The sequence below is a fragment of the Desulfatitalea alkaliphila genome, assembly GCF_022968795.1.
Taxonomy (GTDB): Bacteria; Desulfobacterota; Desulfobacteria; order Desulfobacterales; family Desulfosarcinaceae; genus Desulfatitalea; species Desulfatitalea alkaliphila.
On the sequence record NZ_JALJRB010000029.1, the window covers coordinates 1 to 57,671 of the forward strand.

General features: G+C 62.6%; 45 protein-coding genes and 1 tRNA gene (1 of these 46 running past the window's edge). 22 read left to right on the top strand and 24 right to left on the bottom strand.

Features of this window, described 5'->3' with window-relative positions; translation table 11 throughout:
• The 5 genes from MRX98_RS18545 to MRX98_RS18565 form a co-directional block, all read left to right on the top strand.
• Window positions 1-297, top strand: a 297-nt coding sequence (locus MRX98_RS18545) for a hypothetical protein (protein ID WP_246913563.1), incomplete at its 5' end; no start/stop codon positions are given.
• Between the two features lie 316 nt (window positions 298-613).
• Window positions 614-2,599, top strand: a complete 1,986-nt coding sequence (locus MRX98_RS18550) for a type I restriction-modification system subunit M (protein WP_246913565.1) — start codon at window positions 614-616, stop codon at window positions 2,597-2,599.
• A gap of 178 nt (window positions 2,600-2,777) precedes the next feature.
• The gene (locus MRX98_RS18555) at window positions 2,778-4,262 is read left to right on the top strand and encodes a restriction endonuclease subunit S (RefSeq protein WP_246913567.1); all 1,485 of its coding nucleotides are present in this window, start codon (window positions 2,778-2,780) and stop codon (window positions 4,260-4,262) included.
• Complete coding sequence (locus MRX98_RS18560) at window positions 4,259-7,270, top strand: type I restriction endonuclease subunit R (RefSeq protein ID WP_246913569.1); 3,012 nt, start codon at window positions 4,259-4,261, stop codon at window positions 7,268-7,270. The genes MRX98_RS18555 and MRX98_RS18560 overlap by 4 nt, the downstream gene beginning before the upstream one ends.
• A 77-nt stretch (window positions 7,271-7,347) precedes the next feature.
• Window positions 7,348-7,863: a hypothetical protein gene (locus tag MRX98_RS18565; protein ID WP_246913577.1), complete on the top strand. Its 516-nt coding sequence runs from the start codon at window positions 7,348-7,350 to the stop codon at window positions 7,861-7,863.
• 91 nt (window positions 7,864-7,954) lie between these two features.
• Here the strand turns inward: MRX98_RS18565 and MRX98_RS18570 are convergent.
• A tRNA-Phe gene (locus MRX98_RS18570) sits at window positions 7,955-8,030 on the bottom strand.
• A gap of 58 nt (window positions 8,031-8,088) precedes the next feature.
• Complete coding sequence (locus MRX98_RS18575) at window positions 8,089-8,838, bottom strand: 16S rRNA (uracil(1498)-N(3))-methyltransferase (protein ID WP_246913579.1); 750 nt, start codon at window positions 8,836-8,838, stop codon at window positions 8,089-8,091.
• A 330-nt stretch (window positions 8,839-9,168) separates the two neighbouring features.
• Here MRX98_RS18575 and MRX98_RS18580 point away from each other — a divergent pair, with 330 nt between their 5' ends.
• The 10 genes from MRX98_RS18580 to MRX98_RS18625 all read left to right on the top strand — a co-directional run bounded on the left by MRX98_RS18580 (window position 9,169) and on the right by MRX98_RS18625 (window position 24,622).
• On the top strand, window positions 9,169-10,758 hold the full coding sequence (locus MRX98_RS18580) for a hypothetical protein (protein WP_246913581.1): 1,590 nt from the start codon (window positions 9,169-9,171) through the stop codon (window positions 10,756-10,758).
• A 132-nt stretch (window positions 10,759-10,890) separates the two neighbouring features.
• Window positions 10,891-13,557, top strand: coding sequence for a valine--tRNA ligase (locus MRX98_RS18585; protein WP_246913596.1), 2,667 nt, complete (start codon window positions 10,891-10,893; stop codon window positions 13,555-13,557).
• Between the two features lie 43 nt (window positions 13,558-13,600).
• Window positions 13,601-14,443, top strand: coding sequence for a carboxylating nicotinate-nucleotide diphosphorylase (gene nadC, locus MRX98_RS18590; RefSeq protein ID WP_246913598.1), 843 nt, complete (start codon window positions 13,601-13,603; stop codon window positions 14,441-14,443).
• 99 nt (window positions 14,444-14,542) lie between these two features.
• Window positions 14,543-15,517, top strand: coding sequence for a rhomboid family intramembrane serine protease (locus tag MRX98_RS18595; protein WP_246913600.1), 975 nt, complete (start codon window positions 14,543-14,545; stop codon window positions 15,515-15,517).
• Between the two features lie 17 nt (window positions 15,518-15,534).
• On the top strand, window positions 15,535-16,695 hold the full coding sequence (locus MRX98_RS18600) for an efflux RND transporter periplasmic adaptor subunit (protein WP_246913602.1): 1,161 nt from the start codon (window positions 15,535-15,537) through the stop codon (window positions 16,693-16,695).
• 3 nt (window positions 16,696-16,698) lie between these two features.
• Window positions 16,699-19,833: an efflux RND transporter permease subunit gene (locus tag MRX98_RS18605; RefSeq protein ID WP_246913604.1), complete on the top strand. Its 3,135-nt coding sequence runs from the start codon at window positions 16,699-16,701 to the stop codon at window positions 19,831-19,833.
• A gap of 59 nt (window positions 19,834-19,892) precedes the next feature.
• A complete protein-coding gene (locus MRX98_RS18610) occupies window positions 19,893-21,374 on the top strand; it encodes an efflux transporter outer membrane subunit (RefSeq protein ID WP_246913612.1) in 1,482 nt (493 codons plus the stop codon).
• Window positions 21,375-21,387: 13 nt separating this feature from the next.
• On the top strand, window positions 21,388-22,677 hold the full coding sequence (locus MRX98_RS18615; protein WP_246913614.1) for an efflux RND transporter periplasmic adaptor subunit: 1,290 nt from the start codon (window positions 21,388-21,390) through the stop codon (window positions 22,675-22,677).
• An 8-nt stretch (window positions 22,678-22,685) separates the two neighbouring features.
• The gene (locus tag MRX98_RS18620; RefSeq protein ID WP_246913616.1) at window positions 22,686-23,414 is read left to right on the top strand and encodes an ABC transporter ATP-binding protein; all 729 of its coding nucleotides are present in this window, start codon (window positions 22,686-22,688) and stop codon (window positions 23,412-23,414) included.
• Window positions 23,411-24,622 carry an ABC transporter permease gene (locus MRX98_RS18625; RefSeq protein WP_246913618.1) on the top strand — a complete coding sequence of 404 codons (1,212 nt, stop codon included), beginning with the start codon at window positions 23,411-23,413 and terminating at the stop codon, window positions 24,620-24,622. Before MRX98_RS18620 ends, MRX98_RS18625 begins: the two co-directional genes overlap by 4 nt.
• On the opposite strand, the gene MRX98_RS18630 is transcribed toward MRX98_RS18625, so the two are convergent.
• The 4 genes from MRX98_RS18630 to MRX98_RS18645 form a co-directional block, all read right to left on the bottom strand.
• Window positions 24,613-26,376, bottom strand: a complete 1,764-nt coding sequence (locus MRX98_RS18630; protein ID WP_246913626.1) for a DUF6178 family protein — start codon at window positions 26,374-26,376, stop codon at window positions 24,613-24,615. The two genes, MRX98_RS18625 and MRX98_RS18630, sit on opposite strands and share 10 nt — an antisense overlap.
• A gap of 221 nt (window positions 26,377-26,597) precedes the next feature.
• Window positions 26,598-28,571: a phosphoenolpyruvate carboxykinase (GTP) gene (locus MRX98_RS18635; RefSeq protein ID WP_246913628.1), complete on the bottom strand. Its 1,974-nt coding sequence runs from the start codon at window positions 28,569-28,571 to the stop codon at window positions 26,598-26,600.
• Window positions 28,572-28,629: 58 nt separating this feature from the next.
• Window positions 28,630-29,292, bottom strand: coding sequence for an XTP/dITP diphosphatase (locus MRX98_RS18640; RefSeq protein WP_246913630.1), 663 nt, complete (start codon window positions 29,290-29,292; stop codon window positions 28,630-28,632).
• A 134-nt stretch (window positions 29,293-29,426) separates the two neighbouring features.
• Window positions 29,427-30,641, bottom strand: coding sequence for a response regulator (locus MRX98_RS18645; protein ID WP_246913632.1), 1,215 nt, complete (start codon window positions 30,639-30,641; stop codon window positions 29,427-29,429).
• A 268-nt stretch (window positions 30,642-30,909) separates the two neighbouring features.
• On the opposite strand from MRX98_RS18645, the gene coaE reads away from it, so the two are divergent.
• Window positions 30,910-31,548: a dephospho-CoA kinase gene (coaE, locus tag MRX98_RS18650; protein ID WP_246913634.1), complete on the top strand. Its 639-nt coding sequence runs from the start codon at window positions 30,910-30,912 to the stop codon at window positions 31,546-31,548.
• A 192-nt stretch (window positions 31,549-31,740) separates the two neighbouring features.
• Entirely contained in the window at window positions 31,741-32,328 is a 588-nt protein-coding gene (locus tag MRX98_RS18655; RefSeq protein WP_246913636.1) for an HD-GYP domain-containing protein, read from the top strand.
• A 117-nt stretch (window positions 32,329-32,445) separates the two neighbouring features.
• Here the strand turns inward: MRX98_RS18655 and panC are convergent, their stop codons facing one another.
• The 18 genes from panC to mraZ form a co-directional block, all read right to left on the bottom strand.
• Window positions 32,446-33,294, bottom strand: a complete 849-nt coding sequence (gene panC, locus MRX98_RS18660) for a pantoate--beta-alanine ligase (protein WP_246913638.1) — start codon at window positions 33,292-33,294, stop codon at window positions 32,446-32,448.
• Between the two features lie 132 nt (window positions 33,295-33,426).
• Entirely contained in the window at window positions 33,427-34,260 is an 834-nt protein-coding gene (gene panB / locus MRX98_RS18665; protein ID WP_246913640.1) for a 3-methyl-2-oxobutanoate hydroxymethyltransferase, read from the bottom strand.
• A 104-nt stretch (window positions 34,261-34,364) separates the two neighbouring features.
• Complete coding sequence (locus tag MRX98_RS18670) at window positions 34,365-35,234, bottom strand: Rossmann-like and DUF2520 domain-containing protein (RefSeq protein WP_246913649.1); 870 nt, start codon at window positions 35,232-35,234, stop codon at window positions 34,365-34,367.
• Between the two features lie 100 nt (window positions 35,235-35,334).
• Window positions 35,335-37,080 carry a radical SAM protein gene (locus tag MRX98_RS18675; RefSeq protein WP_246913651.1) on the bottom strand — a complete coding sequence of 582 codons (1,746 nt, stop codon included), beginning with the start codon at window positions 37,078-37,080 and terminating at the stop codon, window positions 35,335-35,337.
• A 196-nt stretch (window positions 37,081-37,276) separates the two neighbouring features.
• Window positions 37,277-38,470: a cell division protein FtsZ gene (gene ftsZ / locus MRX98_RS18680; RefSeq protein ID WP_246913653.1), complete on the bottom strand. Its 1,194-nt coding sequence runs from the start codon at window positions 38,468-38,470 to the stop codon at window positions 37,277-37,279.
• 94 nt (window positions 38,471-38,564) lie between these two features.
• Window positions 38,565-39,794, bottom strand: a complete 1,230-nt coding sequence (gene ftsA, locus MRX98_RS18685) for a cell division protein FtsA (protein WP_246913654.1) — start codon at window positions 39,792-39,794, stop codon at window positions 38,565-38,567.
• 8 nt (window positions 39,795-39,802) lie between these two features.
• Window positions 39,803-40,651, bottom strand: coding sequence for a cell division protein FtsQ/DivIB (locus tag MRX98_RS18690; protein ID WP_246913662.1), 849 nt, complete (start codon window positions 40,649-40,651; stop codon window positions 39,803-39,805).
• A 42-nt stretch (window positions 40,652-40,693) separates the two neighbouring features.
• On the bottom strand, window positions 40,694-42,064 hold the full coding sequence (murC, locus tag MRX98_RS18695) for a UDP-N-acetylmuramate--L-alanine ligase (protein ID WP_246913664.1): 1,371 nt from the start codon (window positions 42,062-42,064) through the stop codon (window positions 40,694-40,696).
• 43 nt (window positions 42,065-42,107) lie between these two features.
• Window positions 42,108-43,256 carry an undecaprenyldiphospho-muramoylpentapeptide beta-N-acetylglucosaminyltransferase gene (gene murG, locus MRX98_RS18700; RefSeq protein ID WP_246913666.1) on the bottom strand — a complete coding sequence of 383 codons (1,149 nt, stop codon included), beginning with the start codon at window positions 43,254-43,256 and terminating at the stop codon, window positions 42,108-42,110.
• Window positions 43,240-44,367: a putative lipid II flippase FtsW gene (gene ftsW, locus MRX98_RS18705; protein WP_246913668.1), complete on the bottom strand. Its 1,128-nt coding sequence runs from the start codon at window positions 44,365-44,367 to the stop codon at window positions 43,240-43,242. Before ftsW ends, murG begins: the two co-directional genes overlap by 17 nt.
• Window positions 44,364-45,731 (bottom strand): UDP-N-acetylmuramoyl-L-alanine--D-glutamate ligase, encoded by a 1,368-nt coding sequence (gene murD, locus MRX98_RS18710; protein WP_246913670.1) that lies wholly within the window; start codon window positions 45,729-45,731, stop codon window positions 44,364-44,366. Before murD ends, ftsW begins: the two co-directional genes overlap by 4 nt.
• Window positions 45,732-45,736: 5 nt before the next feature.
• Complete coding sequence (gene mraY / locus MRX98_RS18715) at window positions 45,737-46,816, bottom strand: phospho-N-acetylmuramoyl-pentapeptide-transferase (protein WP_246913672.1); 1,080 nt, start codon at window positions 46,814-46,816, stop codon at window positions 45,737-45,739.
• A complete protein-coding gene (locus MRX98_RS18720) occupies window positions 46,816-48,237 on the bottom strand; it encodes a UDP-N-acetylmuramoyl-tripeptide--D-alanyl-D-alanine ligase (RefSeq protein WP_246913707.1) in 1,422 nt (473 codons plus the stop codon). The genes mraY and MRX98_RS18720 overlap by 1 nt, the downstream gene beginning before the upstream one ends.
• Before the next feature lie 99 nt (window positions 48,238-48,336).
• Window positions 48,337-49,887 (bottom strand): UDP-N-acetylmuramoyl-L-alanyl-D-glutamate--2,6-diaminopimelate ligase, encoded by a 1,551-nt coding sequence (locus MRX98_RS18725; RefSeq protein WP_246913674.1) that lies wholly within the window; start codon window positions 49,885-49,887, stop codon window positions 48,337-48,339.
• Window positions 49,884-51,614, bottom strand: coding sequence for a peptidoglycan D,D-transpeptidase FtsI family protein (locus MRX98_RS18730; RefSeq protein ID WP_246913676.1), 1,731 nt, complete (start codon window positions 51,612-51,614; stop codon window positions 49,884-49,886). The genes MRX98_RS18725 and MRX98_RS18730 overlap by 4 nt, the downstream gene beginning before the upstream one ends.
• Window positions 51,615-51,616: 2 nt before the next feature.
• Window positions 51,617-51,916 carry a hypothetical protein gene (locus tag MRX98_RS18735; RefSeq protein WP_246913678.1) on the bottom strand — a complete coding sequence of 100 codons (300 nt, stop codon included), beginning with the start codon at window positions 51,914-51,916 and terminating at the stop codon, window positions 51,617-51,619.
• Window positions 51,917-51,940: 24 nt separating this feature from the next.
• Window positions 51,941-52,882: a 16S rRNA (cytosine(1402)-N(4))-methyltransferase RsmH gene (gene rsmH / locus MRX98_RS18740; protein ID WP_246913680.1), complete on the bottom strand. Its 942-nt coding sequence runs from the start codon at window positions 52,880-52,882 to the stop codon at window positions 51,941-51,943.
• 4 nt (window positions 52,883-52,886) lie between these two features.
• Window positions 52,887-53,333 carry a division/cell wall cluster transcriptional repressor MraZ gene (gene mraZ / locus MRX98_RS18745; RefSeq protein ID WP_246913682.1) on the bottom strand — a complete coding sequence of 149 codons (447 nt, stop codon included), beginning with the start codon at window positions 53,331-53,333 and terminating at the stop codon, window positions 52,887-52,889.
• A 263-nt stretch (window positions 53,334-53,596) separates the two neighbouring features.
• Here mraZ and MRX98_RS18750 point away from each other — a divergent pair, with 263 nt between their 5' ends.
• From MRX98_RS18750 to MRX98_RS18770, 5 genes are all read left to right on the top strand, one after another.
• Window positions 53,597-54,313 carry an HD domain-containing protein gene (locus MRX98_RS18750; protein WP_246913685.1) on the top strand — a complete coding sequence of 239 codons (717 nt, stop codon included), beginning with the start codon at window positions 53,597-53,599 and terminating at the stop codon, window positions 54,311-54,313.
• 34 nt (window positions 54,314-54,347) lie between these two features.
• Complete coding sequence (locus MRX98_RS18755; protein WP_246913693.1) at window positions 54,348-55,028, top strand: hypothetical protein; 681 nt, start codon at window positions 54,348-54,350, stop codon at window positions 55,026-55,028.
• Window positions 55,029-55,043: 15 nt separating this feature from the next.
• Window positions 55,044-56,294 carry an IMP cyclohydrolase gene (locus MRX98_RS18760; RefSeq protein WP_246913695.1) on the top strand — a complete coding sequence of 417 codons (1,251 nt, stop codon included), beginning with the start codon at window positions 55,044-55,046 and terminating at the stop codon, window positions 56,292-56,294.
• A 32-nt stretch (window positions 56,295-56,326) separates the two neighbouring features.
• Window positions 56,327-57,403 carry a sodium:calcium antiporter gene (locus MRX98_RS18765; RefSeq protein ID WP_246913697.1) on the top strand — a complete coding sequence of 359 codons (1,077 nt, stop codon included), beginning with the start codon at window positions 56,327-56,329 and terminating at the stop codon, window positions 57,401-57,403.
• A gap of 65 nt (window positions 57,404-57,468) precedes the next feature.
• Window positions 57,469-57,671, top strand: the 5' portion of a protein-coding gene (locus tag MRX98_RS18770; RefSeq protein ID WP_246913699.1) for a M48 family metallopeptidase. The gene runs 634 nt beyond the window's last position; the window shows 203 of its 837 coding nt (coding positions 1-203); it begins with the start codon at window positions 57,469-57,471; the stop codon falls past the right edge of the window.

The following is a 57,671-nucleotide window of genomic DNA, read 5'->3' on the forward strand; positions in this document are numbered from 1 at the left end:
TTCACACTCAAAGTTGGCTTCGCGCGTGTCGGCATGCCCCTCGTTCCGTTCGTCCGTGTAATCCTGCACATTGTTCTGAGCCATGATATCACCTCTCGTTATGTTTTACGTTTGCTTGATTTCTGGTTGTCGTTCTTTCGTCCTGTTTTCGTCCTGCATTTGAAGCAAAAGATTAGGCGCCCGGCAGGAATTGCAATGGGAACCGGTTGGTGGCGGAATGAGGGGGTGAAACTATCCATTGGGGATTGGGGGGTTGAGGGTTGTAGATTGCTGGTTGGGGGTTGGGGGTTGGGTTGAGAATAGCGCGACGGCAAACGCGAATGGTGCCAGGGAGTGGATTGGATTGGTTGAAATGGTGCGTTGAACCACCGCCGGCGGGTGGGGCGGGGGAGCGCTGGGACCAACCTATGTGCAACCGTTCCAAGCAAATAGATGGGGCATTTGACACCCGGACGCCTATCGATTAAACCACCAACAAAGAACAATTGATATTTGTGACACCTTTCCCAACCTCGTGGATCTTTCATTCGCCCCTATGGCGGCCACTTTCGAATTGGTCTTGTTATGGCGGACAAACCCTCATTGATCGGTAACTGGAAACAAATGGAGTGTCATGGAAAAAAACCATCTCAACTGGATTGCCGGCTACATCTGGGGGATCGCCGACGACGTCCTGCGCGATCTTTATGTGCGCGGCAAATACCGCGATGTCATCCTGCCGATGACGGTCCTGCGTCGCTTCGACGCTGTGCTCGAGGGCACCAAGCAAGCCGTGCTCGACATGAAAACATCTCTCGACAATGCGGGTGTGGTTGAACAAGACCCGGCCTTGCGGGTGGCCGCCGGCCAAGCCTTTTACAACACCTCGAAGTTCACGATGCGCGATCTTAAGGCCCGCGCCAACCGTCAACAACTCAAGGCCGACTTCGAGGCCTACCTGGATGGCTTTTCCCCCAATGTGCAGGACATCCTCGACAACTTCGAGTTTCGCAATCAGATCTCGCGACTTTCCAAGGCCGACGCACTCGGCACGTTGATCGAAAAGCTCACCTCACCGGAAATCAACTTGAGTCCCGATCCGGTCACCAACGGGGATGGGTCCATCAAGCATCCCGGTCTCGACAACCATGGCATGGGCTCGATTTTCGAGGAATTGGTCCGCAAGTTCAACGAGGAAAACAACGAAGAGGCGGGCGAGCACTGGACGCCACGGGATGCCGTGCGGCTGATGGCCAAACTCATTTTGCAGCCTGTCGCCGGCGAGATCGAGTCGGGCACCTATTTGCTCTATGACGGCGCCTGCGGTACCGGCGGCATGCTGACCGTGGCCGAAGAGACGCTACAACAAATTGCCGAGGCGCACGGCAAGGAGGTGGCCACCCATCTTTACGGTCAGGAGATCAACGCCGAGACCTATGCCATCTGCAAGGCCGATCTGCTCCTCAAGGGCGAGGGGGAGGCGGCGGACAACATCGTCGGCGGCCCCGAGCACTCGACCATCTCCAACGACGCCTTCCCGTCCCACGAGTTCGATTTCATGCTCTCCAATCCGCCCTACGGCAAGAGTTGGAAAACCGACATGGAGCGCATGGGCGGCAAAAAGGACATGCGCGACCCGCGTTTTGTGATCGAGCACGCCGGCGACCCCGAATACTCGCTGGTGACGCGTTCCAGTGACGGCCAGATGCTTTTTCTGGCCAACATGCTCTCCAAGATGAAACAGAACACCCGCCTCGGCAGCCGCATTGCCGAGGTCCACAACGGCAGCTCGCTGTTCACCGGAGACGCCGGCCAGGGGGAAAGCAACATCCGTCGCTGGATCATCGAAAACGACTGGCTCGAAGCCATCGTCGCCCTGCCGCTGAACATGTTCTACAACACCGGCATCGCCACCTACATCTGGGTGCTCACTAATCGCAAACCCGCGCATCGTCAGGGCAAGGTCCAACTTATCGATGCCACCCAATGGTACCAACCCCTGCGCAAAAACCTGGGCAAGAAGAATTGCGAGCTGGGTGAAGTCGACATCCAACGCATCTGCGACACCTTTCTGGCCTTCGAGGAGACCGAGCAGAGCAAGATTTTCAACAACGCGGCGCTCGGCTACTGGAAGGTAACCGTGGAGCGCCCCTTGAGGCTTGAAGGAGCGGATCCCAATCGGGCCTACAAGCCGGCCGAAATCAAAAAACTCAAAGAAACAGGCACCCGCAGTGAGGATGCCCCGCCGGTAATCAAGAAGATTCACAAAAAAGGCACCGAACCCGACCCCTTGCGCGGCCTTTTCGAGACCACCATCGGCGGCAAGCCCGCCGTGGTCGAGTACGAACCGGACAACGATCTGCGGGACACCGAACAGATCCCGCTCATTGAGGACGGCGGCATCGAGGCCTTTTTGCGACGCGAGGTGCTGCCCCACGCACCGGACGCCTGGTATGTTCCGGACAGTGTCAAGATCGGCTACGAGATCAGCTTCACGCGCTATTTTTACAAGCCGCAGCCCATGCGTTCCCTGGAGGAGATCCGTGCCGACATACTGGCGCTTACAAAGGAAACCGATGGGCTGCTGGGCGAGATCATCGGACAACCGAGGAGTGGGTAATGCGTCAAACACCGAGCGTCATATTGGTTCGTTGCGGAAGAGTTGGCATGGTTCGTCCGTGGGATGGCCGGGATCTCGCTGAATCCATTTACCGCAATTTTGAGCGGCTTCCCGCTGAAATCCGGACACGGATTCCGTTAAGACGTGTATGGAGCCTGGTGCCGGAGGTGCCGGAATCGTGATCGTTAATCTCAAGCCATACCCTGACATGAAGAATTCCGGTGTGGAGTGGATGGGGGAGGTGCCGGCGCATTGGGAGGTGCGGCGGCTACGCAATCTCGCGGACATGCGAGTTAGCAACGTAGACAAACACACGAAGGAGGGCGAAGAGTCAGTTCGCCTTTGCAACTATGTGGATGTCTACAAGAACGACTATATACATTCAAGCATGAGCTTCATGCGAGCGACTGCAACGGAAGATGAGATAGTCCGATTCCATTTGGCCGCTGGAGACGTGCTAATCACCAAGGACTCCGAAGATTGGAAGGATATCGGCGTGCCGGCGCTGATCCTTGAATCTGCTGACGATCTAATTGCTGGCTATCACCTTGCGCTTCTTCGACCGTTCGGAGAATGGATCTGTGGCGCATATCTTTTTCGCTCCCTCCAGAGCACCAGCGCGCAGTACCAGTTTCACGTTGAGGCCAACGGCGTCACCCGCTATGGACTAACGCATGCCGCGATCAAGTCAGTTTGTTTGCCAGCCCCCCCCCTCCCCGAACAAGCCGCCATCGTCAAGTATCTGGACTATGTGGACCGACGCGTTAGACGGCTGATACGGGCCAAGCGCAAACTGATCGCGCTGCTCACCGAGCAAAAGCAGGCCATCATCCACCAGGCCGTCACCCGTGGCCTCGACCCTGACGTGCCACTGAAGGATTCTGGTGTGCAGTGGTTGGGAAAGGTGCCGGAGCATTGGGATGTAGTAAAGCTTCACAGGGTTACTATTTCGCGGTGCGATGGTCCGTTCGGATCAGCCTTGAAATCCTCGCACTACTCTGAATATGGAATTCGTGTCGTGCGTCTTCAGAATATCGGGCTTGGCGAGTTTAACAACACAGATGCGGCTTTCATTGATGAAAATTATTACAACACTTTAGGGGATCATTCAGTAATCGATGAAGATATATTAATTGCCGGCCTTGGTGATAAAAGGCATCCAGCAGGCCGGGCTTGTGTTGCACCAAAGGATATCTGCCCTGCAATGGTCAAGGCCGATTGTTTCCGTTTTCGGATAAACCAAAATAGGTGTGTTCCCAAATTCCTTGCTCTTCATCTATCCTCGACAGCAGCAGCAGCATCCGCATTATTGTCGAGAGGAGCAACCCGCCAGAGGACAAACCTCCAATTGACTGGCTTAAGAGAGGTAGCCGTTCCGAATCTTGCAGAGCAGATAGCCATAATGGACTACCTCTGCGAAGCCACCGTCTACGTCGATATGGCCATCTCTCGAACCAAGCAAGAAATCGAACTCCTCAACGAATACCGAACACGCCTGATCGCCGACGTGGTCACCGGCAAGCTCGACGTGCGCGAGGCGGCGGCCGCACTGCCCGAGGTCGATCCCCTGGCCGCGAACGACGATTTGGACAACACCCTCGACAACGACACCGCGGCTGAACTCGACGAATCGGAAGCCATCCCAATGGAGGAAGACACATGACCACCGACACCTCCGAACGTGGCCTCGAACGGCTGATCTGCACGGCGCTCACGGGCCACCCCTGCGATCCGCCCGAAGCGTACACGGCCGGCCTGGCGCCTGCGAGCTACGGCGGCGTGGGGTGGATTTGCGGCAATTCCCATGACTACGACCGGGAATATTGCCTTGACCTGGCGCAGCTCGCCGCCTTCGTCAATGCCACCCGGCCCGGGGCGGCCGAATCCCTCTCCCTGAACGAGGATGGTCCGACGCGGCGCAAGTTTCTGGCCCGCCTGCAAGGAGAAATCACCAAGCGGGGCACCATCGAGGTGCTGCGCCACGGCATCCGTCATGGCGCCCATGACCTCGATCTCTTCCATGGCACGCCATCGCCGGGCAACGAGAAGGCCGGGGTGCGCTTTGATCTGAACCGCTTCACCGTCACCCGCCAGCTCCGATACAGCCGCGATGAGACCCAGCTCGCGCTGGACATGGTGCTTTTCATCAACGGCCTTCCGGTTTTCACTTTCGAACTGAAAAACAACCTCACCAAGCAGACCGTGGCCGACGCGGTGTGGCAATACAAAAAGGACCGCAATCCCCGCGAAAAGCTCTTTGAGTTCGGCCGCTGTCTGGCGCACTTCGCCCTGGACGAAAGCGAGATCCGCTTTTGTACCCACCTCAAGGGCAAGGCTTCGTGGTTCCTGCCTTTCAACCGGGGCTGGAACGACGGCGCCGGCAATCCGCCCAATCCCCATGGCTGCAAGACCGACTATCTGTGGCGCGAGGTGCTGACCCGCGAGAGCCTGACCGACATCATCGAAAACTACGCCCAGGTGGTGGAATCCAAAGATGACCGGACGGGCAGAAAGAAACGCACCCAGATCTGGCCCCGCTACCACCAGCTCGACGTGGTCCGCAAACTTTTGGCCGACGTCGGCCGGCACGGCGCGGGCAGGCGCTACCTGATCCAGCACTCGGCGGGCAGCGGCAAGTCCAACTCCATCGCCTGGCTGGCCCACCAGTTGATCGGACGCGCAAAGGACGACGCAACCGTATTCGACTCCATCATCGTGGTCACCGACCGCATCCTGCTCGACCGTCAGATCCGCGACACCATCAAGCAATACGCCCAGGTCGGTGCCACCGTCGGACATGCGGAGCGCTCGGGCGACCTGCGACGATTCATCGAGCAAGGCAAGAAAATCATCATATCAACGGTGCAGAAGTTCCCCTTCATTCTAAGCGAGATCGGCAGCGAGCACCGCGGGCGCACCTTCGCCATCATCATCGACGAGGCCCACTCCAGCCAGGGTGGCCGCGCCAGCGCGGCCATGGCCCAGGCCCTTTCGGAGGCGGGTGAAGTGGGTGAGGAGGAGACCTTCGAGGACCAGATCAACCGCCTGATGGAATCCCGCAAACTGCTGCCCAACGCCGGCTATTTCGCCTTCACCGCGACACCCAAGAACAAGACCCTGGAGATATTCGGCGCCCCCGCCCCCCGGGCCGACGGCACCGTCCAGCACCACGCCTTTCACACCTACACCATGAAGCAAGCCATCCAGGAAGGCTTTGTTCTGGACGTGCTTGCCCACTACACCCCGGTGGCGAGCTACTACAAGCTGGCCAAGACAGTGGCGGAAGACCCTGAGTTCGACGTCAAAAAGGCCCGAAAAAAACTGCGCCGTTTTGTCGAGGGCCACGATCACGCCATCCGGCTCAAGGCCGAGATCATGGTGGATCACTTCCACGAGCAGGTGCTCGCCCAAGGGAAAATCGGCGGGCAGGCACGGGCGATGGTGGTCACCAATGGCATCGAGCGGGCCATCCAATATTACCACGCCATCGGCGACTACCTCAAAGAGCGCAAGAGCAGGATCGAAGCACTGGTCGCCTTTTCCGGCGAAAACGAGTACGGTGGGACCAAGGTCAGCGAGGCTTCGCTCAACGGATTTCCATCCGGACAGATAGCGGCCAAATTCAAAGAAGAACCCTACCGGTTCCTGGTCTGCGCCGACAAGTTTCAGACCGGGTACGACGAGCCGCTGCTGCACACGATGTACGTGGACAAAACGCTCTCCGGCATCAAGGCGGTGCAGACCCTCTCGCGCCTCAACCGGGCACACCCGAAAAAACATGACGTATTCGTGCTCGACTTTCTCAACGACGCAGACACCATCCGCGAAGCCTTCGCACCATTTTACAGGGCCACCATTCTGGCCGATGAGACCGACCCCAACAAGCTGCACGACCTGCAAGCCGACCTGGACGGCGCACAAATCTATTCGCCCGAACAGGTTGACGACTTTGTCCGGCTGTACCTTGGCGGGGCCGACCGCGAACGACTCGATCCGATCCTCGATGCCTGCGTGGCGGTCTATTTAAGCCAACTTGACGAGGATGGCCAGGTGGACTTCAAAGGCAAGGCCAAGGCCTTTGCGCGAACCTATGCGTTCCTTTCCTCGGTGCTGCCCTACACCAACGCCGGTTGGGAGAAACGCTCGATCTTTTTAAACTTCCTGGTTCCCAAATTGCCGGCGCCGCAGGAGGAGGATTTGTCCAAGGGCATCCTCGACGCCATCGACATGGACAGCTACCGGGTCGAAAAGCGGGCAATGCAGAAAATCATTCTGCCGGATGATGACGCCGAGATCGGGCCGGTGCCGACCGCCGGCGGTGGACGCCGCGCCGAGCCCGAACTGGACCGGCTTTCCAACATCATCAAGGTGTTCAACGAGCATTTCGGCGACATCCCTTGGCAGGATGCGGACCGGGTCCGACAACTCATCACGGAGACCATCCCCGCCCGGGTGGCGGCGGATACCGCCTACCGAAACGCGCAGCGGCATTCCGACAAACAGAACGCCCGCATCGAACACGACAAGGCACTGTTGCGGGTGATGACGGCGGTGATGAAGGACGACACCGAACTTTTCAAACAGTTCATGGACAACGAGGGGTTCAAACGCTGGATGGCGGAGACGGTGTTCGGCCTGACCTACGTCGCAAGTGAGGCACAAGCACCATAAAAACCTCGGACCAATATTCCGGATCACATCTTGATCAGCTCGGTGTGGGACTCGATACCACTTGAAATGATCGTAAATTGAGGGATGCCATCACTTATATCCCCGCCAAAAAGGTATGTTCCCGGAAGTATTGCAAAGGTGAAGGTACTCGAAACGTTGGTTTCATCTTCGACCATGAGCGGTCGGGTCGCATCAAGAGCGATTTCTCCAAGCTTTCTTTCGTTTGCGGGGAAAAGTTGTGGTGTGGAAATTTCCACGATCCACGTAGATACCACCCTGCGATGATCATCCAAGAAAACCATTGGGCAAGGGCATTAGGCGAATTTCAATTTGCTATCGCCGGCCTTTTTGTGGGCCTCATCTACTTTACTAATGAAAGTTTGAACTACTTTGGCGTAGCGCATTTTCGCCTCGACGGCATCATGCGATGTACCGAATTGGGATGCAATCTTATTTGCGAGATCGATATTCCCGAAGGTACCTTCTTTTTGCATTGTATTTGCCCGCCATTTTGTTTGAAATCTAAGGAAATGATGAGGTCATTATACAAATTTGTCAATATGAACCGGGAGGATTATGTGGAATGCAACTGATATCTGCTTGCCGCCCAAGATATTCTTTGTACAAAAATGTACTCATTTTAAAAACAGGGGCCGCGGGCTAACCCGTAGACCCCTGATTTTATGGTGCCGAGGGACGGAATCGAACCGCCGACACGGGGATTTTCAGTCCCCTGCTCTACCGACTGAGCTACCTCGGCATGAACCGGTAGGCTGTTGAATCGAAAGCGAGTATCTACCTAAAGGGTCGGAGGGTTGTCAAGCTATTTTTGTGCCCATGTCGCCGAACAGGTATTGCACCAGGGTGCAGGCGGCGATGGCGGCGGTCTCGACGCGCAGGATGCGCGGGCCCATCTGCACGGCTTCGAAGCCGTGGGCGCGGGCGGCTTCGTATTCGCCGGCTTCGAAGCCGCCTTCGGGGCCGATCATGATGAAGACGCTGTCGGGGCGCGGGCGGCGTTGCGGGTCGCTGAACAGGTGATCGCCCTGCACCTCCCAGAAGAACAGCTTGAGGGCGTAGGGTCGGGCCAGGGCCAGGGTTTCTTCGAAGGTGTGCACCGGCGCCACTTCCATGGGGCGTTGACGGCGGCATTGTTTGACGGCTTCGAGGGCGATTTTCTGCCAGCGGCGGCGGCGGTTGGCGGTGCGTTCGGCGTCCGGTTGGGGCACCGAGCGGCGGGCCATGAAGGGGATGAAGTGGTTGACGCCCAGCTCCACCACCTGGCGCACCAGCAGATCCATTTTTTTGTCCTTGAGATAGCTCTGGGCCAGGGCGATTTTCAGCGGGGATTCGGTGTCGACGGTGCGTTGTTCGGACAGCGCGATCCTTACCTGCCGGCGGTCCAGGGCGACGATGCGGGCGGCGTATTCGGTGCCTTGGCCGTCGAACACCACGATGGGGTCGCCCGGTTTGAGGCGCAGCACCGTTTGGATGTGGCGGGCGTCGGTGCCTTCGATGACCGGTTCGGATCGGGTGGCCTGATCGGGTGGGATGTAGAAACGGTGCATGTCCATTTTTCCTTGAATCGCTTCGAAATGAACCCCGGCTGTCCTGAATGGGTGGGTCGGACTGAATTCTCAATTTTATGAATATCTTAAGCACCAAACTGCTTGACAGTGCCGGACCGCTATGCTAATTTTTTTCGTTAAGTTGCGATCCGCGGCCTTTAACTTTCGCACGCCCATGGCCGATAGTAGGGAGAGGGCGGCGGAAACCGGGTGTGCATCGGATCGCCGGCGCCATGGATCGGCTCCTGTACGGCCGCCGGGCCCACGCCAACGAAACCGTTTGTCAGTTGCGAACCGGCGTGCGGCCCATATATCAAAGCCGGGGGATATATGGAAGAGAGCAAGCGAACGGAAAAGCGGGACGACTCTGGAAAAGAGAACCCGGACCGCGTTATCGATCTGACGTCCGACATGGCGCTGCCCAGCGACAATGGCGGCCGGATCATCGACTTGACCGAGGTGCTGTACACGCCTCCGGAGGTCGAGGCGCCGTCCGCCACGCCGGCGGTCGCAGCCACCGACGAGACCGTGGCGGCCGAACCGGCGGCGGAAACTCCCCCGTTCACCATGGAGATGGATCCGGCCCTCCCGCCGGAATTCGCCATCGACACCCGTGACGATGCGGCCGATGAGACGGCCGAGCCGGTTGCTTTTTTACAAGACCCTTTGCCCGATCCGGAACAAGGCCCGATGCCCGCGACGGGGGTTGATGAGGCCTCGCCGCCGCTTGACGCATCGCCGCTGCCGACCGTGGCAGTGGACGATGAACCGACGGCGACCACGGAGGCCTCGCCCCCGCCGGAAGCCGCGGCCCCGGCCGAATCGCCGGAAGCACCCACCGCTGAGCAACCCCCGGAAGAGGAAATCATCGACCTCGGGGATGTCGCCCCCCCTGAGACCCATGGGGCCGCGGACGACGCGCTGCCGGATGAGGAGATCATCGAATTGACCGACATCGTTTCGCCGGAGGAGCTGGCACGCATCGCGGCGGCGGCGACTTTACCGGATGAGGAAGAGATCATCGAGTTGACCGATGTGGTGCCGCCGGAAGAGCTGGAGGGCATCATGCAGGATCTCTCCCTGGCGGAAGAGGACGCGCCCATCCAACTGACCGACATCGTCACGCCGGAGGAGCTGGCCCGCATCGCCGAGGAGGCGGCACAGGACCAGGAAGCGGATGAACCGGTCCTGGAGTTGACCGACATCATCGCGCCGGTTGAAGATTCGGCGGCTTTGGATACCGATGCCGGCGATCCACCCGCCATTGATTGGATGGAAGCCGACCGCGCAACGGAAATGGCGGCGGAAACGGAATTCGGCGATACGGCGGCAGCCGATGACATGGAGGGCCCTGTTGCGGACGCACCCGAGGCGGCTTCGACGGTGGAAGCAGAACCGGCCGCCATGACGCCGGAGCCGGTGCAGCCCGGTGACTGGATCGGCGCCGAAATGGACGAAACGCCCGCGGCGATTGAAGAAGATCCCACCGAAGTGACCGACGAAGCCCCGGCGCTGGACCTGGGGCAGCTACAACCGGGCGACTGGTTGGACGATGACCCCGAGGCGGATGAGGAGCGCGTGATTCGTCTGGACACGGTGTTGGAACGCATGCGGCGGCACGAACAGCGTCTGTCCGACGACATCACCCAGGGGATCGAAACGGAACTGCAACGCCAGGGCTGGGCGGGCGACGAAGCCGGTGCGGAGGCCGAAACCGCTGCGGATGAGCGTGCAACGGCGGCCCAAGCGCCCACCGAGATCAACGCTGCGGCTTTGGAAAGGGCCATCGAGCGGGTGATCCGCACCCAGTATGCCCAAACCATCGAAAAAACCATCGCCACCGTGGTGGAGCAGGTGGTTACCCGCGAGATGGGGCGTATCCGGCAGGAGTTGCTGGAAGAGGAGGGGCCGCAAGAGTAGGGGGCACACAAAAGAGGCTTGATTTTTCATGGGGATTATTGGTTATAATCCCCTTTTTCTATTTTCAACCCTCCCCGGGTCGGCGGAAAGCGCGCGGACCGACGGGGCCGAGTGGCGCATGGAGCGGGTCTTATGAGCAGCAAGGTATTGGACAAGGGGTACGAACCCCGGCAAGTGGAGCGGCACTGGTACGCGTTCTGGGAACGGGAAGGCCATTTCGCGGCCGCGGACAGCGATGGGCGACCGGCTTTTTCCATTGTGATTCCGCCTCCCAATGTCACCGGCGTGTTGCACATGGGGCATGCCCTGAACAACACCTTGCAGGACATTCTGTGCCGTTACCACCGTTTGAAAGGGCACAATGTGCTCTGGATGCCGGGCACGGACCATGCGGGCATCGCCACCCAGAATGTGGTGGAGCGGCAGTTGGCCGCGGAGGGCCGCGACCGCCACTCCCTGGGGCGTGAGAAATTCATCGAGGCGGTGTGGCAATGGCGGGAAAAGTCGGGCAGCGCCATCATCAACCAGCTCAAGCGGCTGGGCGCCTCCTGCGACTGGCAGCGGGAGCGCTTCACCATGGACGAGGGGCTGTCCCTGGCCGTGCGCACCGTTTTCGTCCAGTTGTACGAGCAGGGGCTGATCTACCGCGGCCTTTACATCACCAACTGGTGTCCCCGCTGCCGCACGGCCCTTTCCGATTTGGAAGTGGAGCACGAGGAGCTGGACGGTCATCTCTACCGGATCCGTTATCCCTTCGCCCGGGGCGAAGGCGGGCTGGTGGTGGCCACCACGCGCCCCGAGACCATGCTGGGGGACACCGCCGTGGCGGTGCACCCCGAGGACGAGCGCTATGCCGACCTGCCGGCCGACAGCGTCATCCTGCCCCTTGTGGAGACCGAAATCCCCATCATCCGCGACACCTATGTGGATCGCGCCTTCGGCACCGGCGCCCTGAAGGTGACCCCGGCCCACGATCCCAATGACTTCGAACTCGGCCGGCGCCACGACCTGCCCAGCAACAAGGTGATCGCCGACGACGGCACCATGACCCCCGCGGCGGGCCGTTTCCAGGGCATGGACCGTTTCGCCTGCCGCGAAGCGGTGGTGGCTGCCCTGCGGGAAAGGGGGCTGCTGCTGGGCATGGAACCCCACAAGCACGGCGTGGGCCACTGCTACCGCTGCAAAAGCGTGGTGGAGCCCAACCTTTCGCGCCAGTGGTTCGTCAAGGTCAAGCCCCTGGCCGAACCGGCCATCCGGGCGGTGGAAAACGGCGACACGCGCATCATTCCCGAAAGCTGGGCCAAGACCTATTTCGATTGGATGTACAACATCAAGGATTGGTGCATTTCGCGCCAGATCTGGTGGGGCCACCAGATCCCGGCCTGGACCTGCGGCGCCTGCGCGCAATTGACCGTGGCCATGGAGACCCCGGCGCGTTGCCCGGCCTGCGGCGGCAGCGATCTGACCCAGGAGACCGATGTGCTGGACACCTGGTTCAGTTCGGCCCTGTGGCCCTTCTCAACAATGGGATGGCCCGAACAAACGCTGCTGCTCAAGACCTTCTACCCCACTTCGGTGCTGGTGACCGGCTTCGACATCCTCTTTTTCTGGGTGGCCCGCATGATGATGATGGGCTTGCACTTCATGGGCGAGGTGCCGTTCCGCGACGTTTACGTGCATGCCCTGGTGCGGGACGAAGAGGGCAAGAAGATGAGCAAATCCAAGGGCAACGTGATCGACCCTCTGGATGTGATCGACACCTACGGCACCGATGCCTTCCGCTACACCCTGGCCGCCTTCGCCGCCCAGGGGCGGGACGTGCGTTTGTCGGAAAAGCGGGTGGAGGGGTACCGCCACTTCATCAACAAGCTGTGGAACGCCGCCCGCTTCGCCTTGATGCACCTGGAGCGCGGCTACGATGCCGGCGACCCGGCGGCGGCGCCGGCCTTGCCGGATCGCTGGATCCTGGCGCGCCTGCGCCGCACCGTGGCACAGGTGGCCGAGGCCCTGGACACCTACAAGTTCAACGAGGCGGCCGGAGCGGCCTACCAATTCGTGTGGCACGAGTTCTGTGACTGGTACCTGGAGGCCGCCAAACCCGCCCTTTACGGCGAGGATGCGCCGGAGGCCCGGGAAGCCTCCCGCCGGGTGCTCTGGCACGTGTTGCGCGACACCCTGGTGTTGCTGCACCCCTTCGCCCCCTTCGTGACCGAGGAGATCTGGGACAAGCTGCCGGGTACCAGCGGCTCGATCATGCAGGCCGCCTTTCCCGCCGCGGCGGACGCCGGCGACGACACCCCCACCGAAGCCGAAACCCAAATGGCCCTGGTCATGTCGTTGGTGACCGCCATCCGCAACGTTCGCGGTGAAATGAACATCGCGCCGGCCGCCCAACTGCACGTCACGGTGCAAAGCGCCGACGAGGCCGTGCGCGCCGTGGTGGCACAGCGCCGGGCCATCGTGATCAACCTGGCGCGCCTGGCCGATGTGACGGTGGGCGCACCGGGTGAGCGTTCGGCCACGGCGGCCACGGCCATCGTCGGTGACTGCGAACTGCTGGTGGAGCTCAAGGGGGTCATCGATTTCGCCCAGGAGGCCCAGCGTTTGGAAAAGGAACTGGGCAAATTGAACAAGGACCTGAGCGCCATCAATAAAAAGCTGAACAACGACAGCTTCCTGGAGAAGGCCCCGCCGGCGGTGGTGGCCGAAGTCAAGGAGAAACAGGCGCTGCTGTCCGAAAAGCAGGACAAATTGAACGCCACCCTGGCGCGGGTGACGGCGTTTCAGAGGCAAGGCTGAGCGCGGTCCGGCAAGGAAACAACGGGGCATGGGAGGTGTGGGCATGCGGGGTTTGACAATGACCGCGGCGGTGCGGCGGTTGGTGGATCTGGCCTTGGAAGAGGATATCGGCAGCGGCGACATCACCACCGATGCCCTGGTGCCCCCCGAGGCGCGCGCCGCGGCGACCATCATCGCCAAGGAGCCCCTGGTGGTGGCCGGCCTGGATGTGGCCCGTTATGTGTTCCGGCAGTTGGATCCGGCCATCCGCTTCGACTCCCCAACGGCCGATGGCACAGCAGTGGAAAAGGGACAGGTGGTCGTGCAACTCCAAGGGCAACTGGCCGCCCTGCTCACCGCCGAACGCACGGCCCTCAACTTCTTGCAACGGCTCTCGGGCATCGCCACCCAGACCCGCGCCTACACCGCCCTGTTGGGCGACAGCAGCACGCGCCTGGTGGACACGCGCAAAACGACACCGGGCTGGCGGGTATTGGAAAAGTACGCCGTACGGGTGGGCGGCGCGGCCAACCATCGCATGGGCCTTTTCGACGGGGTGCTGATCAAGGACAACCACATCGCCGCCTGCGGCGGCATCGCGACGGCGGTGCAGCGCATTCGCGCCGCCCACTCCCACCTGAGCAAAATCGAGGTGGAGGCCGCCAACCTGGATGAGGTGCGGCAAGCCCTGGACGCCGGTGCCGATGTGATCATGCTGGACAACATGGGTCCGCCCGCCATCCGCGAGGCCACGGCGCTGATCGCCGGCCGGGCCCTGGTGGAGGTGTCGGGCGGCGTGACGGCCGAGAACCTGCGCGCGCTGGCGGCGGCCGGGGTGGACCTGATCTCGGTGGGCGCCTTGACCCACTCCGCCCGGGCCGTCGATCTGAGCATGAACATCGAATAGCAGTGCTGCATTGAACGCGATGGCATTGCGCACGCTGCCACGGTTGGTAATGCGTGCCCTCGACCCTGATTATTTTCAGCCCTTTGTGGCGCAGACGATATGATTCCCATTCGCGACACCACCCCGTCCCGCAATGTCCCGGTGGTCAACAACGTGTTGATCGGGATCAATGTGGTGGTGTTTTTGGTGCAGACGATGATGCCCGAACCGGTGATCGAGCGCTTCATCTTCACCTTCGGCCTGGTGCCGGCGCGCTACACCCTGGATCGTCTGGCCGAACACTTCTCCTTGGGCCAACAGATCTTCTCCTGGTTCTCCTTCATGTTTCTGCACGGGGGGTTTCTGCACATCCTCGGCAACATGTGGTCCCTGTATATCTTCGGCGACAATGTGGAGGACCGCCTGGGGCCGTTGCGCTACCTGATCTTCTACCTGCTGTGCGGCCTCGCTTCGGGGGTTTCCCACTTCGCCCTCAATGCCGGCTCCGCCGTGCCCGTCATCGGCGCCAGCGGCGCAATCGCCGGCGTGATGGGGGCCTATTTTCTGCTGCACCCCCACTCCCGCATCCTGACCTTGATTCCGATTCTCTTCTTTCCACTGTTTGTGGAGATTCCAGCCTATTTCTTTCTGGGCATCTGGTTTCTGCTGCAATTTCTCAACGCGGCGGCCGCCGGTGCTGGTGCGGCCGGCGGTGTGGCCTGGTGGGCGCACATCGGCGGTTTTCTCTTCGGCATGCTGTTCCTCAAGCTGTTCGACGCCCTGCCCCATGCCGGTGTAACCCGTCGGATGCGCCCGCTGACCGCCCGCAAGCACAGCCATCGGCTACAGGTGGCGCGGCCCGATCGCTCGGAGCGCGCCGCCGACATCCATGCCACCATCGCCATCTCGCCTTACGAGGCCCTGGTGGGCACCCGCAAACTGGTCACCATCCCCACGGGGCTGCAGCGGCGCATCTTCCGGGTCAACGTGCCGCCGGGCATGGAGCAAGGCAAGGTGCTGCGCCTCAAAGGCCAGGGCAAGGTGGGCGCCGACGGCACCCGGGGCGACGTGCTGCTCAAGATCGTTATCCAATAGCGTAAAGGATGCCCCTCATGTCCATTTCTTTTGCCCCGATGTTCTCCCCTATCCGTTCCAAGCGTCCTGCTTGCATGCGCGGGCGGCGCCGCTGGCCCTTGCCGATCCTCATGATGGCGTTCGTGCTTCTGGTTGTGGGCTTGCCTCCCGCGCTGTGGGCCGCCCCACCGGCCGTGGTGGTCATGTCCGTGGAAGAGGCGGCGGTCAACCCGCCGGCCGAGTATGTCGGACGCACGGAAGCGATCCAGGCGGTGGACCTGCGGGCCCGGGTGGAAGGGTTCCTGGAACAGGTGGCCTTTCGGGAAGGTGCCGATGTCCAGACCGGCGACCTGCTGTTCGTCATCGAGCCGGCACCTTACCGTGCCGGGCTACGGGAGGCGGAAGCCCGGGTGGCGGAAGCCGAGGCGAACCATGTGATGGCGCAACAACGCCTTGGTCGACTCCAGGCGGTGCGCACCGGGGGGGTGTCCGCCACCGACCTGGAGACCGCCACCAGCAATGAGCGCCAGGCGAATGCGCGACGCCAGGAGGCCGAGGCCGCTCTGGAAACGGCCCGTTTGAACCTGGCATACACCACCGTTCGCGCTCCCATCAGCGGGCGCATCGGCCGCGCCGCTTACACCCGGGGAAACCTGGTGGGACCGGCATCCAACGCGCTTGCCCGCATTGTCCAGATCGATCCCATCCGGGTGGTCTACGCGGTGAACGAATCCGATCTGCAGTCCCTGCGCCCGGACGGCGCCCACAGAGGTTGGGTCTCCCGTTTGCGCTTGCCCGACAACACCGAATATCCACTGGCCGGCCGTTTCGATTTCATCGACAACCAGGTGGACCCCGACACCGGCACCATCGCCGTGCGGGCGGTGTTCGACAATCCCCAAGGGCTGCTGCTGCCCGGACAATTTGTCACGGTTCAAAATCGCCGGCCGACACCGGCGCATTTGCCGGTGGTCCCCCAGTCGGCGGTCCAGGCCGATCGCGAAGGCCGTTATGTGTTCGTGGTCGATGAGCGGAACCGGGCGCAACTGCGCCGCATTACCATCCGGACCGCCATGGGCACCCAATGGGTCGTGGAAAACGGCCTGACCGCAGGCGAAACCATCGTGGTCCAGGGCGTTCAGAAGGTGACCCCGGGCATGGAAGTGACGCCCAGTCGTGCTGCTTCCGCCAAGGAGTAACCCATGATCTCCAATATCTTCATCGAGCGGCCGCGGCTGGCCCTGGTTGTCTCCATCATCCTCACCCTGGCCGGCGTCCTCGCCCTGCTCAATATTCCCATCGCCCAGTTTCCGCCCATCACGCCGCCGGAGATCCGCGTGACCGCGGTCTACCCCGGCGCCGGCGCCGAAGTGGTGGCCGCCACCGTGGCCGCACCCATTGAGGCCGAAGTAAACGGTGTGGATGACATGCTCTACATGTCCTCCACCAGCGCCAACAACGGCAGCTACTCCTTGAGCATCACTTTCGCCGTGGGCACCGACCCCAACATCGCCCAAGTCAACGTCCAGAACCGTGTGCAGCAGGCGGCACCCAAACTGCCCAGCGAGGTGACCGACCAGGGCGTCTCGGTGCGCAAGCGCTCCTCGGACATCCTGGCATTGATGAGCTTCTACTCCCCCGGAGGCACCCGGGATGCCCTTTATTTGAGCAACTTTGCCGGCATCAACGTCAAAGACGCCCTCACGCGGCTGACGGGGGTCAGCGAGGCCTTCATTTTCGGCGCACAAGATTACAGCATGCGGGTCTGGATGGACCCCGAACGGCTCACCGCACTCCGGATGACCGACGAAGACGTCATCGCCGCCATCCGCCGCCAGAACATCCAGGCCGCCGCCGGCGCCGTGGGTGCCGCCCCCACCGGAGACAGCCAGCAGGTGCAATACACTCTGCAGGCCCGGGGCCGCCTGGAAACACCCGCGGATTTCGAAAACATTGTCTTGCGCAGCGGCGACAGCGGCGGCCTGGTCCGCCTGCGGGACGTGGCCCGGGTGGAATTGGGCGCCTCGTCATATTCGGCCCGTTCCACCCTCAACGGCGCACCGGCGGTGAACATGGCGGTTTACCAGAGCGTGGGCACCAATGCCCTGGAAGCGATGGAAGCCATACGGGCGGAAATGCAACGACTGGCGGAGCGCTTCCCCGAAGATGTGGAATATCGCCTGGTGTACGACACAACCGAGTATGTGCGCTCGGTCATCCGGGAGATCATCATCACCCTGTTGATCACCTTCTGCCTGGTGGTGGGCGTCACCTTTCTGTTTTTACAGGATTGGCGGGCCACCCTGATCCCCTCCCTGACCATCCCGGTATCGCTGATCGGCACCTTTGCTGTTCTTCTGGCCATGGGGTTCAGCGCCAACACCCTGACCCTTTTCGCCCTCATCCTGGCCATCGGGCTGGTGGTGGACGATGCCATCGTGGTGGTGGAAAATGTGCAGCGGGTGATGGTGGAAGAGCAACTCAGCCCCAAAGCGGCCTCTGTAAAGGCCATGGGACAGGTCACCGGACCGATCATCGCCACCACCCTGGTGATGATGGCGGTCTTCGTGCCGGTGGGATTCCTGCCCGGCATCACCGGGCAGCTCTACAAGCAATTCGCCGTCACCATCACCACGGCGGTGCTCTTCTCGGCCTTCAACGCTTTGACACTGAGCCCGGCCTTGTGCGCCATTTTGCTGCGTCCCCCCCAGGAAATTCGCCGGGGGCCGCTGGCCATCTTCTTCCGCGGCATTGTCATTTCCCGCCGTTGGTATGTGAATATCGCCGGCGTTTTGGTCCGGCGACTGGCGCTGGCCCTGGTACTGGTGATAACGGTGATTGCCGCCGCAGCGTTAATGTGGAACAGCCTCTCGCGCAGTTTTCTGCCCAGCGAAGACCAGGGGTCCTTCTATCTCAATATCCAGTTGCCCGAATCGGCGGCCTTGCACCGCACGCAACAGGTGATGGCCCGGGTATCCGCCATTCTGAACGAAACCCCCGGAGTGGCCGATGTGATCACGGTAAGCGGTTTCAGCATCATCAGCGGCGCCAGCGAAAATGTGGGGTTCGGCCTGGTGGTGCTCGATCCCTGGCGTCGCCGCGAGACTGCCGAACTGCAAATCCAGAACATGATCAACAGGGTGCGGGAGGAGCTGGCCGCCCTGCCCGAAGCCATTATTCTCGCCTTCAACCCACCGGCGATCCGTGGTCTGGGCAGTACCGGCGGATTCGATATGCGGCTCCAGGCGCTCGGCAGTCAGACACCCCAAGAACTGGCGGCGGCCACCCGCGCCCTTGTGGTGGCCGCGAACCAGGACCCGGCCCTGCGGGCGGTATTCTCCACTTACTCCGCCGATGTGCCCCAGTTGTTTCTGGACCTGGACCGCACCAAAGCCGAAACCTTGAAGGTGCCGGTCAGCAGCGTCTTTTCCACCCTGCAGTCCCATTTGGGGTCGCGCTTCGTCAACGACTTCAACCTGTTCAGCCGGGTTTACCAGGTCAAGGTGCAGGCGGATGACCCGTTCCGCAACTCGGCGGCGGATATCGGCCGGCTTCACGTGCGCAGTACCGATGGCCACATGGTCCCCATCAGCAGCCTGGCCACCATCTCAACCGTGCTCGCCCCGCAGATCGTGACGCGCTACAATCAGTTCACCAGCGCCCAGATCAATGGCGAGGCGGCCATGCGCGTCAGCTCGAACGATGCCATGGCGGCCATGGCCGAAGTGGCCGCCCGCACCTTGCCCGAAGGCTATGCCTACCAGTGGTCGAGCCTCTCCTTCCAGGAGCAGCAAACCGGCGGACAGGGCCCGCTTCTGCTGGGTTTGGCGTTGATTTTCGGATATCTTTTCCTGGTGGGCAAATATGAAAGCTGGACCACTCCCCTGGCAGTGATCGTTTCCATCTCGGTGGCCACCCTGGGGGCGCTGGTGGGCATATGGGTGGCGGGCCTCGATCTGAGCATTTACGCCCAGATCGGGATGGTCCTGCTGGTGGCCCTGGCCAGCAAGAACGCCATCCTCATCGTGGAATTCGCCAAAACCGAGCGCGAGGCGGGCCACTCGATCGCCGACGCGGCCCTCAATGGTGCCCGTATCCGCTACCGGGCGGTGTTGATGACCGCCTTTTCCTTTATCATGGGGGTGCTGCCCATGGTGCTGGCCACCGGTGCCGGCGCCAACAGCAGACGGGCCATCGGCACCACGGTTTTTTCCGGCATGCTGGCGGCCACGCTGCTGGGCATCTTCCTGATCCCGGCGCTGTTTGCCATTTTCCAAAGCGTGCGTGAACGGATCCACGCCCACCGGAACCGAGCCCGGTATCATGCCGCGCCCTGATGTAGACTTTTCATTCGCTTGTCCCGTCATTGCGTGTTTGAAACGAAGAGGATTCCCCGATGCATAGACCGTACCCGTTGCCCACCCAATCCCGTCAACGCCACATCGCGGCGTCGCTGGTCGTCCTTTGGGCCCCGCTGCTGTTTTGGGCGTGTGCGGCCGTGGGGCCTGATTATGCAGCCCCGCCCACGGATGTGCCGTCCCACTGGCACGCCGCCATGGCCGATGGACTGGTGCCGGCCCCCGCCGATGCGGACACTCTGGCTCAATGGTGGACCACCCTGGAAGATCCCCTGCTCACCGACTTGATTCAACGCGCCGTGGCGGACAACATCGATCTGCGCACCGCCCGGGCGCGGGTGCGGGAAGCCCGGGCCCGCCGGGGTATCAGCCGGGCCGGGCGCTTTCCTACCCTGGACGCATCCGGCGCCTACACCCGTAGCGGCAGCACCGATGCCGACGGATCGACCCGGGAGACCGATCTTTACTCGGTGGGCCTGGACGCCGGATGGGAGGTGGATATATTCGGCGGTACGCGCCGCTCGGTGGAGGCCGCCGATGCCGATCTGGACGCCAGCCAGGAAGATCTGAGCCATGTTCTGGTCACCCTCTCGGCCGAAGTGGCGCTCAATTATGTCGAACTGCGCACTTTGCAAGCGCGCATCACGGTGGCCGAAGCCAATCTCGAATCCCAGGAGGAGACCTACATCCTGGCCCGCTCCCGCTACGAGGCGGGCCTCACCGATGAATTGGCGGTGCAGAGTGCCCTGTACAACCTTGCCGGCACCCGCAGCCAGATACCGACCCTGCAAAGCAACCTGGAGAGCACCCTCAACCGCTTGGCGGTTCTGTTGGGCCAGGCCCCGGGCACGCTGCATCCGGAACTCGTCCCATCGCAAGCGATCCCGGTACCGCCGGCCACGGTGGCCGTGGGAGTTCCGGCCGACACCGTACGCCAGCGCCCCGATGTGCGCCGGGCCGAGCGGCAGCTGGCGGCCCAGACCGCCCGCATCGGTGTGGCCACGGCCGAACTCTATCCCAAACTCAGGCTCCTGGGGGCCATCGGCTACGATGCCCCGGCCCTGGGCGATCTACTGGACAGCACGCGCCTGGCCTGGCGTTTGGGGCCAAGGATCAGTTGGCGGTTGTTCGAGGGCGGCGCCATCCGGCAAAACATCGAAGTGCGATCGGCGTTGCAGGAGCAGGCCCTGCACCAGTATCGGGCCATCCTGCTGGCCGCGCTGGAGGAAGCAGAAAATGTACTGACCGCCTACGTGAGCGAGCAACTGCGCCGGGAAGCCCTCGTCCAGGCCAACGAAGCGGCCGAAGTGGCGTTTCAGCTGGCCCGGGACCAATATGAGGCCGGCCTTGTGGACTTCACGACGGTGCTGGTGGCCCAACGGTCGCTGCTCTCGTTCCAGGATCAATTGGCCCGGAGCGAGGGCACCGTCACCAGCAACATGGTGCGCCTCTATAAAGCGATGGGAGGGGGCTGGCGGGATCAGGAGGTGGTGGTAACGTATGGTGATGAGGACAGATGAGGGAATCGACGACATGAGCACAGCGAGCAATGCGAATACGGAGGATATCGGCCGGACCATTGGACTGGGAAATGGCGGTAAGAGCAGGCACCGTTGGGTCAGGTGGCTGGTGGGTGCTGTACTCATGGCGTTGGTGGTCGCGGGGGTGCTGTTTTGGTTGGGACGCGACGGACAGAAGGCACTGCAGTACCGCACCGCCGAAGTGCGCCGGGGGGCGTTGACGGTGACCGTGACGGCCACGGGTAATCTGGCGCCCACCAACGAAGTGGAAGTGGGCAGCGAGTTGTCGGGCATCGTCCAGGATGTACTGGCCGATTTCAACGCCACCGTCACTGTGGGGCAGCCCCTGGCGCGCCTGGATGCCACCAAGTTCGAAGCCGTGGTGATGCAATCCCGGGCCGCCCTGGCATCGGCCCGCGCGCGTCTCCAGCAAGCCAAAGCCACCTCGAGCCAAGCGGAGCAGGGTTTGACGCGGTTGCGGCGGGCCCATGCACTGACCGGCGGGCGGGCGCCCTCGGCGGGCGAACTGGAAGCCGCCGAGGCGGACCTGGAACGGGCCCGGGCCGATGTGGCCGCCGCGCTGGCGGCCATCGACCAGGCCCAAGCCAATCTCCGGGTGGACGAGACCAACCTGGCCAAAACCACCATCTTTTCCCCCATCGACGGCACCGTGTTGCAGCGCAACGTGGATCCGGGCCAAACCGTTGCCGCCTCCCTGCAGGCGCCGGTGCTCTTCCTGCTGGCCGAGGACTTGACCCGCATGGAGTTGCAAGTGGATGTGGACGAAGCCGACGTGGGGCGGGTCCGGGAGGGACAGTCGGCCACTTTCACCGTTGACGCCTATCCTCAACGCACCTTCAGCGCCCGTATCACCCAGGTGCGGTATGGTTCCCAATTCACCGACGGCGTGGTCACCTACACCACCTTGCTGGATGTGGCCAACCCCGATCGGCTGTTGCGGCCGGGCATGACGGCCACGGCCGAAATCGTGGTCGAGCAGGTGGACGACGCCCTGCTGGTGCCCAACAGCGCCTTGCGCTTCAGCCCGCCCCAAGAGGGTGCCCGGGCGGACGGGCGCGGGGTGATGGGCATGATCATGCCCGGCCCGCCGCGCCGCCGCGCCGGCCGACCGGAAGTGCAAACCCAACCCGGCACGGCCCAGCAGCAGGTGTGGCGTGTGCAAAACAACCAACCGGTCCCGCTGCAAGTGTTCACCGGGCCCACCGACGGCATCTCCACCGTGGTCACCGATGGCGACCTGCAACCGGGCATGGCGGTGATTGTCGGCACCGTTTTGCGATGAGGCGCGCCATGGGCACACTGATTCAACTGGAGCAGGTCACCAAGGTTTACGGCCGGGGCCACGCAGCCGTAAACGCCCTGGACCGCATCGACCTGACCATCGAACGCGGGGAGTTCGTGGCGGTGATGGGCCACAGCGGTTCGGGCAAATCCACCTGCATGAACATCCTGGGCTGTCTGGACACCCCCAGCAGCGGCACCTACCGTTTCGGGGGAGTGGATGTGGGCGCCTTGTCCCGCGACCAGCGCGCATTGCTGCGGCGCCACTATCTGGGGTTCGTCTTCCAGGGCTTCAACCTGCTCAACCGCACCTCGGCCATTGAAAATGTGGAGTTGCCCCTGATCTATCGCGGCATACCCATCCGCAGGCGCCGAGAACAGGCCGCCGCCGCCCTGGCGGCGGTGGGGCTCTCCGGCTGGGAGCAGCACACCCCCGGCGAGCTGTCCGGGGGCCAACAGCAGCGGGTGGCCATCGCCCGGGCCATCGTGACCGATCCCGATGTGCTGCTGGCCGACGAACCCACGGGCAATTTGGACACCGCCCGCAGCCGGGAGATCATGTCCTTGATCACCCGTTTCAATCAGGAGCGGGGTCTGACGGTCATCATGGTGACCCACGAAGCGGACATGGCCGCCTACGCCCGTCGCCGCGTCGACTTCCTGGACGGACGCATTGTGACTGCGGCCGAAGGACCGGGTGCAATGGCAAAGGGCCCGCAAAAGGCACCGACAACATGATTTGGGAAACCTATCTGCTGGCCCAACGGGCCATCCGGCGCAACGCCTTGCGCTCCACCCTGACCGTGCTGGGCATCGTCATCGGCGTGGCGGCGGTGATCACCATGGTCACCCTGGGCAGCGGCGCCACCGCCCAGGTGACTTCGGACATCGCCAAACTGGGCAGCAACATGCTCCAAGTGCGCGTGGGGCAGGGATTTCATCGCGGCGGCGGGGCGCGCGGGGCCGCCACCCCTTTTCGCATGGCCGATGTGCAGGCCATTGAACAACAGATCCACGGCTTGCAAGGGGTGGCGCCGGTCTCCAGCAGCGGCATGCAGGCCATCTACGGCAATGCCAACTGGTCCACCACCATCACCGGCAGCAACGCCGATTTTCTGGTCGTGCGGGATTGGCCCATGGCCCGGGGCCGCATCTTCACCGAAAGCGAAATGCGGGCGGGTCAAGCGGTCTGCGTGTTGGGCGCCACCGTGCAGCGACGGCTTTTCGGCGACGAAGACCCCTTGGGGGCCACGATCCGGCTGGGCAAAATCGCTTTTCGGGTGATCGGCGTGCTCGGCGCCAAAGGACAATCCAGTTTCGGCACGGACCAAGACGACTTCGTTCTGATTCCCCTGCGCACCTTGCAGCGACGGGTGGCCGGCAACACCAACGTGGGCAGCATCATGGTTTCGGCCATGGACGGCGTGCCGACCGAGGCGGTCCAGACCGACATCGAGCGGTTGCTGCGGGAACGGCGCAACATCGCCGCCGCCCAGGAGGACGATTTTCACGTGCGGGACATGAAGGAGATCATCGACACCCTGACCGGCACCACGCGGGTGCTGACGGCCCTGCTGGGGGCCGTGGCCGCCGTGAGCCTGTTGGTGGGGGGCATCGGCATCATGAACATCATGCTGGTGTCGGTCACCGAGCGCACCCGCGAAATCGGCACCCGTCTGGCCATCGGCGCGTTGGAGCGCCAAGTGCTGCTGCAGTTTTTGGTGGAGGCGGTGGTATTGGCCTGCTTCGGTGGTGTGATCGGCATCGCCTTGGGTTTGGGAGCCGCCGCCCTGGCCGCGCACTTGCTGGCCATACCCTTCATCTTCAACCCCGGCATCGTCAGCGCCGCCTTTCTCTTCTCCGCTCTGGTAGGGGTTGTGTTCGGCTATTTTCCCGCTCGCCAGGCGGCCCGCCTGGATCCCATCGAGGCGCTGCGCTACGAGTGATCGGCGGCCACCAAAAAAAGCGGTTGCACAAAACGCGGATCGATATCCTTGGCAGCGACCGTTGCCAGTTCCTCTTCCACCCGGCCGAACAGGCCGTCCACCACCGGCCCCACTTCTTCGGCGATGCGCGCCGTGGGCCATCCGCCGGCGGCCGACAGCCAATCGAGCAGATCCTGGCGCTGTTGCGGCCCAATGCGCCGGGGTTGACCCGTAGTAGGCCACAAGCCATCGAAAAATAGGCGGAAAAGGTCCAACGGCAAGGGGGCGACCGTCACCAGGGTCCCCTCGTTTGTGCCCAATTGGTGGTGGGCCCAGGCCGTGAGCAGGAGATTCTGATAGGTGATCAACCCCTCTATGGGCCGGGGCGGCGGTCCAACGGCCATATCCACCAGTAGCCGGTCCACGGCCATGATGCGGTCCAAAACCATCTCGGTGACGGCGATATCCGCCATGGTGGCGAACTCGCGGTAAAGCACGCCGGTGGCATAGTTGTCATGGAACAGGGGTTTCTTGATCAGCAACCCGCCCAACACCCCCAGCCAGGATTCGCCCCAGAAGGCCAGGGGCCATCCGTTGGCCTCGAACCAGCTTTCGCGGCGCCAGCGGTCGGCCCGCCATTTCAGGGCCAGGGCACGACCATAGCCCACCCGGAAAAGATCCGCCAGAAAATGGGACTTCAACAGGTTGGCGGCGCCATAGGGATCGCTGCCGTCACCGGCCGCTTCGGCCAGCTCCAGGCCGATGCCGATGTAGCCCGCCACCTTTTCCACCACCCGGGCCAGGGCTTCCCGCTCCCGAACCTGCTGCAGGTCGGCGACAATCACCTGGTTGCACAAGGCGGCGAACTCGGTTTGCAACCGCTGCAACAACAGTTCGTCTTGAATGCGGGCCAGAATGGCGGCAAACCGCCCGGCGCCGGCGGGGGTACCGGTGGCCGCATCGGGAATGGGATAGGAGGCCACGGGCCGTCCACCGCCCATGTCCGGTTTGCGGCCGCGCCGCAACAGATCGGCCACCCGCAACGGCTGATAGACCCCCACGGCCTCTTCGAAAGGCAGAAACCCCTTCTCCGCCAGACGCACATTGCGCAGCCGCAACAGCTCCTCTTCGGTTTCGGGACCCAAAACACCGGCCGAGGTCAGCAGCAGGCCGCGGTAGAGGGGGTAATCATAAACCGACAAGCGTCGCAGCAGATCGCCGAGAAACTGGTCGCGCATCGCCTGCGCCTGCGGGTTGCTGTCCGGATAAGGCCGCATGCGCACGTAGTGCACGTCGTCTTCGCTGCTGAAACCATCGCCGACTTCCGCGGGATCCTCCTCGTATTCGCGCACGTGCAGCTCGATGTTCCGAAAAAAGTAGTATGCCAACAGATTCTGCTGAGGTCCGGTCACCCAGTGGGTGAAGCGATCCCCATCCGCCCTGAGCAGTCGGGACAACCACTCGGTGAGCTGGTGAGGGTGGACGCGGTCACGATGCCACACCTCCATGTCCAGCACATATTCCCACTGATCGTTGGAAGCCAACCCCAGCACGGGCAGGGCGTCATCCGGACCGATGGCATGGACCAGCAGATACAGATCCTCCTCGGCCATGGACTGCACCAGGGTCACCGGGTAGGGATGGGTTAAAACCGCATCCAACGCCTGTTCCGGCGGCAGCGACAGAACCCGCCGCCGGTCCGCGGCCAAAGCCCGCTCGCGCTCCTGCCGCACATGGACACCCTTGCCCTTGCCTTCCGATTGCACACCGCTCATGACGCACTGCTCCCTGAAATCGACAAAACACCTCGTATTACAAATGAACGTTCCAATCTGTTTATGATGCCATGGCGCAAATTTAAGCAACAACAACATGCCCGGCAAGGGGAGGCGGGTGCTGGATTTGACAGCCACCGACGCCCGTTACGGCAACAGACGCCGGTGGATGACAAATAACAAAAGCGGGGGATAGAAGAACGATAACGGACGGTGCCCGCTCAATTGACGCTTTTACAGCTTTCGATCAGCTCGGGGGTGACGATGGGACCGTATTTGTCCCGCAGGGCCATCAATTCCGCGTGCTGGGATTGGAGCACCTTGAACAGTTGGGGCGGCAGGTTCTCCTCTTTGCCGTAGGCCTCCAACTGCAGGTCGATCCGCTTGACGATGTTGTCGATGTACAGGGAAAACTGCTTGTCGTACAGATCCCTGGGATACACCTTGTCGATGCGCTCCTTGAAAAGCTTCTCGAGGTCCTCGTAGCAGGGAATGAAACCGATGGGGGTTTCGATGGCGGCCATGTCGTGATGGGAACGCCGCTCCAGCCAGCTGAGCCACACCTTGACGTCCCGTTTCTCGCCCAGCAGTTTCTTGCCCTCGCCGCCGCGCGCCTCATGGGTCAAAAAGTAGTTGAGCCCCGCCATGATGGGCCGCTTGTCGGAGTCGATTTTTTCGCTGTTGAAGAATTTGAACTGGGCATCCATGTAATCCGCCAGGGAACCGGGGATGAAGGGGGCATTGGCCCAGGGGGCCCGTTTGACGCCCTTGGCCCCCACCTCGGTGGCCGTAGCGGCCGAAACGATGCAGGCGCCGATGACCACCCCCTCGTCGGCATTGCGCGCCTCCCATACCGGCGGCATGGTGTCGCTGTCCCGCCCGCTGTAAGTGATGACGCGGGTTTCCACGCCGGCCGGGTCCTCGGCCTTGGGCGAGTAGTTGGACAGGGCTTTGGAGGCGAGCGTGCAGCGGGCGTTGGGGTGGGAAATGGGCACGGTCTTGCCCTTTTCATCCTTCATGCCCTGCTCCCACGGGCCTTGGAAATTGCACCCCCGTTCCGGTGGCGGTTCCCCGTTGCCGGTCCAGTGGGGCACGCCGTTTGCGTCGATCAGCACGTTGGACCAGATCACCTCGGTGCCCGGTTCGCGCAGGCAGCGCATCAAGACCGGATCGCCCTCCCGGTTGACATCTTCGAGAATGCCGAAAATGCCGCATTCCGGGTTGACGGAGCGCACGGTGCCGTCCTCGGCGATCCATATCTGGGCCAGGTCGTCACCGATGAAGTGGTCGCCGGCCATGGCGGTGGTGGTTTTGCCGCATCCGCTGGGCGCCGCCCCGGCGATGCCGGTCAAGCGCCCGCCCGGGGTCTCCATGCAGGTGATGAACATGTGCTCCGCCAGTTCCTCTCCCCGGCGCTCGTAGACCGAACGATCCACGGAGAAGCGGTGGTTGCCCTTTTTCAACAGCAGGGTGTTGCCGGCATAGGTGCACTTGTATGCATAGGTGGTCCGGTGGGCGCGATCCATCAATACGCGGGCATCGGGCAGATCCTCGGGCCGATTGAGCCCTTCGCTGTGGATGTTGGTGTAGAAATGATCCAGATGGCGCACCTCTTTTTCGAACTCGCTGTAGATGTTGCGATAGAGCAGTTCAGCGCTGTGGGCGACATAGGCCGAACTGGTGATCTCCATGGCCGGATTGGAGACCGGCGCCCCGGCCGGTCCGCGGGAGTAGAAGCCCACCACCATGGTCTTGCCGCGCATGATGCCGACCATTCCCTTGCGCACGGTGTCCAGGGCCTCGGGGCGGGACATGCGCAAGGCCAGGGAGCTGACCAGCTCCTTGTCGTTGGCCACGTAATAGGTGCGATCGATGATCCGGCCCTGCTCTTGCTTGAGGTCGAAATGGATGGTATGCCCCGCCATGGGCAGCGCCTCCTCTTCCCCCTTCTCCAGCGCCAGATCACGGATGAACTGCCGATCCGCTTCGGAACCGGTATTGATAAATACGATATCGGGTTGGCACATGGCGATGGCATTGGCGATTTTGAGCAGCACCGCCGGATTTTCGAAACCGGCGATGCGGTCCAGCTGCTCGGGGGCCAGTTTTTCCGCAAACAGGCGCCGCGCCGCTTCCACGGTGGCGATTTGCCCGATTTCTTGAACGATGTCGATCCCTTCTTCAAATGTGAGCATACCCTACTCCTTCAAAGTGATTCGGAAGCCTGAAACCATCGGCCCATCCGGGCCGCGATCATTCATCCGCCCGTCCGCCCATGCACCCGATGGGCTCCGGTCCGGGCATATGTTGCCGTATCCATATCAACACGCGGTCGAACTCGTCCCGCAGCTGCCCCAAGGCCTTACCGCGGTGGCTGACACGGCTCTTCTCGGCCATGGTCAGCTGAGCGAAGGTTTTGTTCAGCGGCGGATAGTAAAAAATCGGATCGTAGCCGAACCCGTTGTCACCCGCCGGTTCGCGGCAAATGAGGCCCTCGCAGCGCCCCTCGTAAGTCAGGGCCGGCCCGGTTGGCACCGCCAGGGAAAGCACGCATTCGAAGGCGGCCGCACGGTTTTCCACATCCTTCAAGGCCTCCAATAACTTCGCACAACGTTGCCGGTCGCTGGCCGCTTCACCGGCATAGCGCGCCGACAACACCCCGGGCGCACCGTCCAAGGCATCCACCAGCAATCCCGAGTCGTCGGCCAGGGCCGGCAACCCGAGATTCCGTGCAGTCAGGCTGGCTTTTTTGTAAGCGTTTTCGTCGAAGGTGTCGCCATCTTCCTCGATGGGCGGCAGGGGGCCGAAATCGTCCAGATTCTTGATCTCAACGTCAAAGCCCTGCAAAAGATCCCGTATTTCCCTGGTCTTGCCCGCATTGCGGGTGGCCAATACGATCGGCAGCACAGGTTTCACACTCACCTCTTGCCTTGATTGTGTACGATCATTTTGGAGGCGGGCACCGGTTTGGGCGGTGGGATGTCACCGCATACCGGCGGTCCGGAACCAACTCCCGCCCCTTTTGCCATAGAATCAATTGATTGGAAAGTTTATTTTTCAAGCGGCGATGTCCTGCGCGCACAAAGGGTTCGCCATTGCGCGATGCGTGATGCCATCCCGATCCGTGCCAGATAGGCATCATCCAACCCGGGAACAGGGCGGGCGAGATCGCTCAACAGGGGACCGGCATGGGCAAAGGCGTTGGCCACATGGACGATGAGAACCCCATCAAACGTCTGCCCGGAACGGAGGGCGATCTGGTGATGGAAAGCGGCCGCCGCGATGATGATGTCCGGTAGGCCCCACAATCCGAAAAGATAGGCGCCGACGGCCGCGTGGGTAGTGCCCAGCAACTGGTTTTCGGCCGTGGCCATGTCGCAACCGTGGACCTGCATGTACCGCGTCACGGCTTCGAATTCGGCGGGCAGGTGGGCCGCCAGGGGCAGTTTGCCGACATCGTGCAGCATACCGGCCATGAAGGCCGCTTCCAACCCGGCGCGGTCCAAGCCCGCCGCCTGCGCGATGATCCGCGCCAGGGCGGCGGTGCGGCCGGCGTGCGCCCACATGGGAGCGATGGCCAATCCCCGCCGCTGCAGGGCCGTGAACTGGTCGAAGGTGCCGGCCGCCAGCACAATGGCTTGCACCAAATCCAAACCGAGCAGGCTCACGGCCTTGGCGGGGCTCGATACCTGTTGCGCCAGTCCGAAATAGGAGGAGTTGACCAGCTTGAGCAGCCGGGTCGCCAAACCCAGATCCGCCGCCACCTGCTCTCCCACCGCTTCGAAGGTGACTTCGGGATCCCGCAGGGCCGCCATCAGGGACAGGTGCCGGGCGGGTAGACTGGGCAAAGCGCCGATACGACCGATCAGTTCTTTGAGCGGGCGATGATCCAACAACCGCTTGACCAAGAAAGCCCTGTCGATGGTGGCGGCCAGGGTGGCGTCCTCCCAAGGCTTGGCCAAGAACTGATGGGCCAAATCCACCGACTGAACAAGAATATTGCGATCGGCATAACCGGACAGGAGGATGCGCACCGCGGCTGGATGACGTTCGCGGACCGTCCTTAGAAAATCGACACCATCGTATCCCGGGAACACCAATTCGCTGACCAGTACATCCACCGGTTCCCGGGCCATTACCGCCAAGGCGGCCGGGGGATCGGTGGCGAACCGAAGGGTCCAGTCGGGCTGCAGGTTGCGCAAAGAGCGCCGCAACGCCTTGTGGACAAATTTCTCCGCATCTACAAAGAGGACGACAGGGGGCATGGCAAGACCATTGACCGCCGCGATTGTTCAGGTGCGACCCATCGGCTGGTGGCCGCACGAGGGACGCAAGGACTCACGAAAATAACCGTTTCACGATCAACATGTAGCATTGAACGCCACCATGAACAAACACCTTTCATGGGTGACAACGATGACATCCGGGGTGTACAACGGCGGCCATCGATGCCGGCCCTTGCATTCCGGCTTGGAATCCGGGAAAATACCGCTTTCGATCATTGATGGCGATGGATATCCAAAGGAAGGTGTTATGCGCGTGGTCGGACTGACAGGCGGCATTGCTTCGGGCAAATCGACGGTGGCCCGGATGTTTCAAAAAGCCGGGGCGGTCATCATCGATGCGGACCGGATCGCCCGCCAAGTGGTGGCGCCGGGCCTGCCGGCATGGCGCGAGATTCGGGAAACCTTCGGGCCGGCGGTGCTGCTGCCCGATGGGAGCATCGACCGGGAAGCGCTGGGTCGCCTCGTCTTCGCTGATCCCGACAAGCGGCGCCGGCTGGAGCGCATCGTTCATCCCAGGGTGGGCCAGGAGATGGCGACCCGCATGGCCCATGCCGAACAAACCGATCCCGATGCTGTGGTGCTGCTGGACATTCCGCTGCTGTTCGAAACCGACCGCACCCAAGGTTTGAGCGACATCATCGTTGTCTATCTGCCCGAAGCCCTTCAATGCCGGCGACTGATGGAACGCGACGGGCTCAGTGAAACCGATGCCCGGGCGCGCATGAACGCGCAGCTGCCCCTGGCGGAAAAGCGCCGACGGGCCACCATTGTCATCGACAACAGTGGCCCCATGGCCAATACGGAAAATCAGGTCCAGGCCGTTTACCGCCGATTGACCGGGCAGCCCGGCGGCAAGAAGGAGGAATGGTTCCATGACGAAGCGTGATGCACTGCTTGACAGCCGATGAAATATTGATTAATGATTTTGTCTTGAGAATCGACACTGCCATGGAGCGATTGTCCGGTCGATTTGAATCTGACATAGACTTTGGATCAGGATACCATTTTGGGAAGAGCTGCAAGATCGCGAAACATTCCCGCGGCATTTGAAACGCCTAACAATCGTGTCCTCTGCCTGATGTCCGACGCACTGGGTCAAAAGGATTCCTACACCCAGGCCCATGCCCGGCGGGTGGCCGCCTATGCCGAACGTTTGGCCCAAAGAATGGGGTTGCCCAACGATCAGGTGCGCCAAATCGCCTTGGGCGGCATGCTGCATGATGTGGGCAAACTGGCCCTCAGCGACCGCATTTTCAGCAGCAAGCAAACGGCCCTGTCGGAAGATCTGCTGGACGAAGTGCACAGCCATCCGCTCATCGGGGCCGCCCTGCTGCGCAACATTTCCTGTGACAACGCCATCGTGGAGGTAGTGCTGTATCACCACGAACGGCTGGACGGCAGTGGTTACCCCTTCGGCCTGGGCGCCGACGAGATCCCCTTCAACGCCCTGTTGGTCAGCGTTGCCGACTGTTTCGACGCCATCACCACCGACCGGCCTTATCAGCGCCGCAAAAGCCGCGCCCACGCCTTCTCCATCATGAACCAGATGGCCGGCCCGGCGTTGCCCCGCGACATGGTGGCCCTGATGATCGAAGAGGTGCGCACCCACGGCATGGAGTCGAACATGTCAGCGCCGCCGCCCCTCCCCCGGGCTGCCAACGGCTGATCTTCGGTCCGATCATCTCCCTTCCCTTCTCCGTAGTCCGGAAAAATAAACCGCCACACAGACCATAAGCCGTTCGAGGCGGCAATCGGGGTCACGACCGCAAGAAGTACTTCTCTCTCAGACCTGGACGCGGATATTGTCGATCAGGCGGGTGCGCCCGACCCGGATGGCCAAGGCAATCAACGCCTCTCCGGTGACGGTCTCCAGATCGGCCAATGTGCGGGCATCGACAACGGATACATAATCGATGGTGCTGTCATCGATGGCCGCCAGGCGGTCCTTGATTCGCTCTACCACCTTGACGGCCCTTCGTTCACCGGCGGCGATGGTGCTGCGGGCGTCCTGCAGCGCCTGGTGAATCAGGGGCGCCTGGGCCCGCTGCGCCGTCGTCAGGTAGGTGTTGCGGGAACTGAGCGCCAACCCGTCGGCCTCCCGCACCGTGGCACAGGGCACCACCTCCAGGTCGAAATCCAGATCCCGCACCATCTGCTGGATCACCGCCACCTGCTGAGCATCCTTCTGCCCGAAATAGGCCCTGTGGGGCATCACCAGGTGAAACAGCTTGCTGACGATGGTGGCCACGCCCCGAAAATGGCCGGGACGGGACCGGCCGCACAAGGTCTCGGTGACGGCACCTTCGATGTGGACATAGGTCATGTAGCCCGGTGGATAGAGTTCCTCAACGGAAGGGCAAAAGACCTGGTCGGTGCCGCCTTTGTCCAGCAACGCCAAATCCCGCTCCAGGTCACGGGGATAGGCCGCCAAATCTTCATTGGGCCCAAATTGGGTGGGGTTGACGAAAATACTGACCACCACCACGTCGTTTTCCCGGCGTGCCCGCTGCACAAGGGCCATGTGGCCGTCGTGCAGGTAGCCCATGGTGGGCACGAACCCCACGCTGCGGCCTTCGGACCGGCAGGGCTGCAGAATGGCCCGCAATTGCGCTATGGTCTGCACCACTTGCATGAATCCGCCTGTTTGTCTTGGTGTTGCATGTAATGCTTCGGTCGATCGCCCATGGTGCGATTTTCCGCCATGGAGACGATCATCTGCCGCTTGTCTTTGTGCGAAGTTGCGGTCTTACGCCGGTGGTCGGCGTCACAGCTGTTCCAGCAATTTCGGATCCATGTGGAAGGTGTGTTCTTCCGCCGGGAACCGTCCCTCGGCCATCTCCCGGATATACTCCTGAACGGCGCTCACGGCCGCATCGCCCAGCTCGGCATAGGCCTTGACGAACTTGGGCCGCATGCGGCGAAACAGACCGAGCATATCCTGGACCACCAGCACCTGGCCGTCGCAGTCCGCTCCGGCGCCGATGCCGATGGTGGGAATCTCCAGGCGACGGCGGAGCAAACCGGCCAATGCGTCCGGCACACACTCCAGCACGATGCCGAAAGCCCCCGCATCCTGCAGCAGCAGAGCATCATCGAGCAACCGGCGGGCGGCTTCGACGTCCTTGCCTTGCACCTTGAAACCGCCGAAAACATTCAGCGATTGGGGTGTCAGACCCAAATGGCCCAGCACCGGGATCTGGGCTTTGACGATGGCCCGCACCTTGTCCACCACCGCGGCGCCCCCTTCCAGTTTGACGGCCTCGGCGCCCCCCTCCTGGATGAAACGGCCGGCATTGCGCACCGCCTCTTCCACGCTGATGTGATAGGAGAGAAAGGGCATGTCACCGATCAACAACGCATTGCGGCTGCCGCGCGCCACCGCGCGGGTGTGGTGGATCATCTCGTCCATGGTGACGCGCAAGGTGTTTTCATAGCCCAGCATCACCATGCCCAGGGAATCGCCGATCAGGACGCTGTCCACACCGGCCTCGTCCAACAGACACGCCGTGGTGTAGTCGTAGGCGGTCAACATGCTGATGGGCCGTTGGGCGGCCTTGGCGGCCCGGAACGACTGCACGGTAAATTTTTCCGCTGCCATGGTTTGCTCTCCTTTCGGTCCACACTTTGATGGAAATGGGCTTCGGGTATCGGTCCGGCCGGAACAGCACATTCGCCGAACATGGAATGCGCCTTCCCCGCCGATCAAGCCTTTTTCAGCACTTCTTGCAGTGCTTCGGCTTTGGTATCCACTTTTAGCACGTCCCGGCGCGCCAGATCCAGGGTCTTTTGGCCCATATAAGCGTAAAAGGCCTTCAATTCAGCCAGTTCGGGCGGCGAAAGGGCGTCCAGGTGGTGCCGGATGGTGGAGACGTCGCCCCTGGCGATGGGGCCGGTCAGCGCCTTGTCCGGACCGACCCGGGCGATATTGGCCAGGGTGCCCTGGATCAAGGGCATCATGGCCTGAAATCCTTCCCGGGAGCGAATGCCGCTGTGTTCCAAGGCGTGCATGCCGTAGTCCATGAGGGTGACCAGATAGTTGGACACCACGCAGGCGGCCAAATGATAGAGGCCCTTGTGTTCCGGTAGGATTCGGAAATGACGGTTGCCGGTCTTCTCCAACACCTTTTCCACCGCCTTGAGCCGCGGGTCGACCCCTTCGAGACTGAACCATGTGTGGGGCAAATCGGCCAACGCCTTTTCTTCTTCGGCGAACGCCTGCAGGGGATGCAGGCTGAACACCGCCGCCCCGGCCGCCTCGGCCGTCGCCAGGATGGCGGATGCGTGGGCGCCACTCATGTGGCCCACCAGATGATTGGCGGTAACGGCCCCTTCACGACAAAGGGCCGTGCAAACCCCCTCAATCTGATCGTCCCGGGTGGTGATCAACACCATATCGCTGATGCCCGCCACCTCGGCCGCGTCCCGGCAGGCGCGGCTGTGGGTGCCGCTACAGGCATGGGCCAGTTTATCGCCGTGACGATCGAAGTAACCACTGATAATCAAACCGCAACCGCGCAAGTAACGCCCATAGGCCGTGGCCACCTTGCCGGCGCCGATAAATCCGATATGCATACCGCCCCCATTCATCGATTTGCATCCCGTCCTCACCCTGCGCGGCCGGTCGCCGCGAACGGGAGGCGTGAACAATGTCCATTGAACCGTTTCCCTGTCTTCATCCAGCCACTTGTCTGTCCTGTCCCCCGCCACACACGCCGCACAATCGGCACTGTTGGGGATCGGCGGGGCATGGCGGTGTGGCTTTGGCTTGCAAGGCACGCCGGTACTCCCGCCACAGAAAATCCTTGTCCAGTCCATGATCGATCACGTCCCAGGGCAGCACCTCGTCCCGCTCCCGCGGCCGGGTCACATAAAATCCCGGCGCTGGATCGGCGTCCTTGAACGCCCGGGGCCAATTGCCGCCGTTGTGCCGCACCGCTTCCAAAAGGCGCCCCACCCTGCGATCACCGCGGGCCAAGAGCGCCTGCACAAAGGCCTGGCGCGGCGGGTCGGCCTGCACCTGGACGTTGGCCACGGCCTTGAGTCCCGCCTGGATGGTTTTAATGCGCTGTTTGAGCAGCGCCGCCGGTGCCATGCCCACCCATTGAAACGGGGTGAAGGGCTTGGGTACGAAGCAGTTGATACTGACGGTGATGCCGCCCATGCGGCCGCGCGGCCGGCTGGCATCCAAGAAGCGGCTTTTGATGCGTTGGACCAGCGTCACCAGCGCCGCCACATCGTCATCGGTTTCCGTGGGCAACCCGACCATGAAATAGAGTTTGAGATTGGGAATGCCGCCGGCCACCAATGTGTCGACCGCCTGCAAAATGGTTGTTTCGTCCAGTCCTTTGTTGATCACTTGGCGCAATCGTTGGGACCCGGCCTCGGGGGCGATGGTGGCGGTTTTGAGCCGCCCGGCACGCAGCGCCGCCACCAGCTTGCCGTCCAGGGCATCGGCCCGCAGAGAGCTGAAACTCAATTGCAGATCGTGGCGTGCGGCCCAGTCGCACAGCACGGGCAGGTCGGGCAGATCGGAGACGGCCGCCCCTAACAAGCCGATCTTGGCGGTCTGGGCGATCCCCTGCGCCATGGCGGCCAGCAGCCCGTCCGCAGACCGGAAACGCGGCGGGCGATAGACGTAACCGGCGGCACAGAAGCGGCAACCGTGGGCGCACCCCCGGCTCACTTCGACCAGGTGGGCATCGGCAAAACCGGCTTGCCGGGTGATCACCGTGCTCCGGGTGGCAAAGGCCCCGATATCGGCGGCATGGACCCGCCGCACCTTTTCCGGTACGGACCGGTTCGGCGTCAGGGCCGCCAGGGTGCCGTCGGCATGGTAATGATCGGTGTAAAAGGACGGCACGTAAACGCCGGGCAGCTCGCGGACCGCGCGCAGCAGCAACGGTTCCCGCTCCTGCCGGGGATCGAAACGGGCGAAAAACGGGGCCAGGAGCCCCTCGGCTTCACCAATCAGGAAACAGTCGATGAACGGCGCGAGGGGTTCGGGGTTGAGAAAGCAGGAGACTCCCCCTGCCACGACAAGGGGGAGGGAGGCGCCACGCCGGGCGGCGGGCAGGGGGAGTCCTGCTTGGTGCAACAACTGCAATACATGGACATGGTCATGCTCGTAGGCGATGGAGAAGGCCAGGCAATCGAACATGGCCAACGGCCGCCCCGACTCCAGGGAAACCGGCGCCGTTGCGGCCGCTTCGCGCTCAGGCAGAAAGGCCCGTTCGCATACCACATGATCCAAGGCGTTGAGCTGCCGATAGACGCTCTGGAATCCGAGGCTGGCCATGGCCACAGGGTAGCGGTTGGGGTAGACCAGTGCCACCCGCACCCGATTGCGCCACGGCTTGCGCAACGTGCCGATCTCCGCATCGAGCCATGCTTTCCGTTGTTTGTCCACTGACGAGGCCATCAACCACTCCATTGAAGCGTACGCCGGCCGGACGGCGGGGCCGATGTTCCGGCCGAACAGATGGCCTAAGGTAATCCCGTTGGGCGATTGTGGCAACGGCCGCCGTCCATCCGTCCCATTTCGTCCGGGTGGGATGGTTCACGCGAAGCGCCTGATCGCTCCCACCCGCGTTGATGGACGGCCGGCATTTTTGCCCTCAGTCCGCCTTGCGCCGCAGAAACGTGGGCACATCCAGGTCGTTGCTGTCGATGGGCGCGCCTTTGTAGCCGCCGAAGGAGGGCGCCGTTTCGTCGTTCACCGCCCGCTGATGGCGGCGCAGCCGCACGTAGGTCGGCTCGTCCAGGTCGTCGCCGGCGGCAAGGTCGGCCGGGGTGATGTCCCGCACCTTACCGCCGAAAGTAGGGTCGTGGCTCGGCGCCGGCGCCTTTTTCTCCTTTTCGCCGCCGATACCAGTGGCGATCACCGTCACGCGCATCTCGTCGCCCATGTCGTCGTCGATCACGGCGCCCCAGATGATCTCCGCATCTTCACCCACCTCGTTGTAGATCCGGTCGGAAGCCTCGGTCATCTCCTCCATGGTGATGTCGCTGCTGCTGGTGATGTTCATCAGCACACCCTTGGCCCCGGAGATATTGATGTCTTCCAGCAACGGATGGGAGATGGCCCGCTCCGCCGCCTCCACCGCGCGGTTTTCGCCGCTGGAGACACCGATGCCCATGATGGCCATGCCGGCCTTGGCCATGGTGGTTTTTACATCGGCGAAGTCCAGGTTGACCAGGCCCGGGCGGATGATCAGATCGGTTATCCCCTTGACCGAATGGAGCAGGATCTCGTCGGCTTTCTTGAACATGTCCACCATGCGCGCGTTCTTGGACGCCAAACCGCGCAGCCGGTCGTTGGGAATGGTGATGACGGTGTCGGCCATCTTCTTGAGTTCGCTGAGGCCTTCGTCGGCCTGCCGGCTGCGTTTTTTGCCTTCGAAGGAGAAGGGGCGCGTCACCACAGCCACCGTGAGAATGCCCAGTTCCTTGCACAAACCGGCGATCACCGGCGCGGCACCGGTGCCGGTACCGCCGCCGAAGCCGGCGGTGATGAACACCATGTGGCTGTCGGCCAGGGCCGCCTTGATCACCTCGCCGCTTTCGATGGCGGCATCGCGCCCGATCTGGGGGTTGGCGCCGGCCCCCAGTCCCTCGGTGAGCTTTTCACCCAGCTGGATTTTGACTTCCGCCCTGGATACTTCCAAGGCCTGCAAGTCGGTGTTGGCAGCGATGAATTTCACGCCGTGCAGGTTGCAGGCGATCATGTTGTTGATGGCGTTGCCGCCGGCGCCGCCCACGCCGATCACCTTGATCTTGGCCGATTTTTCCGGTTCAATGTAGCTGAACATACGCTCCCCCTTTTATGTCTAAGGTTCTCCCTGTCGTTTGCCTGTTTTGTGTTCCGATTGCGCCCCATGGTGCCGATGGTCTTTCAATTTCTTCTCATATGACTTCCTTGAACCATTTCTTCATGCGCTGCATGATGCTGTTGAAAATGTTGCGGTCGCGAATACGAAACTTTTTCACCGGTGTCTTGCGCGCCCCATACATCACCAGCCCGACACCGGTAGCGTACATCGGGTTGTTGACGACATCCGTCAAACCGGTGATGCCGCGGGGTTTGCCCAAACGGGCCGGCAGACCGAAAACCGCCTCGGCGACATCGGTGACGCCATCGAGCATGGCCGTGCCGCCGGTCACCACGATCCCGGAAGACATCATGTTCTCCATTGCGGAACGAAATATTTCCCGCCGGATCAATTGAAAAATTTCTTCCATACGCGGCTCCAGGATCTCTCCCAGAATCTGCCGCGGCAATTGGCGGGCTTGCCGACCGGCCATTCCCGGCACTTCGATGGTTTCGTCGGGGCCGATGCCGGCCGACACACAAGTGCCGTATTTCTTTTTAATCTTCTCCGCCTCGGCCACCGGCGCCCGCAAACCGATGGCGATGTCGTTGGTCAGGTTGTCGCCGCCCAGGGAAAGCACGAAGGTGTGCTTGATGTTCTGTCCGGCGAAGATGGCCAGGTCGGAAGTGCCGCCACCCAAATCGATCAAGGCGGTGCCCAACTGCTTCTCTTCACTGGTCAACACCGCCTCGCCCGAGGCCAGAGACTCCAACACGATGTCGCACACATCCAATCCGGCCCGGTTGACGCACTTGACGATGTTGTGGGCCGAGGTCACCGCACCGGTGACGATGTGGATCTTGGCTTCCAGCCGCACCCCGGACATGCCCACGGGGTTTTGGATGCCGGCCTGCTCATCGACGATGTACTCCTGGGGCAGCACATGAATCACTTCCCGATCCATGGGAATGGCCACCGCCCGAGCCGCTTCGATCACCCGGTCCACATCGGCCTGGGTGATTTCCGGACCCTTGATGCCGACGATGCCCCGACTGTTGAAGCCGGTGATGTGGCCTCCCGCGATACCGGTGTACACGGAAGAAATTTCGCAGCCGGCCATCAACTCGGCTTCTTCCACCGCCTTTTTGATCGACTCCACCGTGGCATCGATGTTGACCACCACCCCTTTACGCAACCCTACCGAAGGATGGGTGCCGATACCGATGACGTTGACTTCGGGTCCGCTGACCTCACCCACGACACAACAAATTTTGGTGGTCCCGATATCCAGCCCCACTACGAGGTTTTCCTGCGGTTGCCCCATATGCCTCCTTAGCTGCTGCTCTGAATGGCGGAATCCCATCGCACCACGACACGATCCGGATTGTTGAGATCGACGGCCACACAACGGCGCTGTTGTGTATCCTGTGCCAAATGGTCGGTAATCCGCTTGAACCGTTCCAACTTGATGTCGAAGGCGTCGAACCCCAAGCGAACGGTCGGCTGATCGTCCGCCAGAGTCAGCACCACGCCCATGGCCTCGTCCATGTGCACCTTTACAAGGTCTGCGTAGTGCAGACCGCCTCGGTTCTGTTCACTGAATCGCAACACCGACAGCACCGTCCGCATGGCGCCACTGAGAGCATCATCTCCCAAACTGATATCCTTGAACGCCAGGCCCGTCACCAGCGGCAAATCGGCCGGGTCGTTCTCCTCGACCTCTTTGAAAATGCGGCCGGACCGATTGACCAGGAAATGACGTCCCAGGTCGATGCGGGCCAGGGGCTCATGTTCGCCCACGCGAATGACCAGCGTGTCCGGTATTTCACGGGTCACGCGGGCGGTCGCGATCCAGGGATGGGCCAGCAAGCGTTGGCGCACCACGCGCAAATTGAGCCCCAGCAGGTTTTCACCGCGCCGGATGTCGGCCTGTTCCAGAACGGTGCGGGTCGACAACCGCTGGTTGCCCAGCACCTCGATGGCCTCGGTCCGGAAGAAGTCGGCCTGGGTGACGGCCGCATATCCCAGCATGAACAAGGTGCTGATGCCCAGCAAAACGGTGGCCAGGGCCACCAGTTTGCAGCCGATCCACACACGCCCCCGCCAGCGCGCCCGTTGCCGGGCTTCATCCTTCTTGAAGCGGTTGCGTCGTGTGCGGCCGGCACTTGTTTTTTGCTGCATCACCTTCACCTCCGGCAGGCCCATACCAAGGCCCCGCGCGCATCAGCCCTTGCGGGCCAGGAACATTTCTCCCAGCCGGTACACATCGCCGGCACCCAATGTCAGCACCACATCCCCGCTCGCCACCCGCTCGGCCAAAACGGCCAGGGCCTGTTCCATGGTCTCCACGCAGGTGACGTTCTTATGGCCGTGGGCCTGAATCGATTCGCACAACAGCCCGCTGTGCACCCCTTCGATGGGTTGTTCACTGGCCGCATAGATGGGCAGCAGCAAGAGAATGTCCGATCGATAGAAGCTGCGGGCGAACTCATCGAACAGTGCCCGGGTGCGGCTGTAGCGATGGGGCTGAAACACCACCACCTTGCGCCGCCCGGGCCATGCGGTCTCCATGGCCGCCAGGGTGGTCTTGATTTCGGTGGGGTGGTGGCCGTAATCGTCCACGACGGTCACCCCGTCGGTCTCCCCCTTGATCTCCAGGCGCCGCTGCACACCCTGCACCGCGCCCAGGGCCGATTGGATTCGATCGAAGGCGATTCCCAGTTCCAGCCCCACGGCGATGGCGGCCAAGGCGTTGTACACATTGTGCATCCCGGGCAGGTTGAGGGCCACCTGCCCCAATGTTGCGGCGCCGTGCACCACGGTGAAACGGCTTTGCAACCCCTGGCAGACCACGTCGCGGGCCTGCAAATCGGCCTGGGGATTCATGCCGTAGGTGACGAAACGCTTGCGCACCCGGGGCAGCAAATCCTGCACCGCCTCGTTGTCCATGCACAGCACCGCCAGGCCATAAAAGGGAATGCGGTCAATGAAATCGAGGAACACCTTCTTGATGGCTTCCAGGTCGGCGTAGAAGTCCAGGTGTTCACGATCGATATTGGTCACCACGGCGATGGCCGGGGAAAACTTTAAAAAAGAGCCGTCGCTTTCGTCGGCTTCGGCGACGATGTAATCCCCTTTGCCCAGAACGGCATTGGCCCCGATCCCCTTGAGTTTGCCGCCGATCACCACAGTGGGATCCAATTCGCCGGCCGCCAGCACCGACGCCACCAGGGAGGTGGTGGAGGTCTTGCCGTGGGCGCCGGCAATGGCGATGCTGTACTTGAGACGCATCAGCTCGGCCAACATTTCGGCCCGCGGAATCACCGGCACGGAGGCTTTCAAGGCCGCCTGCACCTCCGGATTGGCATGATCGATGGCCGAGGAGACCACCACCACGTCGGCACCGGCGATCCGACTGCCGTCGTGCCCCTCATGAACGGTGCCACCCAGTGTCTGCAGGTGAGCGGTGATGTCGGAAAGCCGCAGGTCCGAACCCGACACCTTGTAGCCCAGGTTCAGCAGCAGCTCGGCGATGCCGCTCATGCCGATGCCGCCGATGCCTACGAAATGAATGTGGTACTGTTTGCGATACATATCCGGTGCTTTCGTTCGTTGTCGGCCGCCTCTGCCCGCGGCTTCAAGGGGTTTCCGGCGCGTCCGCTCGAGAACGTTCCATCAGTTGATACAAATCGTTGACGATGTTCAGGGCCGCCTCGGGCCGCCCCAGGGTCAGGGCCCGCGCGGCCATCTCCGCCAATCGCTGCCGCTGGTTGATAAAATCCAGGATGCGCTCGGCCAGAAGATCGCCGTTCAGGTCCCTTTGGGCCACCATCTCCGCCGCGCCGGCCTCCACCAGGGCCCGAGCGTTGCCTGTCTGGTGGTCATCGGCGGCATGGGGAAATGGAATGAACAGCGCCGCGCGCCCCACGGCGGTGATCTCGGCCACGGTGGTGGCGCCGGCACGGCAGACGATCAGATGGGCCCGATGGTACTGTTCGGCCATGTCATTGAAAAAGGCCTGCACCGTCGCGGCAATGCCGGCCCGGGCATAAGCCCGCGCCACTGTCGGCTCGTCCTCCAGGCCGGTCTGGTGCACCACCTGCAGCCTGGGACAGTCGGCCAGGCGCGGCAGCGCGGCCACCATGGCCTCGTTGATCGCCCGGGCACCCTGACTGCCGCCCAATATCAGCAGGTGAAAGGTGGCCGGATCGGCAGACGGTTTGGGTTTCGCCCCCAGGGCCAGAATCTCATCGCGCACCGGATTGCCTGTGACCAGCGCCTTGCGCGGATCGAAACGGTGCGTATCGTCGGCAAAGGTGAGATAGATGCGATCGACCACCCGCCGCAGCAACCGATTGGTCAATCCCGGCAATCGATTCTGTTCGTGCAGGGCGGTGGGCACGCCCAGCATCCAAGCGGCCAAGACCACCGGGCCGGCCGAATAGCCACCCACACCCAGCACCCCGTCGGGTTCGAAATCCTGGATCAACGCGCGGGACTGCCGCAGTGCACCAGGAATTTTGGCCAGGGCGTTGAGCTGGCGCCACAGCCCCCTGCCCTTGAGGCCTTCGACGGGAATGGTGGCATGGGGCCACCCCAGCCGCGCCAGCACATTGACCTCCAACGGCCGACCGGCGTTGATGAACAGCACCCGGTTGCGCGGGTGGCGCGTCAAGAACAGCTGCGCCACGGCGATACCCGGAAACAGATGGCCCCCGGTGCCGCCGCCGGCCACGATCAGTCGTCGACCCCGCGTGGCGCGGTATGGTTTAGGTGCGTCGCTCATGCGCTGTTCCGATGTTCATCAGAACCCCCACCGCCGCCATGTTCAACAGCAGGGAGGTTCCCCCGTAACTGATAAAGGGCAGGGTCAATCCTTTGGTCGGCAGCAGCCCCAGGCAAACCCCCATGTTGATCGACACCTGCAGCGCCAGGGCGAAAATGATGCCCGTGGCCAGAAGCATGCCGAAAATGTCCGAGCATCCCCCGGCGATGCGCAACCCGCGCCACAGAATCAAGCCAAACAGGCCTATGATCAGCAGCACCCCCCAGAACCCCAGCTCCTCGCCGATCACGGCGAAGATGAAATCGGTGTGCGGTTCGGGCAGGTAGAACAGTTTCTGATAGCCTTTGCCGATCCCCGCGCCCCACAATCCCCCGGACCCGAAGGCCATCAGGGAGTGGATCATCTGGTAGCCTTCGTCGGCGGGGTGTTGCCAGGGATCGAGAAAGCTGATCAGGCGCCGCAACCGATAGGCGGCATTGACCATCAGCAGATACACCACCGGGGCCGCCAGCAGCAGAGCACCCAACAGGTGCCGCAGCGGCACCCCGCCCACGAACATCAGCAACCAGGTCAGTGCCGCGAAAATCATCACCGAACCGAAGTCGGGCTGCATCATCAACAGAACGGCGAAAACGGCCAGGATCAGCAAATGCGGCACCAATCCGACGCTGAATCGGCCCAAGGCCTCCTGTTTCTTGCTCAGGGAGTAGGCCATATAGATGATCAACACCAGCCGGGCCACCTCCGCCGGTTGAAAGGTGAGCGGCCCGAACCGCAACCACCGCTGGGCACCGCCGGCCGCCACCCCCAAGCCGCCGATATGCACCGCCACGAGCAGCACCAGGGCGACAATCAGCAGCGGATAGGTCAAGGGGCGATACCAACGATAGGGAATGTGGCTGTAACAGACCAGCACCACGATCCCGATCAGGGCAAAAAACACCTGCCGCTTGAGAAAAAAAGCGCTGCTGCCGAACTTCTCCAGGGCGACCGCCGAGCTGGCGCTGTACACCATCACGATGCCCAAACCCACCAGGGAGAGGACCGCAAACAACAAGGGCACATCGTATACAAACCCGCCGGTTTCGGTTGCGCCATTCTCCCGGCTCATGCCAACCCTCCCACCGCACGGCGGAACGCTTCACCCCGCTCGGCATAGTTGGCGAACATATCGAAACTGGAGCAGGCCGGCGACAGCAACACCGCTTCCCCCGGCCGGGCGACGGCGCGGGCGCGACGCACGGCCTGGTCCATGTCGGCAGCGGTCTCGGAACCATCTGCGGGGGCCTGACCCAAAGCGGCCAGGATCTGTTCGCGCGCCTCGCCCATGACGATCAATCGCTTGACCCGCCGCTGCACTGCTGCGTGCAAGGGTGCAAAATCGTATCCTTTGTTGCGCCCGCCCATGATCAACACCACCGGTCGTTCGAAGCATTCCAGGGCCCGAATCACCGCGTCCACATTGGTGGCCTTGGAATCATTGAAAAATTCGACCCCATCCACCGTACCCACAGGCTCCAGGCGATGGGCCAGGGATTGAAAGGCGTCCAAAGCCCGCTGGACCCCCTCCAGGGAGCCGCCGCAGGCCAGGGCGGCCAGGGCGGCGGCGGCGATGTTTTCCCGGTTATGGGGTCCGATCAGGGTGGTGCGGCCCAGGTCGATGCGGCCGTCGACCAGCCCGGGAACGGTCAGCACGATCTGCCGCGGCGTGATGATCGCACCGGGTGCCGGCCCGCCGTCGGCGGGCGGACGGCTGTAAAAATCGAGACGTCGGCTGCGGATGCCTTCGCTTTGGGCCATCACCAGGGGATCGGCGCCGTTGCAGACGGCAAAATCGTCGGCCTGCTGGTTGCTGAAAAGACGCCCCTTGCTGTCGGCGTAAGCCGCCACCGATGGGTAGCGATCCAGATGATCCGGTGAAATATTGAGCAATACGGCCACATGGGGGCGAAACCGCTCGATGGTATCCAACTGAAAACTGCTGATCTCCGCCACTACCGCGTCCAGTTCGGCGTCCCGGCCCGCGATTTCGATCAGGGGGTTGCCGATGTTGCCGCCCACGAACACCCGCCGCCCCGAGGATGCCAACATGCGCCCCAGCAACTCGGTGGTGGTGGTTTTACCGTTGGTGCCGCTGACCGCCACGATGGGGGCATAGATGAAACGTGCCGCCAGTTCCACTTCACCCATTACCGCCGCACCCCGCTGCCGGGCACGCACCAGCGGCCCGATGGTGTGCGGCACGCCGGGGCTGATGACGATCAACTCGGCTGCCGCGAAGGTCTCCTCCCGGTGACCGCCCAATTCCAGACGCACCCCCAACCGGCGGGCATCTTCCAGGAAAGACTGCAAAATGTGCTCGGAGGCCTGGTCGGTCACCGTCACCCGTGCGCCGCGCTCCGTCAAGAAACGGGCCACGGCCAGACCGGAACGGGCCAACCCCACCACCAACACATTGCGTCCATTGAGTTCCATAGCGGTCACCGCAGTTTGAGTGTGCTCATGCTCAGCAAGGCCAGGGCGATGGCGATGATCCAGAAGCGAACGATCACCTTGGGCTCCGGCCAGCCCTTGAGTTCAAAGTGGTGGTGCAGGGGCGCCATGCGAAAGATGCGCCGGCCTTTGGTCATTTTGAAAAAACCCACCTGAAAAATCACCGACAGCGCCTCGATGACGAACAGGCCGCCCACCAAAGCCAGCACGATCTCCTGTTTGGTGACCACCGCCAGCGTGCCCAGAGCGGCCCCCATGGAAAGAGAGCCCACATCCCCCATGAACACCTGGGCCGGGTAGGCGTTGAACCACAGAAACCCCAGCCCGGCGCCCACCAATGCGCCACAGAAGATGGTCAGCTCGCCGCTGCCGACCACATAGTGAATCTGCAGATAGTCGGCCATGCGGATGTGGCCCGCCACATAGGCGAAAATCATATAGGTCCCGGCCGCGATGATCACCGGCCCGATGGCCAGCCCGTCCAGGCCGTCGGTCAGATTGACCGCGTTGGAGGCGCCCACGATCACGAAAGCGGCGAAGGGAATGTACCACCATCCCAGATCGGGCGAGATATCCTTGAAAAAGGGCATGGTCACCTGGGTGTTGAACCCCTGCTGGCACACCACCCACCAACCGATCAGCAGGGCCAGCACCGTCTGCAGCACCAGCTTGCCGCGCGCGCTGAGCCCTTTGCTCCGTTTCTTGACCTGCATCAGGTAGTCGTCCACAAAACCGATGGTGCCGAATCCCAGCAGGGCCGACAGAACGATCCAGATATAGGCGTTGGTCAGATCGGCCCACAGCAGGGTGGAGAGGGCCACCGCAAAAATGATCAAGCTGCCGCCCATGGTGGGAGTGCCTGCCTTTTGGTGATGGCTTTGGGGTCCGTCTTCGCGGATGTACTGCCCTACCTGCATCCGCTGCAATCGTCGGATCACCCAGGGGCCGAGCACAAAGCAGATTAAAAAAGCGGTCAAGACCGCGTAAATGGTCCGAAAGGTGATGTACCGGAACACATTGAAGGCCGAGAAGGCGGTGTGCAGCGGATAGAGGAGATGATACAGCATCAGTCGTTCCGTTCCGCTTGAGAGGTTGTCCACCGGTCGATGGCCGCCGCCACCGTCTCCATGACCATGCCGCGGGACCCCTTGACCAGCACCCACTGCTCGGGCGCCAAATGCTGTAAAAGGTCTTCCGTAATGGCCTCCTTGGTGCCGATCATGACGGCGTCGGCCGCCATTCCGGCCGCCAGCGCCCCCCGGCGCACCGCCGCCGCCTGCGGGCCATGGGCGTAAAGGCGAAAAACGCCGGAAGCGGCGGCCTGTCGGCCCAGATCAAAATGAAACCGCTCCGCCTGCGCGCCCAGCTCCAGCATGTCCCCCACCACGATGATCCCGGGCCGTCCCTGCCGCAAGGTGCTCAAGGTCTCGATGGCCGCCTGCATGGAGGCCGGATTGGCGTTGTAGGTGTCGTCGATGAGGTGCACATGGCCCGCGGTGGTCCGCACCTGCAAACGGCCCTTTTCCGGCGCGAACTGCTCCAAACCGGCCTTGATGCGGTTTGCCGGGACCCCCAGCAGGTACCCCGCGGCGGCCGCGGCCAGGGCGTTGCTCACCATGAAGCGGCCCGGGGTGGCCAAGCGGACATGCACCCGTTCATCGGGCAGTGCCAGATCGAAGGCCATCCCCATCTCTGCGGCGACGATGTTCTCGGCCCTGACCTGACACTCCGCCGCGGTGCCGAAAAAGAGCACCCGCCGATCACAATCCCACGCCAGTGCCGCCACATTGGGATCGTCGCCGTTGAGCACCGCGGTGCCTTCCGGAGCGATGCGGCCGATCAGCTCCCCTTTGGCTCGCGCCACCCCCTCCAGGTCGCCCAAAAATTCCAAATGGCAAGGACCCACGGTGGTAATGATGCCGACGGTGGGCCGGCAAATGGCGCCCAGGCGGTCGATTTCGCCGGGATGGTTCATGCCCAGTTCCAGGACCGCCGCCTGGTGCGCCGCGGTGAGGTTGAACAGGGTCAGCGGCAGGCCGATCTCGTTGTTGAAGTTGCCTTGGGTGGCCAGGGTGTTGAACTGTTGCGAGAGCACCAGGGCGGTCATTCGGCGGGTGGTGGTCTTGCCGTTGGAACCGGTGATGGCCACCACCGGGATCGCGCTGCGCAGGCGCAGGTGATGGGCCAGGGCACCCAGCGCACGCAAAGTGTCGGCCACCACCACGCAGGCCACCCCCGCATCTTGCAGGGCGGCGGCATCGATCCGGGCCGCTCCCACTTCGTCCACCACAACCCCTTTGATCCCCCGGGCCACCACCGCCGGAACAAAATCATGGCCATCGTGGCGCTCGCCGCGAATGGCCACAAAAAGTCGGGCCGCATCGATGGTGCGGGAATCGATGCCGACGCCGGCGAAGGTGCCGGCGGACGGCCCGCCGACATGGCGGCCGCCGGTGGCCTGCAAAATTTGGGGCAGCGTGAACATCATCGTCAAACCATTCTCATCCGTTCCATGGCGGTACGCGGCGCCAGGCGATGCTGGATGCCGTTGCACCGGGAAATCGTCCGTCCCATTCGCCGTCCTTGCTCATTGCACCGCCGCCTCGGCCGCCGCCAGCGCCGCGGCGGCCACTTGTCGATCATCGAAGGGATGCTTGACACCGGCGATGAGTTGATAGGTCTCATGGCCTTTGCCGGCAATCAAAACGGTGTCTTGCGGGCCGGCCGTGCGAATACCGAGGGTGATGGCCCGGCGTCGGTCGGGCTCGACCGTGTACCCCCGGCCTTGCCGGCAGTCCGATACGCGAGCCGGGTCGTAGCGTTGCAACCCTTGATCGGCAATGCCGGCGAGAATCTCCGCAATGATTTGGTCCGGCGGCTCGTTGCGCGGATTGTCCGACGTCACCACGCTCAGATCGGCCAGGCGACCGGCGATGGCCCCCATCAGCGGCCGTTTGGTCCGATCCCGCCCACCGCCGCAGCCGAAAACACAGATGATGCGCCCGGTGGTCAGCTCCCGCAAGGTCGCCAGCGCCTTTTCCAGTGCGTCGGGTGTATGGGCGTAATCCACGAAGATGGACCGGCCCCCGTGGGCATCGGCCACCCTTTCCAGCCGACCCGGCACGCTGACCAATGAGCGGATCCCTGCGGCGACGACCTCCAGCGGCAAACCAAGTGCCAAGGCCGCACCGGCCGCATTGCGGATGTTTTCCAGGTTGTGCCGCCCCGCCAAGGGAGACCGGATGGCCACCGTACCCCGGGGCGTATGCAGGTCGGCTTCGAGGCCGTCGAGGCGGAAACGGGGCGCCGCAGTCCACAGATCGCAACCCGCACCGTTGCCGGTGGTCCAGTGGGGCAGCTTGAGTTCCGCGGCCAATTGCCGGCCGTAGGCATCGTCGCTGTTGATCACCGCCCGCACGGTGATGTCACTTTCGCCGGCCGGCAGATACCGGGTGAATAGAAGCCGCTTGCTGGCCCAATAATCGGACATGTCGGCATGGAAATCCAAATGATCCCGGGAGAGATTGGTGAACACCGCCACATCCAAGTGGCAGGCATGGATGCGCTGCAGCGCCAGGGCGTGGGAGGAGGCCTCCATGACCACGTGGGTGGTGCCGGCCGAGCGCATTTCGCCCAGTATCCGCTGCAAGTCGAGGGATTCGGGGGTCGTGACCGGGTTGTCGAAGCTGCGGCCGCCGTAACGGTAATTGATGGTGCCGATCACCCCCACCGAATGGCCGGCCGCCTGCAAGATCCGCTCGATCAGGTAGCTGGTGGTGGTCTTGCCGTTGGTGCCGGTGATGCCCACCAGGGTCATTACGCGGGACGGCCGGCCGTAAAACTCGGCCGCCAGGGCGGCCAGGGCCCGACGGGAATCGCGGACCACCACGGCGGCGGGTGTGGCAACGGGACGTTGGCAAACCACAGCCACGGCCCCCCGCGCCACCGCCTGGTCGATGAAGTCGTGGCCATCGGCGCTGTAGCCTTCGACGGCCACAAAGAGTCCGCCGGGCGTGACCTCCTGGGCCCGGTAATACAGGCCGGTGATTTCCGGATCGGCGCCGGCGGACGCCGCACCCCGGCTGTCCATGCCGCTGCCGTCCGCCGCTAAACCCTGCAGCAATCGCGACAACTTCATCCCTGCACCTCCGCATCCACCGCCACACGCAACTTCGGCAGATGGCCGCCGGGGGGCACGTCCAGGTATCCCAGGGTCTCGCGCACGATACGACTGAAAACCGGCGCCGCCACCAAACCGCCGTAGATCGCCTTGCCGGGCTCGTCGATCACCACCAGCACGGCGATGGCCGGTCTTTCGGTGGGCGCGAAGCCGACAAACGATGCGATGAAGCGATCACGGGAGTAACTGCCGGTGCGGTCGATCTTCTGGGCCGTGCCGGTCTTGCCGCTCACCGCGTAGCCCGGCACGTCGGCCTGGACGCCGGTGCCGCCCTCGGTCACCACGCTGTGCATGATGCGCCGGATGGTCAGTGCGGTCTGGGGGGAGACCACCTGGCGCAGCGCTTCCGGGGTGGTGGTGCGCACCGGCTGTCCATCCGGTCCCAGCACGGCCTGCACCACGTAGGGCCGCATCAAGATGCCATCATTGGCCAGGGCCGCCGCCGCGCCGATCATTTGCAGGGCCGTCACCGACACCCCCTGCCCGAAAGCGATGGCGCCGGTATCCACCACCGTCCAGCGCTTGTAGTGAGACAGGGCGCCCGGCGACTCGCCGGGGCAGTCGATGCCCGTGCGGGTGCCGAAACCGAACCCCTCCAGGGTGGTGTGCAGCAAGCGCGGCCCCATCTGTTCCACCAGTTTGACGGCGCCGATGTTGCTCGAATATTTGACGATCTGCTGCAACGAGAGCCACCCGTGGGGTTTGGTGTCGTTGACCGTGTGGCCGGCCACGCGGTAGGTGCCGTTCTCGCAATAGTAGATGGTGTCCGGTGCGCTGATATTGTGCTCCAATGCAGCGGCGGCACTGAAAATTTTCAACGTGGAACCGGGCTCGAATGGATCGGTGATGGCCCGATTGCGCCAAGTGGCCCGGTCCGATCGTCCGAAGGCGTTGGGATTGAAGGAGGGGTATTGGGCCACGGCCAGCAATTCACCGGTCCGGGGTACCATCACCAGCGCCATGCCCGATTGGGCCTGGTACTCGCTCACCGCTTCGGTCAGGGCCTGTTCGGCGATGAACTGCACCTGGCGGTCGATGGTCAACACCAAATCGCCGCCGGCCCGGGGAGCGGCCTGTTCCGCCAGGGTGCCGAAACCCCGGCCGCGGGCATCGCGCACGACGGTGACGGTGGCGTTTTCCCCTTGCAGATCACCGTTGTAGTAAAACTCCAGGCCTTCCAGGCCCTGGCCGTCGACCCCCGTAAAGCCGAGCACCTGGGCGGCCAGAACCCCGTTGGGATAGAACCGGCTGTGCTCCGGCAGAAACCCGACCCCCGACAGTTTCAATGCCCGTACGGCGGCCGTTTCCTTGGGCCCGGCCTGACGTTTGATCCACACGAAAGAGCGGCCGCTGTCCAGACGCCGGCGCACCTCTTTGGCCTCCAGCCCCAACGCCCGTGCCAGATCCGCCGCAGCCCGCGCCTTGTCCTCGATCATGCCGGGGTAGGCCGCCACCGATGTGGTTTCAATGCTCATGGCCAGGGTCTCATGCCGCCGGTCGTACACGGTGCCCCGTTTGCCTTTGAGTGTCACCTCCCGCTCGTATCGGCCGGCGGCCTGGTGGGACAGCCAATTGCCGTTGTAAAGCTGCACATAGCCGGCCCGCACGCCGATGGCGACGAACCAGGCGAAAAAGAGGCCGCCGACGATGGCCGCCCGCAGGCGATGACGTTGTTTGCGCTTCATACTCAAGGCACCACCACAATCTGCCGGGCATCGGGAACCACCAGTGAAAACCGGTCGCGGGCGATTCGCGATAAATGCTCCGGCGCTTTCAATCGGGCCAATTCCACTTTCAAACTGTTGTGCAGCACCTGCAGCTCCTGCTGTTTGCGGCTTTCCCGGGCGATGCCGTAGCCGGCCTGCACCAATTGCACACGGCACCAAGTGTAGAATAGCAGTTCGACGATCAGCAGGCCCAGCAAGGCGAGTCCCATCACCGCCGACCAACCGCGGAACCAACTATTTTGCTTGCGCTTCGGAGCCATGCCCGCCTTCTCTTTCCGGGTGCTTCAAGCCGCCTTTGCGGCACAGCGCAGCCGCGTGCTGCGCGCCATGGGGTTGCGCGCCACCTCCTCCGGAGAAGGACGCAACGCCTTTTTGCCGACCAAATGCAGAACGGCCCGCCTCTCACAACGGCACTGGGGCCATTCGGGCGGGCAGGTACAGGTGCGGGCCAAGGCCTTGAACCGCTGTTTGACCATGCGGTCCTCGAGGCTGTGAAAGGAGAGCACGCAGATGCGGCCGCCCGGGCGCAGCAGCGCCACGGCGTCGGCCAGAAACCGATCCAGGCATGCCAACTCCTGGTTGACCGCAATGCGCAGGGCCATGAACACCCTGGTGGCCGGATGAATTTTCTGCCGGGCGACCGCCTTGCCGGGGATCGCATCCCGCACCAGACGGGCCAACTGCCCGGTGGTGTGGACAGGGGTCTCTTGCCGCGCGGCCACAATGGCCCTGGCGATGCGCCGGGACCATCGCTCCTCGCCGTAGGTCTTGAACAGGTCGGCCAATTCCTTCTCCCCCAGGTCGTTGACCAAGTCGGCGGCGCGAGTGGCCGTTCGCACATCCATGCGCATGTCCAGGGGCTCGTCCTGCTGAAAGGAAAACCCTCTTCCGCTGGCCTCCAATTGGTGCTGCGAAAGACCGAGATCGAGCAGAATGCCGTCCACGGCCTGGATTTGCAATTGGTGCAGATACGCCGGCAGCTCCGTGAAATTGCCGTGCATCAGATGCAGTCGGTCCTGCCAGGGCCGCAGCACCTCGCGGGCGTTGGCGATGGCGTCCTCATCCTGATCGATGCCGACCAGCACGCCGTCCGGCGCGATCCGAGCGCAAATGGCCGCCGCATGCCCGGCACCGCCCAGGGTGCAATCCACGTAGATCCCCCCGGGCCGGCAGTTCAAGCAAGCAATGGCCTCGTTCAGCATGGCGCTGGTGTGCCGGTATGCCATGGTATCAGAGTCCTAGCTTCGCGATTTCGTTGCGTACCTCCGCCTGTTGCATGTCCAGTTCCATGGTTTGGTTTTCCTTCTCCCAATTCTCATGCGACCAGATCTCGAAATGGTTCTGCACACCAACCAGTACGATCTCTTTCTCCAGTTGGGCATATGCGCGCAGCGACGGCGGAATCAGGACCCGGCCTTGTTTATCGCATGTACAATCATGGGCGTTACCGCCGAACACCCGGCGAAAACGGCGGATGTAGTCGCTGGTTTCCGCCAAGGCGGCCATCCGTTGTTCGATTTTGGCCCATTCATTCAAAGTGCAGGCATAGAGGCTGCCGTCCAGACGCGTGATCATCACCGAATCGCCGCCACCGGCCCGGATCAGATCCCGGAAGCGGGATGGGATGATGAAACGCCCTTTGTCATCAAGGGTATGTGTGGAGCTGCCTCTGAACATATTCCCCCAATTTCATCCACTTTAATCCACATAAATATCATTCAACGGCCTGTGTCAAGAAAAATATGTGGTGCTAAAACCTATTTTCATAATGATTTTTTTCAGTTAAAGCACAAAAAAATGGTGGAGTAAAGTGGGGTGATATGGCACTCCCCTTATCAATTGACACAAACCCTGTCTGTGCTCTATTTTCGGGGCCGAAGCCGATACCGTGAGCGATGCCGCAAGCAACCCTTTCCGACCAGGAACAAACGAAACGCGCCATGCCCGAACAAACGCTGTGCAACCACCCCAGCGCCACCGCGACCGACCGCGGCGGCCCCCCTCCGACACCGGTGGAGCGGCATGCCTTGGCCACCCTTCGGGAAGCCGCCCGCGGCTGCCTGGAGACAGCGCGGGGCAGTCACGCCTGGGACCACACCTTGCGGGTACATGCCCTGTGTCGGCGTATGGGGCTCCGAGCGGCGGCCGACATGGTGGTGCTGGAAGCGGCCGCCTATCTGCACGACATCGGCCGCGCCGCCCAGGACACGGCCAATGGATCGGTCTGCCACGCCGTTGAAGGCGCACGGCAAGCAGGTGACTTGCTGGCCCCGTTGCCCCTTGCCGAGGCACGCAAGGCCAATATCGTTCACTGCATCCGCAGCCATCGTTTTCGGGATGACCACGCACCGGCCACGGTGGAGGCCCGCGTGTTGTTCGACGCGGACAAGCTGGATGCCATCGGTGCCGTGGGGGTGGCCCGCGCCTATCTTTTTGCCGGCGAGCTGGGGGCCCGGCTGCACAATTCCGATCTGCCGCCGGAGAAGTCGCGCCCCTATTCCCGGGACGACACCGGTTATCGGGAGTATATGGTCAAACTGCGTGCCATCAAGGATCGGATGCTCACCGAAGAAGGACGCCGATTGGCCGAGCAACGGCACGCATTCATGGTCCATTTTTTTGAACGTTTTCTCAAAGAGTATGCCGGCGAGTGCTGAGCCGATGTGAACCATCAACCGACGAGGTGAATGCATGGCAATGAATGTGGTGGATCGAATCGACGAGCTGGTGAAAGTGCGGCACGTCTTGATCAGCGTGTCGGACAAGACCGGACTGGAACGGCTGGTCCCCCGCCTGCGGGAGATCAACCCCGAGGTGCGGATCTTTTCCACCGGCGGCACCTTCGCTCGACTGGAACAGATCCTGGGCCCATCGGCCGAGCAGTGCCTGACCCAAGTTGCCGCCTACACGGGCCAGCCCGAAACCCAGGGGGGCTTGGTCAAGACCCTGGATTTCAAGATCTATCTGGGGCTGTTGACCGAAACCTACAACCAAGCCCACCAGTCCGACCTGGCGCGCACCGGCGCCGTGCCCATCGACATGGTGGTGGTCAACCTCTACCCCTTTCAAGCCACCATCGCCGAATCCGGCGTCACCGTGGAACAGGCCCGGGGCAATGTTGACATCGGCGGCCCCTGCATGATCCGGGCGGCGGCCAAAAATTTCATCCGCGTGGCCGGCGTGGTGGACCCCCACGACTACGAACGCATCGTCAACGAGCTGGAGGCGCGGGACGGCTGTCTTTCCCTGGCCTTGCGCTACGAGCTGGCCTGCAAGGCCTTCGAGCATACCGCCGAGTACGACCGGACCATCGCCGACTTTCTGGCCGGCCAGTCGATCCAGGCGGTCAAAGGGTGCTACGGCGCCGGATGAGAAAGGAGGCCGATCATGGCCGATGATTTGAAAAAGATGTACCGCACCATCGTGGAGGACCACTTTCCCTCCCGGATGGAGATCAGCTTTGTCGAAGAACAATCGCGACAAACCCTCTTTTACGAAAAAGTGCGCTGGACCATCGACGGCGTCCAGAAGGGTTTGCGTTACGGTGAAAACCCCGGCCAGGAGGCCGCGCTGTACAAGCTGGTCAACGGCAACCTGGTGCTGGGCGATACCCGAACGCTGCAGCCCGGCCGTTTTCTGGTCTCGGACATCGAATTGTTGCAGTCGGGCAAGCATCCCGGCAAAACCAACCTCACCGACGCCGACAACGCCCTGAACATTTTGCGCTATTTCACCGACCGGCCCAGCGCCATCATCGTCAAGCACAACAACCCCTGCGGCGTGGCACGGGCCGACAGCCTGGTGGATGCCTATGTCAAGGCCAACCTGGCCGACCGGGTGGCCGCCTTCGGCGGTTGCATCGCCCTCAACCGGGCGGTGGACCGGGATACGGCCGAGGCCATTGCCAATCAATATGCCGAAGTGGTGGTGGCCCCCGACTTCGAGGAGGGGGCGATGGCCATCTTCCAAGCCAAACCCAACCTGCGCGTGATCCGCATCGGCAACATGGACCGCCTGCAACAGTTCGTGGGCCAACGGTGCGTGGAGTTCAAGAGCCTGATCGACGGCGGGATCATCACCCAGTGGTCCTTCGTGCCCGAAACCCGCACCCGTGATGCACTGCGCCCGGCCGAATGCGAATACAAAGGCCGCACTTACAAGGTCGATCGGGCGCCCACCGATGCCGAGTATCGCGACATGCTGTTCGGCTGGCTGGTGGAGGCCGGCGTCACCTCCAATTCGGTGCTCTATGTCAAGGACGAGGTGACCGTGGGCATCGGCACCGGCGAACAGGACCGCGTGGGCGTGGCCCAGATCGCGCGCGACAAAGCCTATCGCAAACTGGCCGACCGCTACTGTTTCGATGCTTACGGGATCCCTTACAACGACATGCAGGATGCCGAACGCATCGCGGCCATCGACGCGCGGGTGGCCGAGGAAAAAGGGGGGCTGATCGGGGCGGCCATGGTCAGCGACGCGTTCTTCCCCTTCCGCGACGGTGTGGACGTCGGTTTGCGCGAAGGGGTGCGGGCGGTGATTCAACCGGGCGGCTCCAACAACGATTACCAATCCATCGAGGCGTGCAACGAAGCGGGCGCCACCATGGTCTATACCGGCCAACGCAGCTTCAAACATTGATGCGTACGTCGTAATTTCTGAGGCAATGGCCCATGCCCACCACCCTCTTGCGCTTGTTCGTGGATGAAACGGCCCTGCACAACGCCCTGGTGGGACTGCCCACCTGGCTGCTGCTGCTGTTCATCGTCGTGTGCATCGCCGTTTTGTCCAAAGGCGCCGACTGGATGATCGAAGGGGTGGTTCACCTGGCCCAGCGCACCGGTCTGCCCAAAATCGTGATCGGCGCCACCATCGTATCCCTGGGCACCACCACCCCCGAAGCCGTGGTTTCGGTGATGGCGGCGGTCATGGGCAATGCCGGCCTTGCCCTGGGCAACGGGGTGGGCTCCATCATCGCCGACACCGGCCTGATCCTGGGGATCACCTGCATTTTGACCACCGTGCCCATCAACCGGTTCATCCTCAGCCGCATGGGATGGGTGCAAGTCGGGTCGGCCACACTACTGGTGGTCATCTGCGTCGGGCTGCTGTTGACCAGCGGGGAGGCCGTCCCCATGCTGCCGCGCTGGGTGGGCATCCTGTTTCTGGCGCTGTTGGTCGTCTATCTGTACGTCTCCTACCTATGGGCCCGCCAGGGCTCCACCGCCTTGCTGATGGAGGAGAAGCAAACGGCGACCGTCGCCCCGCCGGCCATTGCGCTGTGTTGGCTGATGATCGGCGGCGGTCTGCTGATGGTGCTGGCGTCGGCCCGCGTGCTGGTGCCGGCCGCCTCCGAGATGGCCTTGCGCATCGGGGTGCCGGATGATGTCATCGCCGCCACCCTGGTGGCCCTGGGCACTTCCCTGCCGGAGTTGACCACCGCCATCGCCGCCGTTCGCAAGGGGTACCCGGAAATCACCCTGGGCAACGTGATCGGCGCCGATGTGCTCAACTGCCTGTTTGTCATCGGTGCCGCGGCCACCGCCCGACCTTTGGCCATTCCGCCCAACTTTTTTTATTTCCACTTCCCGGCGATGCTGCTGATCCTCTACTCCCTGCGGCTGTTCATCGCCGTCAACCGCGGCACGCACTTCCATCGCTGGCAAGGGGCGTGGCTGCTGGCCGTCTATCTGGTATATGTGGCCCTGCAGTTCACCCTCGGAGGGTCGACGCCAACCATGGGAGTGTAACCAAGACGCCGTTGCCGCTTGGCTTTTTTTCGAAAATGGTTAACTTGCCCGCAAAGGAGGCGCCGATGCAACCCGTCCGCCGTCAGAACCGCTTCAATCGCACCCGATTGGTCATTATCGCCGTCGCCCTTGCGTTGACGGCCTGGGCTTGTGCCCAGGTGCCCGTCACCGGGCGCAGCAGCCTGCAACTGGTTTCCAACAACCAACTGGCCGGCATGGCCGTACAGCAATACAACGACACCCTGGAAAAGAGTACCCTTTCCAAAGA

Excerpts from the sequence above, each read along its gene's own strand:
- MRX98_RS18575 (WP_246913579.1), bottom strand. The coding sequence starts at position 8,838 with ATGCACCGTTTCTACATCCCACCCGATCAGGCCACCCGATCCGAACCG.
- panC (WP_246913638.1), bottom strand. The coding sequence starts at position 33,294 with ATGCAAGTGGTGCAGACCATAGCGCAATTGCGGGCCATTCTGCAGCCC.
- ftsA (WP_246913654.1), bottom strand. The coding sequence starts at position 39,794 with ATGGGGCAACCGCAGGAAAACCTCGTAGTGGGGCTGGATATCGGGACC.
- murG (WP_246913666.1), bottom strand. The coding sequence starts at position 43,256 with ATGAGCGACGCACCTAAACCATACCGCGCCACGCGGGGTCGACGACTG.
- MRX98_RS18750 (WP_246913685.1), top strand. The coding sequence starts at position 53,597 with ATGCCCGAACAAACGCTGTGCAACCACCCCAGCGCCACCGCGACCGAC.
- MRX98_RS18675 (WP_246913651.1), bottom strand. The coding sequence starts at position 37,080 with ATGGCCTCGTCAGTGGACAAACAACGGAAAGCATGGCTCGATGCGGAG.
- MRX98_RS18670 (WP_246913649.1), bottom strand. The coding sequence starts at position 35,234 with ATGCATATCGGATTTATCGGCGCCGGCAAGGTGGCCACGGCCTATGGG.
- MRX98_RS18755 (WP_246913693.1), top strand. The coding sequence starts at position 54,348 with ATGGCAATGAATGTGGTGGATCGAATCGACGAGCTGGTGAAAGTGCGG.
- coaE (WP_246913634.1), top strand. The coding sequence starts at position 30,910 with ATGCGCGTGGTCGGACTGACAGGCGGCATTGCTTCGGGCAAATCGACG.
- murD (WP_246913670.1), bottom strand. The coding sequence starts at position 45,731 with ATGGAACTCAATGGACGCAATGTGTTGGTGGTGGGGTTGGCCCGTTCC.
- MRX98_RS18615 (WP_246913614.1), top strand. The coding sequence starts at position 21,388 with ATGAGCACAGCGAGCAATGCGAATACGGAGGATATCGGCCGGACCATT.
- MRX98_RS18725 (WP_246913674.1), bottom strand. The coding sequence starts at position 49,887 with ATGAAGTTGTCGCGATTGCTGCAGGGTTTAGCGGCGGACGGCAGCGGC.
- MRX98_RS18580 (WP_246913581.1), top strand. The coding sequence starts at position 9,169 with ATGGAAGAGAGCAAGCGAACGGAAAAGCGGGACGACTCTGGAAAAGAG.
- MRX98_RS18735 (WP_246913678.1), bottom strand. The coding sequence starts at position 51,916 with ATGGCTCCGAAGCGCAAGCAAAATAGTTGGTTCCGCGGTTGGTCGGCG.
- MRX98_RS18625 (WP_246913618.1), top strand. The coding sequence starts at position 23,411 with ATGATTTGGGAAACCTATCTGCTGGCCCAACGGGCCATCCGGCGCAAC.
- nadC (WP_246913598.1), top strand. The coding sequence starts at position 13,601 with ATGCGGGGTTTGACAATGACCGCGGCGGTGCGGCGGTTGGTGGATCTG.
- MRX98_RS18630 (WP_246913626.1), bottom strand. The coding sequence starts at position 26,376 with ATGAGCGGTGTGCAATCGGAAGGCAAGGGCAAGGGTGTCCATGTGCGG.
- MRX98_RS18645 (WP_246913632.1), bottom strand. The coding sequence starts at position 30,641 with ATGCCCCCTGTCGTCCTCTTTGTAGATGCGGAGAAATTTGTCCACAAG.
- murC (WP_246913664.1), bottom strand. The coding sequence starts at position 42,064 with ATGTATCGCAAACAGTACCACATTCATTTCGTAGGCATCGGCGGCATC.
- rsmH (WP_246913680.1), bottom strand. The coding sequence starts at position 52,882 with ATGGCATACCGGCACACCAGCGCCATGCTGAACGAGGCCATTGCTTGC.
- ftsZ (WP_246913653.1), bottom strand. The coding sequence starts at position 38,470 with ATGTTCAGCTACATTGAACCGGAAAAATCGGCCAAGATCAAGGTGATC.
- MRX98_RS18765 (WP_246913697.1), top strand. The coding sequence starts at position 56,327 with ATGCCCACCACCCTCTTGCGCTTGTTCGTGGATGAAACGGCCCTGCAC.
- mraZ (WP_246913682.1), bottom strand. The coding sequence starts at position 53,333 with ATGTTCAGAGGCAGCTCCACACATACCCTTGATGACAAAGGGCGTTTC.
- MRX98_RS18595 (WP_246913600.1), top strand. The coding sequence starts at position 14,543 with ATGATTCCCATTCGCGACACCACCCCGTCCCGCAATGTCCCGGTGGTC.
- MRX98_RS18585 (WP_246913596.1), top strand. The coding sequence starts at position 10,891 with ATGAGCAGCAAGGTATTGGACAAGGGGTACGAACCCCGGCAAGTGGAG.
- panB (WP_246913640.1), bottom strand. The coding sequence starts at position 34,260 with ATGGCAGCGGAAAAATTTACCGTGCAGTCGTTCCGGGCCGCCAAGGCC.
- mraY (WP_246913672.1), bottom strand. The coding sequence starts at position 46,816 with ATGCTGTATCATCTCCTCTATCCGCTGCACACCGCCTTCTCGGCCTTC.
- MRX98_RS18720 (WP_246913707.1), bottom strand. The coding sequence starts at position 48,237 with ATGATGTTCACGCTGCCCCAAATTTTGCAGGCCACCGGCGGCCGCCAT.
- MRX98_RS18620 (WP_246913616.1), top strand. The coding sequence starts at position 22,686 with ATGGGCACACTGATTCAACTGGAGCAGGTCACCAAGGTTTACGGCCGG.
- MRX98_RS18600 (WP_246913602.1), top strand. The coding sequence starts at position 15,535 with ATGTCCATTTCTTTTGCCCCGATGTTCTCCCCTATCCGTTCCAAGCGT.
- MRX98_RS18635 (WP_246913628.1), bottom strand. The coding sequence starts at position 28,571 with ATGCTCACATTTGAAGAAGGGATCGACATCGTTCAAGAAATCGGGCAA.
- MRX98_RS18560 (WP_246913569.1), top strand. The coding sequence starts at position 4,259 with ATGACCACCGACACCTCCGAACGTGGCCTCGAACGGCTGATCTGCACG.
- ftsW (WP_246913668.1), bottom strand. The coding sequence starts at position 44,367 with ATGAGCCGGGAGAATGGCGCAACCGAAACCGGCGGGTTTGTATACGAT.
- MRX98_RS18760 (WP_246913695.1), top strand. The coding sequence starts at position 55,044 with ATGGCCGATGATTTGAAAAAGATGTACCGCACCATCGTGGAGGACCAC.
- MRX98_RS18550 (WP_246913565.1), top strand. The coding sequence starts at position 614 with ATGGAAAAAAACCATCTCAACTGGATTGCCGGCTACATCTGGGGGATC.
- MRX98_RS18655 (WP_246913636.1), top strand. The coding sequence starts at position 31,741 with ATGTCCGACGCACTGGGTCAAAAGGATTCCTACACCCAGGCCCATGCC.
- MRX98_RS18605 (WP_246913604.1), top strand. The coding sequence starts at position 16,699 with ATGATCTCCAATATCTTCATCGAGCGGCCGCGGCTGGCCCTGGTTGTC.
- MRX98_RS18730 (WP_246913676.1), bottom strand. The coding sequence starts at position 51,614 with ATGAAGCGCAAACAACGTCATCGCCTGCGGGCGGCCATCGTCGGCGGC.
- MRX98_RS18690 (WP_246913662.1), bottom strand. The coding sequence starts at position 40,651 with ATGCAGCAAAAAACAAGTGCCGGCCGCACACGACGCAACCGCTTCAAG.
- MRX98_RS18610 (WP_246913612.1), top strand. The coding sequence starts at position 19,893 with ATGCATAGACCGTACCCGTTGCCCACCCAATCCCGTCAACGCCACATC.